Below are 57671 nucleotides of genomic sequence, written 5' to 3'. Positions count from 1 at the left end.
CGTTGATGATCCGGATGCCGGGTTTCGCGGCCGCGAGCTCCTCGGCACCGATCAGGCCGAGCGTCTCCGGCGACTTGGGGAGGTGGATCGTGATGAAGTCGCTCTCGGCGAGCAGTTCCGGAAGGGAGACGAGCTGTACGCCGACCTGCGCGGCCCGGGCCGGCGGGACGTAGGGGTCGTAGGCGATCAGGCGGGTGCCGAAGGCCGCGAGTCGCTGGGCGACCAGGACGCCGATCCGACCCAGGCCGACCACGCCGATCGTCTTGTCGGCGACCTCGACGCCGGTGAAGGCGGACCGCTTCCAGGCACCGCTCTTGAGGGACGCGTCGGCGGCGGGCACGTGTCGGGCGACGGCCAGCAGCAGGGCGACCGCGTGCTCGGCCGCGCTGAGGATGTTGGAGGTGGGCGCGTTGACGACCATCACGCCGCGCGTGGTGGCGGTCGCGACGTCGACGTTGTCCAGCCCGATCCCGGCCCGGGCGACGACCTTCAGCCGACTCCCGGCGGCCAGTGCCTCCGCGTCGATCGTGGTCGCGCTGCGCACGAGTACGGCGTCGGCGTCGGTGATCGCGGCCAGCAGCGCGGGCCGATCGGTCCCGTCGACCTGACGGACGTCGAAGTCCTTCGCGAGGACGTCGAGTGCGGCCGGAGCGAGCTGGTCGGCGACGAGGACGACGGCCCGGGCGGCCCCCGTCTTGCTGGCTGATGCGGCGGGCGGATTGGTCACGCCCGCAGTCTACCGAGGGCTTGTGAAGACTTTCACGTGCGCTCGGGCGCCCCGGCATCGCTCGGGGCCGGCGGCGTGGAGTCCGACGTCCCGGGGTGCAGCGGGCGCAGCCACACCCACAGCAGGAACAACAAGCCGAGGAGGAGCATCCCGAGACCCATCCAGAGATTGATCCGGACTCCGGCCGCCTTGTCGACCTCGGCCGCGCTGTCCAAGGCCCCCACGATCGTGAGGATTATGCCGTAGAGAGTGAAGAGTCCACCGATGATCATCCGCAGGTCGAAGAGATTGGATGATGCGCTGGCCTTTTCCTCTTCCTTGCTGTCGATCTCCATCGGTGGCGCCTCCCCTCGGTCAGACGAATATCAGCGACAGGGCCAGTGTGATGCCCAACGCCGTGAAGCCCAAGAGCTTCGGCGAACGCCACCATTCCGGCTTCGGGACGGACTTGGGATCAGGCGCGCTCGGATCGGGTACGCCGTAGACCAGTCCGGCGAGCTCCGCGACCGGCTTCGGCTTGGTGAACAGGGTCACCCCGACGGTGACCACGGCGTCGATGACGAACGCCGCGATCGCGCCGTAGAAGTTGAGCATCTGGGCGTTGACCAGCTTGTGCGTCGGGTCGTAGTGGCCGCCGGGGTAGAAGTAGCTGATGTTGTAGCCGACGAAGTGCATGACGCCGGCCGCGATCGTGCCGGACAGCAGGCCCCAGAAGCCGGACACGATCGACGTGCGCTTCCAGAACATGCCGATGATGAAGGTCGCGAACAACGGTGCGTTGAAGAAGGAGAAGAGCAACTGGATGTAGTTCATGATGTTGCTGTAGCCGGAGGCGATGAACGCCGTCCCGATGCCGATCACGACGCCGACCACGGTGACGATGCGCCCGACGTTGAGGTAGTAGCGGTCGGGCCGGCCGCGTCTGATGTAGGGCATCCACAGGTCGTAGGTGAAGACCGTGTTGAAGGAACTCACGTTGGCGGCCATACCCGCCATGAATGCCGCCAGTAGCCCGGTGAGCGCGATGCCGAGCACGCCGTTGGGCAGGAACTTGCCCATCAACAGCGGGATCGCGTCGTTGTAGGTCTTCGATCCGGTTCCGAAGTGCGGGATCACGACCAGGGCGATGAGCCCGGGGATGATGGTCAGGAACGGGATGAAGATCTTCGGGAAGGCCCCGATCAGCGGAGTGCGCTGGGCGGCGGAGAGGTCCTTGGCCGACAACGCCCGCTGCACCTCGGTGAAGTTCGTCGTCCAGTAGCCGAAGGAGAGGACGAAGCCGAGACCGAAGACGATGCCGATCCAGTCACCGAGCGGGTTGCTCCACGGGATACCGGTGCCCTTCCACGTGGCGAATGCCTTACCGGCCAGCGCCGTACCGTTGTTGATCTTGTTCTCGAGGCCGCTCCACCCGCCGACGGAGATCAGGCCGACGATGACGATCGGGAGCAGTCCGGCGATGATGACGAAGAACTGCATGACCTCGTTGTAGATCGCGCCGGAGAGCCCGCCGAGGGTGATGTAGGCGAGCACGAACGCCGCCGCGACGACGATCGCGAGCGGAATCGGCCAGCCGAGCAGGCTCTGGATCACCAGTGCGAGCGCGTACAGGTTGACGCCTGCGGTGAGCACCTGCGCGAGCGCGAAGCTCAACGCGTTCAGGATGTGTGCCGGGACGTTGTACCGGCGGCGCAGGTATTCGGGCACGCTGTGCACCCGTGAGCCGTAGTAGAACGGCATCATGACCAGGCCGAGGAAGATCATCGCCGGTACGGCGCCGATCCAGTAGAAGTGCACGGTGGACCAGCCGTACTGGCCACCGTTCGCAGCCATGCCGAGGATCTCGATCGCCCCGAGGTTGGCCGAGATGAAGGCCAGGCCGGTCACCCACGCGGGCAGCGAGCGTCCGGACAGGAAGAAGTCCTCGCTGGTGGCGATCGCCCGCCGGGCCAGGATCCCGATCGTGACGACGAGCACGAAGTAGATCGCCAGGATCGTGTAGTCGAGCGAGTTGACATCGAGGCGGGTGGTAGCAGCCAAGACGTGCGGCATGCGCACCACCACCTTCAGATCCGGGCGCCGCAGGGCACTGCGGAAAGATCATGCACCCGGGAGCCGCGCCGCGCGGGAAGCCGCGCGGCGTGTCACCGATCGGTGGGCGGCGCCCCGTCGGTCAGGCGGTCTCGGTGATCGGCCGGTCCACCCACGACATCAGGCCGCGCAGCCGGGCCCCGACCTGCTCGATCGGCTGCTCGGCGCCCTGCTTGCGCAACGCGGTGAAGTTCGGCCGGCCGGCGTCGTCCTCGGCCACCCATTCGCGGGCGAAGGTGCCGTCCTGGATCTCGCCCAGGATCTTCTGCATCTCCTCGCGGACCGCGGGCGAGATGATCCGCGGACCCCGGGTCAGGTCGCCGTACTCCGCGGTGTCACTGCAGGAGTAGCGCTGCCGGGCGATGCCGCCCTCATACATGAGGTCGACGATGAGCTTCAACTCGTGCAGGCACTCGAAGTAGGCGATCTCCGGCTGGTAGCCGGCGTTGACCAGGGTCTCGAACCCGGCCTGGACGAGGGCCGACGTGCCGCCGCAGAGCACCGCCTGCTCGCCGAACAGGTCGGTCTCGGTCTCCTCGGTGAAGGTCGTCCTGATGGCGCCGGCGCGGGTGCCGCCGATGCCCTTGGCGTAGGACAACGCCAGAGCCAGGCCGTCGCCGTGGGGGTCCTGCTCGACCGCGACCAGGACGGGCACGCCCTTGCCGTCGGAGAACTGCCGGCGTACGAGGTGCCCGGGGCCCTTGGGCGCCACCATCGCGACCGTCACGTCGGCGGGCGCCTTGATCAGGTCGTACCGGATGTTGAAGCCGTGCCCGAAGAAGATGGCGTCGCCGTCCTTCAGGTTCGGCGCGATGTCGTCGGCGTAGATGTGCCGCTGCGCGGTGTCCGGCGCGAGGATCATGATGACGTCGGCCTCGGCCGACGCCTCGGCAGGGGTGAGGACCCGCAGCCCCTCCGACTCGGCGTTCACCCGGCTCTTCGAATGCGCCGGCAGACCGATGCGGACGTCGACGCCCGAATCACGCAGCGACAGGGCGTGCGCGTGTCCCTGGCTGCCGTAGCCGATCACGGCGACCTTGCGGCCCTGGATGATCGACAGATCGGCGTCGTCGTCGTAGAAGATCTCAGCGGGCATCGGGTGCGGTGTCCTCTCTCAGGATTTCGGTCTTCAGGATGTCGGAAGTGTGGCGACGGGAAACGACGGGGTTCAGGCGCTGCGTTCGACCGGGCGCAGCCCGGCGGCGCTGGTGATGGAGCGCGGACCACGGCCGATCGCGACCATGCCCGACTGCACCATCTCCCGGACGCCGTAGGGCTCGAGGACCTTGAGCAGGGCGTCGAGCTTGTCCACGGTCCCGGTCGCCTCGATCGTGACGGCCTCGGTGCCGACGTCGACGACCCGGGCCCGGAACAGCTGTGCCGTCTCCAGCACCTGGCTGCGCACGGATGCGTCGACGCGCACCTTCACCAGCAGCAGTTCGCGCTGCACGACCTGAGCCGACTCCAGCTCGACGATCTTGAGGACGTTGATGAGCTTGTTCAGCTGCTTCGTGACCTGCTCGAGCGGCTGCTCCTCGACGTTGACCACGATCGTCATCCGGGAGATCTCGGCGACCTCGGTCGGCCCGACCGCGAGCGACTCGATGTTGAAGCCGCGCCGGCTGAACAAGCCGGCGACGCGGGCGAGCACGCCGGGCTTGTTCTCCACCAGGACGGACAGCGTGTGCCTGCTCACTACATCACCTCGTCGAATGCGGGCCGCACGTCGCGGGCCGCCAGGATCTCGTCATTGCTCGTACCCGACGGCACCATCGGCCAGACCTGTGCGTCCTGACCGACCACGAACTCGCAGACGACCGGCATGTCGTTGATGCCCATCGCCTTGTCGATCGTCGCGTCGACGTCCTCGCCGCGCTCACACCGCAGTCCCACGCAGCCCATCGCCTCGGCGAGCTTGACGAAGTCGGGCACCCGCACGGTGTTGTCCGCGTGTCCGATCGTGCCGAGCCGGGTGTGGGAGTAGCGCTCCTCGTAGAAGAGTGCCTGCCACTGGCGGACCATGCCGAGGTTGCCGTTGTTGATCAGGGCGACCTTGATCGGGATGCCCTCGATGGCGCAGGTGGCGAGCTCCTGGTTGGTCATCTGGAAGCAGCCGTCGCCGTCGATCGCCCACACCATCGCGTCCGGACGTCCCATCTTGGCGCCCATCGCGGCCGGCACGGCGTAACCCATCGTTCCGAGACCGCCGGAGTTGAGCCAGGTGTAGGGGTTCTCGTAGGAGATGAACTGGGCCGCCCACATCTGGTGCTGGCCGACGCCGGCGACATAGACCGCGTCCGGCCCGGCCAGCTTCCCGAGCCGGTCGATGACGTACTGCGGGGCCAGCTCACCGTCCGCGGGCCACTCGTAGCCGAGCGGGTAGGTGCCCCGCCAGTTGTCGATCTGCGCCCACCAGGCGGACAGGTCGGCGGACGGCGTGGCTTCGCGTTCGGCCTGCACGGCCGGCACCAGCGCCTCGAGCACGTCCTTGCAGTCCCCCACGATCGGCACGTCGGCCGTGCGGTTCTTGGAGATCTCGGCCGGGTCGATGTCGGCGTGGATGACCGCGGCGTCCGGGGCGAAGGTCGAGAGCTTTCCGGTGACGCGGTCGTCGAAGCGGGCGCCGAGGGTGATGAGCAGGTCGGCCTTCTGCAGCGCGGTCACCGCGGTCACCGAGCCGTGCATGCCGGGCATGCCCAGGTGCTGGGGATGGCTGTCCGGGAACGCTCCGCGAGCCATCAGCGTGGTCACGACGGGGATTCCGGTGAGCTCGGCGAGCGCCCGCAGCTCGTCCGCGGCGTGGGCCTTGAGCACGCCGCCGCCGACGTAGAGCACCGGCTGGCGCGCCTGCGTGATGAGCCGGGCGGCTTCGCGGATCTGCTTGCCGTGCGGCCGCAGTCCCGGCCGGTAACCGGGCAGGTCCATCGTCGGTGGCCAGCGGAACGTCGTCTGGGCCTGCTGCACGTCCTTCGGGATGTCGACGAGCACCGGCCCCGGGCGGCCGGAGGAGGCGATGTGGAACGCCTCGGCCAGGATCCGCGGGATGTCGTCGGCCGACTGGACCAGGAAGTTGTGTTTGGTGATCGGCAGGGTGATGCCGCAGATGTCCGCCTCCTGGAAGGCGTCGGTGCCGATCTGCGGCCGGCCGACCTGCCCGGTGATCGCGACGATCGGCACCGAGTCCATGTAGGCGTCGGCGATCGGGGTCACCAGGTTGGTCGCGCCCGGACCGGACGTGGCGATACAGACGCCGACCCGGCCGGTGGCCTGGGCATAGCCGGTCGCGGCGTGCCCGGCCCCCTGCTCGTGCCGCACCAGGACGTGCCGCACGCTCGTGGAGTCGTAGAGCGGGTCGTACGCCGGCAGGATGGCGCCACCCGGGATGCCGAACGCCACATCGACACCGAGGCACTCGAGGGAGTGGACGAGTGCCTGTGCACCGGTGACCTGCCGGGGAGACTGTGCCGGAGAGCTCGAGGCTGTCATGTGGCGACCTTCGAAAGACGGACGGTGGCAACAAAAAACCCCTCGTGCCAAGCACGGAGGGGTGAGCGCGTCGACAGGAGTCGACGCGCTAGCTAAGTACGATGACGCAACGGAGCACGAACGAACCGTACGTCGGGCGACATACGAGGTCAACTCAGCGGGACGACAATCCCGCATTCTGGGACAGCCAGTCGGCCCACGTGACCTGTCCGCGGGCCGCATCCGGCGAGGCGATGTTGCTGCGCATGCGGAACGCCCGGGCGGCCTTGCCCGGGATCGGGACCGGAAGCACGGCGGCACGGCCGCCACCGGCGGCGAGCCAGACCCGGGCCACGCCCCGCAACCCGAGCCGCTCCGGGCCGGCGAATTCGCTCACCGCGCCGGAAGGTCCGGTGGCCGCCCGGTCGGCCAGGTGCCGGGCGACGTCGACCGTCGCGACCGGCTCGATCTCCCAGCCGGCCGGGACGACGCAGACCGGGCCGCGCCTGGCCTTGCCCAGCATCGTCGCGACGAGTGAGTGGAACTGCGAGGCGCGCACGATCGAGTACGGGACACCGGAGCGCGCCACCCGCTGCTCGGCGGTGAGCTTCGCCCGGTAGTAGCCGATCGGATTGCGGTCGATACCGACGATCGAGACGTAGACGAGGTGTTCGACCCCGGCGGCCTTGCAGGCGTCGGCGAGCCGCTCGGTGCCCTCGACGTCGACCGCCTCGGTGTTGTGCTGGTCGGTGGCGGCGTGCACGACCACCCGGCACCCGTCGACGGCCTCGGCGAGGCCCCCGCCGGTGGACAGATCGGCCACCACCCGATCCGTGCCAGGGCGGCGCGAGAGCGCTCGGACGCCGTAGCCCCGCTCACGCAGAGCGGCGACGAGTGCTGGCCCGAGCTGGCCGGTGGCACCCGTGACCAGGGCGTCGGAGGCCGACATCCGCGTCCCCTACCCGCAGACCGCGCCCTGCGCGGCGGATCCGACGAGCTTGGCGTACTTCCCGAGTACGCCGGTCGGGTACCGCGCCGGGGCCGGGCTCCATTCGGACCGGCGGCGGGCCAGCTCGTCGTCGTCGACAAGCAGATCGAGTCGACGGGCCGGCAGGTCCAGCCTGATCGGGTCACCCTCGTGAATCAGCGCGATCGGTCCGCAGTGGGCGGCCTCGGGGGCGACGTGCCCGACGCACAGCCCGGTCGTGCCGCCGGAGAAGCGCCCGTCGGTGAGGAGCAGCACGTCCTTGCCGAGGCCGGCGCCCTTGATCGCGCCGGTGACGGCCAGCATCTCGCGCATCCCCGGTCCACCCTTGGGGCCTTCGTAGCGGATCACGATCACATCGCCCGGCCGCAGCGTGCCCTGCGTGACGGCGTCCATCGCGCCCGCTTCGCCGTCGAAAACCCGGGCCGTTCCCTCGAAGGTGTCGTTGTCGAAGCCGGCACTCTTGACCACCGCGCCCTCCGGAGCGAGCGATCCGGTCAGCACGGTCAGTCCCCCGGTGCGGTGGATCGGGTTGGACATCGACCGGATGATCGTGCCGTCGATGTCCGGCGGCGCGATCTCCGCGAGGTTTTCCGCGATCGTGTGTCCGGTGACCGTGAGGCAGTCGCCGTGCAGCAGCCCGGCATCGAGGAGTGCCTTCATCACCACCGGGACACCGCCGACGCTGTCGACGTCGCTCATCACGTAGCGACCGAACGGCTTGACGTCGGCGAGGTGCGGGGTGCGGTCGCCGATCCGGTTGAAGTCGTCCAGGTCGAGTCGGACGCCGGCTTCGTGGGCGATCGCGAGCAGGTGCAGGACGGCGTTGGTCGAGCCGCCGAGCGCCATCACCACGGTGATCGCGTTTTCGAACGCCTCCTTGGTGAGGATCTGGCGCGCGGTGATTCCGTTGTCGATCAGCGCGACGACCGCCTCGCCGCTGCGCTCGGCGTAGACGTCGCGTCGGGAGTCCGCCGACGGCGGCGCGGCGCTGCCCGGCAGGGACAGCCCCATCGCCTCGGCGGCGCTGGCCATCGTGTTGGCGGTGTACATCCCGCCGCAGGCACCCTCACCGGGGCAGGCGTGGCGCTCGATGTCGTCGAGCTGCTCGCGAGTGATCTTGCCCATGGCGCAGGCTCCGACACCTTCGAAGGCGTCGATGATGGTGAGGTCCCGGCCGTCGAGGTGACCGGGAAGGGTGGTGCCGGCGTAGAGGAAGACCGCGGCCAGATCGAGGCGGGCGGCCGCCATCAGCATGCCGGGCTCGGACTTGTCACAACCGGCGAGCAGGACCATGCCGTCGAGCCGCTCGGCGAAGACGACGGTCTCCACCGAGTCGGCGATCACCTCGCGGCTGACGAGGGAGGCACGCATGCCCTCGTGGCCCATCGAGATGCCGTCCGAGACGGAGATCGTGCCGAATTCCATCGGAAAACCGTCGGCACCCCGGACACCCTCCTTCGCCCGCTGGGCGAGCCGGGAGAGCGACAGGTTGCACGGGGTGATCTCGTTCCAGGACGACGCCACCCCGACCTGCGGCTTTCCCCAGTCGTCGTCGGTCATCCCGACGGCCCGGAGCATCGCTCGCGCGCCGGCACGTTGCATGCCGTCGGTGACTTCGTGACTGCGTGGCTTCCGGTGCTGCTGCTGGGGCACGACGCGTTCCTTGAGTCGACGGGTAGGGCGGCCGGACCTCCGATTCGAGGCGGCAGCCGGGCGGCCAGAGCGGTGCGATCAGCCTAGTGCCCCGGGCGGAGCGGCCCGCACGGCAGGCAGGGGCTGCCCGGTCCGCCGCGGTCGGCCCCCTGCTGCGACCATGAGCAGGTGACCTCGCCCGGCGTACTGCGGCTGCGCACCAACCGCACGGCGCTGCTCGCGGTCCTCTTCCTGGTCTTCGGCGTGACTCCGCTGGCGTTCGTCCGGTCGTGGCTGCTCGTCCTCTACCTCGCTCCCGCTCTCGCGGTGCTGTGGATCTACCGGGTCGGCACCGATGTCGACTCCGACGGCGTCACGGTGCGCGCGCTGCTCGGGGTCCGCAGGGTCGGCTGGGACGGGGTCCGCGGGTTGTCGATGAACGGCGCCCGCAAGGTCCGGCTCGTGCTCTCCGACGGGCAGCTACTTCGGATGCCGCTCGTGCGGGCCCGCGACCTCCCGGCGATCGCCCTGGTGAGCGGCGGGCGGGTGCCCGACGTCACGGCGCGGGCAGGCGACAAACAGGAGCAGCCGTCGCGGGGATCGCCGCCGGCCCAGTAGCCGTCGGCCCAGTAACTCTCGACTCAGTAGCCGTCGACGACGGCGTTGATCAGCGGCTCACCGGCGGCCCACCGCCGGATCTGCTCGCCCACGAGCCCGAACGCCCGGCGCGGAAAGCCGGGGACGGCGCCGCCGACGTGCGGGGTGAGCAGCAGCCCTTCGGCGTCCCACAGGGGGTGTTCGGCCGGCAACGGCTCCGGGTCGGTGACGTCGAGGGCTGCCCGCAACCGGCCGGAGAGCACCTCGGCGGCCAGCGCCTCGGTGTCGGCGACCGGTCCCCGCGCGCCGTTGATGAACAGTGCTCCGTCCTGCATCGCGGCGAAGAACTTCGCGTCGGCGAGTCCCCGGGTGGCGTCGGTGAGCGGGACGATGACGACGACGATGTCGGCGTCGGGCAGCAGTGTCGGCAGCTCGTCGACCGAGTGCACCCCGTCGCGCGGGGTGCGGGCCACCATCGTCACGTCCACATCGAACGGCAGCAGCCGCGACCGAATGCCGTCGCCGATCGCGCCGGCGCCGACGATCAGCGCCCGCTTGCCGGCCAATTCGTCGGTCCGGCTCTGATCCCACTTGTGCGCCTCCTGCGCGCGCACGAACCGGGGAATGTCGCGCAGCGCGGCGAGCAGTACGGCGAGGACCCACTCCGACGTGGAGCTGGTGTGCACACCACGCGCGTCGCACAGCATGACGTGCTCGGGGATTCGTCCGACGTAGGCGTCGGCGCCGGCGGACAGCAGTTGCACCACCTGCAGGTCGGACATCTGGGTCACCGCACTGGACAGCTGCGAGCCGCTCAGGAACGGCGGCACCCAGAACCCGGTGGCCCGGGCGGCCTCCGGCAGGTCACCCGTCCCGTTCCAGACCCCGACCTCGACCTCCGCGGGCACGGTGCCGATCAGCTCGCGGCCGTCGTCGGTGGGGAGGAGCACGTATCGGGTCGCCATGCCGGAAAAACTACCGTCCGCGCCGAGCGGTCGATCGGCCGACCACCGCCCCGTGACCGGTGCCGGTCCCGGCCGGTGGATAACCCCGTGCGGGTCACCGCCGGGCCGTACCCTGGGGCCGCGGGCGCGTGTGAGCTGCGGGGACGACGGAACCGCGCCGCGGCAAGGTCGGGGGACACGACATGGGCGTGGTCCGATGAGGGCCGGGGGCGCACCCGAGGGCCGACGTCTCGCTGTCCGATCGCTGGCGGTGGCCGCCTGTGTCGCGCTTCTCGCGGGATGTGGGCTGTTCGGCGGGCATCCTTCGGCGTCGCGCACCTGGTCCTCGCAGGTGACCGGCCCACCCCCGGCGGTCGACCCGCAGGTGCCCGGCCAGACGCCCGGGCAACCGGGTAACCCCAACCCGGGCAACCCCGGGCTGCCACCGGGCCGGTCCGGCGGGAAGGGCGACCCCAACGTGATCGCCCAGGGACTGGCCGCGCCGTGGGGTCTCGCACTACTCCCCGACGGCTCCGCCCTCGTCGGGGAGCGGGACACCGGCCGGATTCTGCAGGTGCAGCCCAACCCGGAGCCGGTCCACGAGGTCATGGCGATCCATCATCTGGACACCCGGGGCGACGGCGGCCTGCTCGGCATCGCGATCTCACCGGCCTACCAGGAGGACGCACTGGTCTACGCCTACATCAGCACCGCCCGCGACGACCGCATCGTCCGGTTCACCCTCGGCGGCACCCCGACCCCGATATTCACCGGGATCCCCCGGGGACCCGGCGACGACGGCGGACGCATCGCCTTCGGCCCCGACGGCGACCTCTACGTCGGCACCGGTGACGCCGGTCACCCGGCGCTCGCGGGCGACCGGCACAGCCTCGCCGGCAAGGTCCTGCGGATCACCGTCTTCGGCAAGCCCGCGCCGGGCAACCCGGTCCCCGGCTCCCCCGTCTTCGCATCCGGCTTCCACGATGTGCTGGGACTGTGCTGGAACCAGCGCAAGGAGCTGTATGCGACCGACGCGGCCAGCCGTCGGGCCGATGAGGTCGACCTCGTCCGGCCCGGCAAGGACTACGGCTGGCCGCGGGCGGAGGGTTCGGCCCGCCGCCGCGGGCTGGTCGACCCACTCGTCACCCTCACCCCCGCCGAGGCCTCGCCGGGTGGTTGCGCGGTGCTCGGCTACGGCCTCTTCGTCGGTGCACTCACCGGCCAGCGACTGCTGAGCGTGCCGCTCAACACGGCCGGACGACCGGCCGGCGCCGCCCGCAGCCTGCTCACCCGCGTGTACGGGCGGCTGCGGAGCGTCGTGGCGGCGCCGGACGGGGCGCTGTGGGTGACCACGTCCAACCGCGACGGACACGGCCACCCGACCGCTCTCGACGACCGCGTACTGCGCATCCTGCCGCCGTCGGGAACGACCATGTCGCCGCTCTAACCGGGACCGGCCGGAGGTTTTCCCTCGCACGCCCGTCGACTACGGTGACCGGACGTGACCGCCCCCCGCGCATCATCCCGCGACCTGACCAGTGCAGCGCCGGCCCTCACTCCGTGGCTGCAACCGGAGTGCATCGGCGTCAACCGCCTCGCCGGTCGGGCGAGCACGCTCCCCTACCGGACGGCCGACGACGCCCTCGCCGCCACCGCCGAGCAGACCCTCTCGCTGGACGGCCGGTGGTCCTTCCGGCTCGTCGATGCACCGGAAGCGACTCCGGCGGACTTCCCCGACCCGTCGTACGACGTCAGCGGCTGGGACCGGGTCGAGGTCCCCGGCAACTGGACGATGCAGGGCTACGACCGACCGCAGTACACCAACGTCATCATGCCGTTCGAGCCCGACGACCCGCCGCGGCTGCCGGAGCACAACCCGACCGGCCTCTACCGGACCACCGTCGACGTACCGGCCGAGTGGTCCGGTCGGCGGCTCGTGCTGCACTTCGGTGCGGCGACCTCCTGCTACTCGGTGTGGGTCAACGGCATCGCGGTCGGCGTCGGCAAGGACAGCCGGCTGCCGAGCGAATTCGACGTCACGGAGACGCTGCACACCGGCGTCAACACCGTCGCCGTACAGGTGGTCCGCTGGTCGGACGCCTCCTACATCGAGGACCAGGACCAGTGGTGGCAGGCCGGCATCAACCGGTCGGTCGCGCTGCACGCCACCGCTCCGACCCACATCGCCGATGTGGCCGTAGATGGCGGCTACGACGTGGCCACGGGAGCGGGCTCGCTGGGAATCCAGGTGCGCGCCGGGCGGCTGCCGAGTCCACAGTGGACTGTCCGCGCGCAGTTGTACGACGGCGACGGCGCGGTCGGCGCACCGCTGTCGGCCGAGGCGATCGGCGACGGGCGGAGCTGGCCGCGCGACGGGATCGCGACGCTGCGGTCGACGGTCGCCACGGTCCGGCCGTGGTCGGCCGAGCGGCCGACGCTCTACACGGTCGTGGTGTCGTTGCACGATCCGGACGGCACCGAGGTCGAGGCGACCCGGGTGCGGACCGGTTTCCGCAAGGTCGAGGTGCGGGACCGGCAGTTGCTGGTCAACGGCCGGGCCGTCTACATCAAGGGCGTCAACCGGCACGAGCACCACGACCGCCGGGGCAGCGCCGTCGACCGGGAGACGATGCGGCGCGACGTCGCGCTGCTCAAGTCGTTCAACGTGAATGCGGTGCGCTGCTCGCACTACCCGCCCGACCCGTACTTCCTCGACCTGTGTGACGAATACGGCCTCTACGTCGTTGACGAGGCCGACATCGAGAGCCACGCGCACTACGACTCGGTCTGCCGGGATCCGCGTTACGCCGCGGCGTTCCTCGACCGGGGTTCGCGGATGGTGCTGCGCGACCGCAACCACCCGGCGGTGATCCTGTGGTCGCTCGGCAACGAGTCCGGCTACGGGCCCAACCACGACGCGATGGCCGGCTGGATCCGGCACACCGACTCCACCCGCCCGCTGCATTACGAGGGGGCGCTCCGGCGCGGCTGGGACAGCGGGCACGCGTCCAGCGACATCGTCTGCCCGATGTACCCCTCGATCGCCGCCATCGTCGAGTGGGCGCGGACGACCACCGACCACCGCCCTCTGATCATGTGCGAATACGCGCACGCCATGGGCAACTCCTGCGGCAACCTGGCCGACTACTGGGCGGCGATCCGCGCCAACCCCGGACTGCAGGGCGGCTTCATCTGGGAGCTGCTCGACCACGGGATCGCCGTACAGACCGAGGACGGCCGGGACTACTGGGCCTACGGCGGCGACTTCGGTGACGAGCCGAATGACGGGAACTTCTGCTGCGACGGCCTGGTCTGGCCGGATCGCGCGCCGCATCCCGCCATGTGGGAGTGTTCCCGGCTCTTCCAGCCGGTCACGGTGGAGCCGGCGGAGCTGGCCGACCGCAGCGTGCTCGTCGGCAACGACTACGACTTCCTCGACCTGTCCCACCTCAGCGGTGAGTGGGAGATCACGGTCGACGGCGTGGTGACGCAGCAGGGCGCACTGCCGGAACTGTCGACCGCGCCGGGTGAGTACGACCTGGTGACGGTCCCCTACGCCGATCCGGCGGCGCAGCCGGGGCAGGAAGTGCACCTGATGCTGCGGTTCCGCGACCGGCGCGACGACCCGCTGCTCGGCGCGGGCCGGGAGGTGGCGTGGGTGCAGCTGGCGCTGCCGTCCCCGGCTGCGCCCGCGACGACGCCGAACCGCGGAGCGGGGCGGCTCACCGTCACCGAGACCGACGGCGCGATCGTGGTCGACGGGGACCGGGTCCAGGTGTCGGTCGACCGCACCGACGGTCGGCTGGCCGGCTGGCGCGTCGACGGCGTCACGCTGGTCGACGCCGGCCCGCACCCGACCGTCTGGCGGGCACCGACCGACAACGACGCCGGCGCGGCGCAGGCCCGGTGGGCCGAGTGGGGACTGGACCGGGTCGAGCGCAGGGTCGACGACGTCGCGGCGAGCACGTCGGAGGACGGGACCGTGACCGTCGACATCCGGGCCTGGCTCGTCGCGCCCGCGGCGAAGGAGATCGGCCACCACCAACGGATCGTGGTCCGCCCGGACGGCGTACTGGAGATCGAGGACTCCTTCGACGTCGACGCCGAGCTCGACGACCTGCCCCGGCTCGGCGTGACGCTCATGGTCCCGGCCGGGTTCGAGCAGGTGTCGTGGTTCGGCCGCGGCCCGCACGAGTCCTACTGCGACCGCTGGGTCGGTGCTCCGGTCGGCCGATGGGACGGCACCGTCGACGGGCAGTACGTGCCCTACGTGCGGCCGCAGGAGCACGGCAACAAGACCGAGGTGCGGTGGCTGGCCTGTCGGCGCGACGACGGCGCCGGCGTCCTCGCCAGCGCGGTACGGCCGTTCGAGGCCAAGGTGAGCCACTTCTCCGACGCCACGGTCACCGCCGCCCGGCACACGGTCGATCTCGTCCGCGACGACGCCGTGCACCTGTCGCTCGACGTCCGCCAGCGCGGGCTCGGGGGTGCCAGCTGCGGACCGGACACGTTGTCGGCGTACCGGATCCCGACCGGCGTCCACCGCCTCGCCTACCGGCTGGCCCCGCTCGCTGCCGGCGACGACCCCGCCCGCCGGCACCGCGACCTGGCCGGGTGATCCGACCCGGCGGACGCGACGTCAGGCGTCGACGCCGAGCCGGGTGAGGATCAGCTGGCGTACGACGGTGGCGTCGGCCTGCCCGCGGGTGGCCTTCATCACCGCTCCGACGAGCGCGCCGGCGGCCGCGACCTTGCCGCCGCGGATCTTGTCCGCGACGTCGGGCTGGCCCGCGATGGCCGCGTCGACCGCGGCGCCGAGCGCGTCGGTGTCGGTGACCCGGCGTAGTCCGCGCTCGATGACCACCTCGTCGGGGTCACGGCCGGTCTCGAGCACCCCGTCGACGACCTGGCGGGCCAGCCCGGTGGACAGCGACCCGTCGGAGATCAGCTCGATCACCCGGGCGACCTGGTCGGGCGTGATGGTCAGCTCCGCCGGTTCGATCTCGGTGGCGTTGGCCTTCTGCGCGAGATAGCCCAGCCACCAGTTGCGCGCGTCGTCGATCGACGCGCCCGCGGTCACGGTCGCGGCGACGAGGTCGACGACGCCGGCGTTGGCCATCGCCTGCATGTGCTCCGGCGTCGCGCCGAGCTCGGCGCCGAGCCGGGCCCGCAGAGTGGCCGGGAGCTCCGGCAGCTCAGCGCGGATCTTCTCCACCACAGCCGGATCGGGGGCCAGCGGCACGAGGTCGGGCTCCGGCAGATAGCGGTAGTCCGTGGCCTCCTCCTTGCTCCGGCCGGAGGTCGTCTCCCCGCTCTCTTCGTGGAAGTGCCGGGTCTCCTGGACGATCCGCTCGCCCGCGTCGAGGACCGCCGCCTGGCGGAGCATCTCGAACCGCACCGCGCGCTCGACCGAGCGCAGCGAGTTGACGTTCTTCGTCTCGGTCCGGGTGCCCCACTCCGCCCCGCGCGCCGCAAGAGAGGTGTTGACGTCACAGCGCAGGCTGCCCTGCTCCATGCGGACGTCGGAGACGTCGAGGGAGCGCAGGATGTCGCGCAGCTCGGTGACGTAGGTGCGGGCGACCTGCGGAGCATGGTCACCGATGTCGGGTATCGGCTTGGTGACGATCTCGACGAGCGGGATGCCGGCCCGGTTGTAGTCGACGAGGGAGTGCGTCGCGCCGTGGATCCGCCCGGTCGCGCCGCCGACGTGCAGCGACTTGCCGGTGTCCTCCTCCATGTGCACCCGCTCGATCCCGATGCGGTAGGTCGTTCCCTCGACGTCGACGTCGACCCACCCGTCGGTGCACAGCGGCTCGTCGTACTGGCTGATCTGGTAGTTCTTCGGCATGTCGGGGTAGAAGTAGTTCTTCCGGGCGAACCGGCACCACGTCGCGACCGAGCAGTGCAGCGCCAGCCCGATGCGCATGGCGTAGTCGACCGCCGTGGCGTTGATCACCGGCAGGCTGCCCGGCAGCCCGAGGCAGACCGGGCAGGTCTGGGTGTTGGGCTCGGCGCCGAACGTCGTCGAGCAGCCGCAGAACATCTTCGATGCGGTGCCCAGTTCGACGTGCGTCTCCAGCCCGATCACCGGCTCGTAGCGGGCGTTGACGTCGTCGTACGTCGGGAGGGTGAGAGTCATGACGCCTTCCGGGCCCGGGTCAGCGACACGACGGCGAAGACCGCAGCGCAGACGACGACGGTGACGACGAGGGCGGAGGTCGCGGCCTCGGCGGAGGACAGGATGACGCCGACACCGACCGAGACGAGGAAGCCCATGATGAAGATCACGAGGGTGACTTCGCGCGCACTGACCAGACGCGTCGGGCGCTTGCCCCGGGGCCCGTTCTCCGGCATCGCGCTCACAGTGCGGGCGCCTCGTCGAGCAGGGGGTGGCCGCGGGTGGCGTCGGCCGCGGTCTCGAACGCGGCCCCGACGAAGTAGCACCGGTCGTCGGCCTGCGCCGGCGCCATGATCTGCAGTCCCACCGGCAGGCCCTCGGACCGGCCGCAGGGGACGGAGATCGCCGGTACGCCGGCCAGCGACGCCGGCAGGGTGGCGAGGTCGGCGGCGTACATGGCCATCGGGTCGTCGATCCGCTCACCGATCGGGAACGCCACCGTCGGCGTCGTCGGCGACACGAGCACGTCGCAGTCCTCGAAGGCGGCGTCGAAGTCACGGCTGATGAGGGTGCGGACCTTCTGCGCCTGGCCGTAGTAGGCGTCGTAGTAGCCGGCGGAGAGCGCGTAGGTGCCGAGGATGATCCGGCGCTTGACCTCCGCACCGAAGCCCGCGTCGCGGGTCATCGACATGACCTCTTCGAGGCTCGCCTGCCCGTCGTCGCCGACCCGCAGGCCGTAGCGCACCCCGTCGAAGCGGGCCAGGTTGGACGATGCCTCGCTGGGCGCGATCAGGTAGTAGGCCGGAAGGCCGTAGCCGAAGTGCGGGCAGGACACCTCGCGGACCGAGGCGCCGAGCGACTCGAGCACCGCCACCGCCTCGGTGAACCGCTGGGTGACGGCCGGCTGGTAGCCGTCGCCGCCGAGCTCGGTGACGACGCCGACCCGGACGCCGGACAGGTCGCCGGCCGCACCGCGCCGGGCGGCGTCGGCCAGCGCCGGAAGCGGGGCGTCGATGCTGGTGGAGTCGGCCGGGTCGTGACCGCCGATCACCTCGTGCAGCAGCGCGGCGTCGAGGACCGTGCGGGCGAGCGGGCCGGCCTGGTCGAGGCTGCTGGAGAAGGCCACCAGGCCGTAGCGGGACACCCCGCCGTAGGTCGGCTTGTGTCCGACCAGGCCGCAGACCGCGGCCGGCTGCCGGATCGAACCGCCGGTGTCGGTGCCGATGCCCAACGGTGCTTCGTAGGCGGCGACCGCCGCGGACGAGCCGCCCGAGGAGCCGCCCGGCACGCGGGCCAGGTCCCACGGGTTGTGGCTCGGCCCGAACGCGGAGTTCTCCGTCGAGGAGCCCATCGCGAACTCGTCCATGTTGGACTTGCCGAGCACGACGACGCCCGCGGCGCGGAGCTTGGTCGTGATCGTGGCGTCGTACGGCGGGATCCAGCCGTCGAGGATGCGCGACCCGCAGGTCGTGGGCAGCCCGGCGGTGACGATCACGTCCTTGAGTGCGAGCGGTACGCCGGCCAGCGGTCCGGCCGACTCACCGGCCGCACGCCGCTCGTCGACGATCTTGGCGGCGGCGAGCGCGCCGTCGGCGTCGACGTGCAGGAAGGCGTGCACCCGATCGTCGACCACCGAGATCCGGTCGAGGTGGCCTTGGGCGACCTCGACGGCGGACACGTCGCCGCTCGCGATCGCGGCGGCGGTCTCGGCCGCGGTGGCTCGGATCAGGTCGGGCACCCGGGTCAGCCTTCCTCGTCGAGGATGCGCGGCACCCGGAAGCGGTGGTCCTCGACCGCCGGCGCGGCCGCGAGGACGGCGTCGCGCGGGAGCGACGGCGTGACGACGTCGGGTCGCGCGACGTTGGTCAACGGCACGACGTGCGACGTCGGGGGTATGTCGGCGGCGGCGACCTCGCCGACCCGGGCGACCGCCCCGAGGATCACGTCGAGCTGGCCGGCGAAGACGTCCAGCTCCTCGTCGGTGACGGCGAGCCGGGCGAGCCGGGCGAGGTTGGCCACCTCGTCACGGGTGATGCCTGCGGGGTCGGGCATGGGCCCGAGTCTACGGCGGGCCCGACGACGACCTTTCACCCACGGCAGCGCGGCCCGGAGCGGCCAGGCAGGATAGGAACCATGAGTAGCACCTCCTCGCCGCTGCCGTCCGGCATCGCCGCGTGGGTGGCCGGTGCCCGGCCCCGCACGTTGCCGGCCTCGGTGGTCCCGGTGCTGGTCGGCAGCGGCGTGGCCGCGACGGCCGGCCCGTTGGCCTGGTGGCGCGCCGCGGCCGCGCTGGTCGTGTCGCTCGCCCTGCAGATCGGGGTCAACTACTCCAATGACTACAGCGACGGGATCCGCGGCACCGACACCGACCGGGTCGGCCCGGTGCGGCTGACCGCCTCCGGCCTCGCGTCACCGCGACGGGTGCTCGCCGGCGCGCTGGTGTCCTTCGCCGTCGCCGGCGGGGTCGGCCTGACCCTGGCCGCGGTCACGTCGTGGTGGCTGGTCCTGGTCGGGGCGGCCAGCATCGCCGCGGCCTGGTTCTACACCGGCGGCTCCCGGCCCTACGGCTACCGCGGGCTCGGCGATCTCGCGGTGTTCGTTTTCTTCGGTCTGGTCGCCGTCGTCGGCACGGCGTACGTCGCGTCCACACCGCCGCACGTGAGCGCGCTCGCCGTGGTCTGCGCCGTACCGTGCGGCCTCCTGGCGGTGGCCGTTCTGGTCGCCAACAACCTCCGGGACATCCCCCGCGACCGGGAGGTCGGCAAACGCACGCTGGCCGTGCTGCTCGGCGACCGGCGTACCCGGATCGGATACGTCGCGTGCATCGTCGTCGCCTTCGGCTTCGTCATCGCCGCGGCGGTGCTCCACCCGTGGGCGGCGGTCGGCCTGCTCGCGATACCTGTCGCGGTGAATCCGGTGCGCCGGGTCATGCGCGGTGACACCGGTCGGGATCTGGTCGCGACACTGGTCGCGACCGGCCAGCTGGAGCTGGCGTTCGGCATCCTGCTGACCATCGGTCTGGTGCTCTAGCGGTGGTCTCGACGTTCCTGCTGCGGGTCGTGATCCCCGACCGGCCCGGGATGCTCGGCGCAGTCGCGAGCGCGCTCGGGTCGGTCGACGCCGACATCATCAGCCTCGACGTCGTCGAGCGGACACAGGGAGGCGCGGTCGACGACCTCGTCGTCGAGCTTCCCGACGGGCGGTTGCCGGACACCCTGGTGAGTGCGGCCAGAGCCGTCGCGGACGTACGGGTCGAGTCGATCCGGGTCTATGCCGGCGCGCTGGACACCCAGCGCGAGCTGGAGCTGATCGAGGCGATGACCGACGATCCGTCGCGGGCGGTCGCCCAACTCGTCGCCGGCGTCCCGCGGATCTTCCGGGCCGGCTGGTGCGTGGTGGTCCGGCGTACCGGTGCCGATCAGGCCGTGGTCGAGGTGGTGAGCAAGCCGGCGCCGGCCGACCCGGGCAAGGTCCTCGACGGTTTCGGCCCGATGTCCTTCGACCGGGCCCGCATCCTCGACCCGGACACCGACCTGTTGCCGGACTCGTTCGTCGCGATGGAGACCGACCTGATGGCCGTCCCGTTCGACGGGTCCGGGCACGTGCTCGTCGTCGGCCGGCCGGGCGGGCCGGCGTTCCGGCCCAGCGAGGTGGCCCGGCTGGCCCACCTCGCCGGCATCGGCCTGACCATCAGCGACGGGCGCTGCGCGCTCTGACGGTGCGGCGTCAGCTGTTGGTGTTGCCGGCCGACCAGGTCGACCACGGCACCGACCAGTCGCCGTAGGTGTCGTAGACCGGCAGTTGCGGACCGCCGGAGTTGGAGACCTCGACCACGTCGCCGGGTCCGAAGTGCGCGTAGAACCACTGGGCGTTGGGCACCGAGAGGTTCACGCAGCCGTGGGAGACGTTGGAGGCTCCCTGCTGGCCCGTCGACCACGGCGCGGCGTGCACGAACTCGCCGTCGTTGGAGATCCGCTCGTCCCAGAAGACCGATTCCCGGTAGTAGCCGGGCTGGCCCTTCTTCACGCCGTACGTCGCCGAGTCCATGATCACCTTCTGAGACTTCTCGGAGATCACGTGGATACCGGTGTGGGTCGGCGTGTGCGTGGTGCCCAGGCTGATCGCCATGTTCCGCACGAGCTTGCCGTTGTGGAAGACCCACATCCGCTTGGTCGCGCCGTTGGCCTTCGCGACCCACGAGTCGTGCACGCGCAGCGTCAGATCGCGGTCGGTTTGGCCGTAGACGCCGTCGCCGAGATCGACGCCGTAGATGGCGGCGTGCATTTTGATCGTCGTCCCGGGCTGCCAGTACTTCTCCGGGCGATAGTGGACCTCGGTGTTGGAGATCCAGTACCACGCCCCGGCTTGCGCCGGTGTGGACGTGACCTGGAGCCGCTTCTGGGTCGCTGCCTTGTCGGCGATGGGGTGGTCGAACCGGACGACGATCGGCTGGCCGACCCCGACGTCGGTCTCACTCGGCGGCGGGATGAACGACGGATAGGCCTGCGCCTGCGGCGAGAGGGTGTGCACCGTCCCGGTCCGGTGCACGGCGCCGCCGGTCTTCGCGACGGCGTCGGCGCTGACCGCATAGGCCTTGGCGTAACCGAGCGGCTCGTTGGTCGACCACGTGGTCTTGTCCGCGCCGTAGGCGCCGCTGACCTGCTTGCCCTGGGGGCTGGTGACCACGACGGACTTGAGCGTGCCCTTGTCGACCTTCACCACGATGGGGTCGGTCGGGTTCATCGGGGCGTTCTGCGGGCTGATGCTCACGTCCGCGGCCGGCTTCGGGGAGGGCGTCGGAGACGCGGAGGCCTTGTGGTCGGCCGGCTTGTTCTGCGACTGGTTCCCGGAGCTCTTCTGGGAACCGGAAGCTTTGTTGCCGGACGAGCCGCTGGAGCATCCGGCGAGAGCGAGGGCGGCGGCCGCGGCTACTGCCGCACCGGTCACCAACGCGCGTCGTTTCGTCCGGAACGCTCGTCTCATACAGCTACTCCCTGCTCTGATCGTCGACCCCGAAGGTGACGGGGCCCCCGCCCACGAGAACCATGTCTCGCACGCTGAGCCGTGGCTACGACGATGCCGTCTGTGACCTATACCCGACTCGTCCCCGACGATACCTGGGCGCGCAGATCTACCTTTCGGCCGTGCCCGGAGTTACCGCACGACCACGCTCAGGACTCGACGTGGGCGGCCTCGCGCGCGGCATCCGGCCCTTGCTCGAGCAGTACGGCGAAGCCGGCGTCGTCCAGGATCGGGACCTTCAGCGTGAGCGCCTTGTCGTATTTCGAGCCGGGGCTCTCACCGGCGACGACGAAGTCGGTCTTCTTCGACACCGATCCGGTCACCTTCCCGCCACGCGACTGCACCGCCTCGGTCGCCGAGTCGCGGCTGTGGTCGACGAGGCTTCCGGTGACGACGATCGTGATCCCCTCGAGCGGTCGAGGACCCTCCTCGCCGCCCGTCTCGGTGAGCTCCACGCCGGCCGAACGCCATTTCTGGACGACATCGCGATGCCAGTCGACCGCGAACCAGTCGACCACCGCCTGCCCGATCGTCGGCCCCACTCCCTCGACGGCGGCCAACTCCTCGACCGACGCCTCGGCGATCCGATCGACCGAGCGGAGCTCGCGCGCCAGAGCCTGCGCGGCCGTCGGACCGACGTGGCGGATCGACAGCCCGACGATGACGCGCCAGAGCGGGCGGTGCTTCGCCTGCTCGAGGTTGTCCAGCAGCTTCAGGGCGTTGGCGGACAGGCCGCCGTCCTTGCGGGTGAAGAAGTCGGCCTCGGCGAGCCGGTCGGCGGTGAGCTGGAAGACGTCGCCCTCGTCCTGCAGCAGACCGGATTCGAGCAGCGCGACCGCGGCTTCGTAGCCGAGCACCTCGATGTCGAACGCGCCCCGCCCGGCCAGGTGAAACACCCGCTCCCGCAGCTGCGCGGGGCACGACCGCGCATTGGGGCAGCGGATGTCGACGTCGCTCTCCCGCTCGCGGCGCAGCGTCGTACCGCACTCCGGGCACTGCGTCGGCATCACGAATTCGCGCTCGGAACCGTTGCGCAGGTCGACCACCGGGCCGACGATCTCCGGGATCACGTCGCCGGCCTTGCGCAGCACGACGGTGTCGCCGATCAGCACTCCCTTGCGGCGTACCTCGTCGGCGTTGTGCAGCGTGGCGAGCTCCACCGTCGACCCGGCGACCTTCACCGGATCCATCCGGCCGAACGGGGTCACCCGCCCGGTGCGGCCGACGTTGACCTGGATGTCGAGCAGCTTGGTGGTGACCTCCTCGGGAGGGTATTTGAAGGCGATCGCCCACCGGGGTGCGCGCGAGGTCGAGCCGAGCTGACGTTGCACCGCGATCTCGTCGACCTTCACGACGATCCCGTCGATCTCGTGCTCCACCGAGTGCCGGTGCTCGCCGAAGTAGGCGATGCGCTCCCGCACCTGGTCGAGGGTGTCGACCACGCGATAGTGGTCGCTCACCGGGAGCCCCCAGGCGCGCATCAGGTCGTACCACTCCGACTGCCGCACCGGCTCGACCCCACGGTGCGCTCCGACGCCGTGCAGCACCATCCGCAGCGGGCGGGTCGCGGTCACCCGAGGGTCCTTCTGCCGCAGTGACCCGGCGGCGGCGTTGCGCGCGTTGGCGAACGGCGCCTTTCCGGACTCCACGAGGGCGGCGTTGAGATCGGCGAACCGCTCGGTCGGGAAGTAGACCTCGCCGCGCACCTCGAGCAGCTCCGGAATCGGGTGGTCGCGGTCGCCGGTCAACTCGGTCGGCACGTCGTCGATGGTGCGGATATTGGGAGTGACGTCTTCGCCGGTGCGGCCGTCGCCCCGGGTGGCCGCTCGCACGAGTCGGCCCTTCTCATAGACCAGGTCGACCGCCAGCCCGTCGACCTTCAGCTCACAGAGATAGGTCGTGCTGGCGCTGGTCTCCCGCTCCACCCGGGCCGCCCAGGCGTCGAGCTCCTCGTCGGAGAAGGCGTTGTCGAGACTGAGCAGCCGCTCGAGGTGGGTGACCGGGGTGAAGAGGGTCGAGTAGGTGCCGGCCACCCGCTGGGTGGGCGAACTCGGGGTCCGCAGGGACGGGTGGTGCTCCTCGATCTGCTCGAGCTCGCGCAAGAGGAGGTCGTATTCGGCGTCGCTCACCGTCGGGGCGTCGAGCACGTAGTAGCGGTAGGCGTGGTCGTCGAGCTCGCGGGAGATCACGGCGTGCCGCTCCCGCACCTCCGCCGGCGGCTCGCCCTCGGCGGCGACCACCCCTTCGACCTCGGTCACGACCGGCCTCTCCTTACGTCCTCGGTGCGCGCCTCGCGGCTGCCACCGGCCTCTTGGCGCAGAGTAGCGAGCCGCACCGACATCCGGCGGCGCGATGGCGACGGACATTGACCCTCACCCCACCGGTATGCCGCGCCACGGCGCGGGCTCGATGGTCGCGGCGACGACCGCCAGGAACGTCTCGGCGTCACGCAGCAGATCGTCGGCGTCCCGTTGCGTGACTACCCCGGTCGCACCCGCCTCGGCCGCCTGACGCGTCGCCGCCCCGGCGGCGAAGAAGGCGGCCCATTCCGTCAGCTCCGGGGCAAGCGCGCCGAGCAGCGCCCACGCACTCACCGGTCGCCGCGGGCGGCCGGCACCGGCATGGGCGCGCGAGGCGAGCACCGCCGCGGCTCCCCGCAGGGCGGCGAGGTGGGCGGCGACATAGCGCTCGGCCGGGCGCTGTGCGGCCGCTGCCTCAACGAGGCAGGTCTGCGCAAGATCCAGCATGGTGACCGACGACCGTGACGGCGGCGGTCGCAGGCGGGTCGGACTCATCTCGGCACCCTCCCCGGGGACGCGGTGTTCGAACATGTGTTCGAAGATTAGCGCTCCCCGAACCACCCGCGCAACCGTCGTCCCCAGCGTTCGGCGGCGCCCCAGGCGGCGCTTGATTCCGCGTCAACGTCACGTTGAGGCGGATAGAGCGCTTGAACGTGCCGTTCAAGCGGAATGGGGGTGCCCAAACGTTCAGCATCAACGTGACGTTGATGCCGCTAGGGGGCTTGAACGTCACGTTCAAGCCGAATGCTGGGCCGCGGCTCCGTCAGCCCGTCGACATCGTGCGCCGTACTCGCATCCCCGGGGCAGATCGGCGAGTAGCACGCACGATGTCGGCCCAACCTGCCGCGTACGCCGACGCACGCCCTCCATTCCGCGTCAACGTCACGTTGAGGCGGATAGAGCGCTTGAACGTGCCGTTCAAGCGGAATGGGGGGCGCGCTGGGAGCGGCGAGGTCAGGCGTCGTCTGGGTGCGGGTGGACCCGCTGGGGGGCGCCTTGGCGGTCCTCGCGGCCCGGCCACCCGACCCGGTAGAGGCAGGTGTCGCAGCCCATCCGGATGTCGCCCGCGATGGCCTCCCGGTAGCGCTCGAGTACCACTTCCGCGGCCTCCGGGGTGTCGGCGAGCTCCTCGGTGACCGTGGCCACGTCGAGGCCGGCGGTGGCCTTGTCGAGCAGTCTCCCGGGGGCGAGGGCGTACGCCGCGACGGCGACCTCGTCGTAGCCGAGCCGCCGGAGCCGGTCGACGGCCTCGGCGACCGTCGGCGTGGTCGCCGAGGCAAACCCCGCCTCGACCGGGGCCGAAGCGCGGCGCCACTCCCACAGCCGACGGGCGTCGGCGACGACGTCGGCGTTGGCGTCCGGATCGGCCGAGCCCACCGCCGCCAGCACCACCGCCGTACGCCGGTCCACGCCGGCCTCGTCGAGGCGCCGGTCCAGGGCGGCGAGCAGGCCGGGATGGGGCGCCAGCGGCCGGGCCTGGTGCAGGTGCCGGTCCGGCCGCCGGGCGGCCCGCACCGCCGCGGCCACGTCGCCCTTCGTGTGGGACGCCGCGGTGAGCAGCAACGGGACCACCACCGTCGGCCGCGTCGACAGGTCCTCCAGGGCGCGGGTGACCGACGGCGACGTGTGGTCGACGTAGGACAGCCGTACGTCGACCTCCGGCGCGCCCGCGCGGACCCGTTCGATCAGCCGGTCCAGCGCCGGTGCCGCCCGCTCGTCCCGAGATCCGTGGGCGACCGCGAGCAGCACCGGATCGGTCATCCGACCGTCCGGGCCAGCCGGACCACCTCACCGACGACCACCACGGCCGGCGACCCCATTCCGGCCTGGCGTACGTCGGCGGCCAGCGAGCCGAGCGTCGACGTGAGCGTGCGCTGGGCGGGCGTCGTCGCCTCTTGGACCACCGCGGCCGGGGTGTCGGCCGACCGGCCGTGCCCGATCAGGGTCTGGCACACCGACTCGAGCCGCTCCATCGCCATCAGCAGCACCAGGGTCGCCGGGCCGGACGCCAGCGCCGCCCAGTCGACCGTCGATCCGGTGTGGGTGGGATCCAGATGCGCCGACACGACGGCGAAGTCGGCGGCGATCCCGCGGTGGGTCAGCGGGATACCGGCCATCGCCGGACCGGCGAGAGCCGACGTGACCCCGGGGACGACGTGCACCGGCACGCCCGCCTCGGTGCACGCGGCGACCTCCTCGCCGCCCCGGCCGAGCACGAACGGGTCGCCGCCCTTGAGCCGCACCACGTGCAGACCGCGCCCGGCCCGGTCGACCAGCAGCTCGTTGATCTCCTGCTGGGTCGCCCCGTGTCGGTAGGGCGCCTTGCCTACGTCGATCACCTCGACGTCGTCGTCGACCGTGTCGAGCAGGCCGCGGGGCGCCAGCCGGTCGACGACCAGCACGTCGGCGTCGGCCACCAGCGCGCGCCCCTCGACCGTGATCAGACCGGGGTCGCCGGGTCCTCCCCCGACGAGCGTGACCCGGCCGGCACCCTCCCGACGGGACCGGCGGACGGGCAGCTCGGAGCGGTCGAGCAGGGTCGAGATCCGGTTGCGGATACGGACGGAGCGGACCGGGTCGTCGGAGGACACGGCGACGACCACCTCGCCGGAGCGGGCGACGGCCGGTGTGCGGGCGGTCCCGTCCGGCGCGGCGTCGGCCCGCACGCAGGGAATCTGCCGCTGCTCGGCCGCGGCGGCGACCTCGGCGTTGACGGCGGGATCGTCGGTGCAGGCGTGCGCCATCCACGCCCCGTCGAGGTCACCGTCGACGTAGGAGCGCCGGTGCACGGTGACGTCGGCGTCGAAGTGACCCGTGACGACGGGTGCCACGACGTGTACGTCGGCGCCCGCGTCGCGCAGCCCGGCGACCCGCCGCTCGGCGACCGGCCCGGCCCCGACGACGACGACCCGGCGGCCGGTCAGGTCGAGGACGACCGGGTAGCCCACGCTCACCGGGCACCGCCGATCGGGCCGCCTGCGACGGTCTCCGCCGGCGTCGGGATGATGGTCATGAGGCTCTCCTGGTCTGCTGGTCGGTCCTCGTGGCGTCGAGTCGTGAGGGGCGACGTACCCGGGTCCGGCGCCTGCAGACGAGGCGAGATGGTGCGACGGGAGAGGCGCCGACCCGATTCAGTCGGACGGACAGACCGCGCTGGCGACCCGCTGCAGATCGACATGCAGGCGAGCGACGAGCACCGCGGTCGCAGACATGCAGCACAGGATCGCACAGGTCGGCAACATCGGTCGACAGACAGGGTGTGCGAACCGAGTGATCATGTGCGATCCTAGTCGGCGTGACGGACCGCGGTGTACCTCTCGTCGCGAGGCTGCATGTCGATCTGCAGCACGCGATCAGCGCCGCCTGTCCGGTGTCCATCTGACACCGCAGACCCTGACCAGCAGGCGTACTGACGCAGCGCCGCGCAGGAGCGTCACAACCGCGAGGTAACCGATGCCAACGACAGCACAGGGCCAGTGGGCGCTGGGCCACCGCGAGCCGCTCAACGCCAGCGAACGAGTGAAGCGGGACGACGACGGCCTCGCCGTGAGGCAGCGGATCATCGACGTCTACTCGAAGAACGGCTTCGGCAGCATCGATCCCGCCGACCTCAGCCAGCGATTCCGCTGGTACGGCCTCTACACCCAGCGGGCCGCCGGGATCCCCGGTCGCCGGACCGCCGTACTCGAGCCGCACGAGCTCGAAGACGAATTCTTCATGCTGCGGATCCGCATCGACGGGGGCCGGCTCTCGTCCCGGCAGCTGTCCACCGTGGCCGGAATCGCCAAGGAGTACGGCCGCGACGTGGCCGACGTCACAGACCGGCAGAACGTGCAGCTGCACTGGATCCGGATCGAGGACGTGCCCGAGATCTGGCGGCGGCTCGAGGCGGTCGGGCTGTCCACCACCGAGGCGTGCGGTGACACGCCCCGGGTGATGCTCGGCTGTCCGCTCGCCGGGGTGGCCGAGGACGAGCTCCTCGACCCTTCCGGGCAGCTCGCCGAGCTGGCCGACCTGGTCGTCGGCGACCCCGAATACTCCAACCTGCCGCGCAAGTACAAGACCTCGGTCTCCGGTTGCGGCCGGCACTGCACCAACCACGAGATCAACGACGTCGCCTTCGTCGGCGTGACCGGTCCGGACGGCGTTGCCGGCTACGACCTGTGGGTCGGTGGCGGGCTGTCGACCAATCCGCGGTTCGGTGTCCGGCTGGGAGCGTTCGTGCCGGTCGAGCGGCTGGTGGAGACCTGGCGAGGCGTGACCGCCGTCTTCCGCGACTACGGCTACCGCAAGTCGCGCAACCGGGCCCGGCTGAAGTTCCTCATGGCCGACTGGGGCCCGGAGAAGTTCCGCGAGATCCTCGAGTCGGACTACCTCGACTCCCCGCTCCAGGACGGCCCACCACCCGCGGCTCCGACCGGCCCGCGCGACCACCTCGGCGTGCAGCGTCAGTCCGACGGGCGCTTCTCCGTGGGTTTCGCGCTGCGGTCCGGCCGCACCAACGGCACGCAGCTCTCCCGTATCGCCGACCTCGCACACGAGTACGGCGGCGGCCGGGTGAACACCACCGCGCAGCAGCAGCTGGTGGTTCTCGACGTAGCCGAGGAGCAGGTCGAGGCACTCGTCACCGCTCTGGAGGGTGAGGGGCTCGCCGTCCGGCCGAGTGCGTTCCGGCGCGGCACGATCGCCTGCACGGGCATCGAGTTCTGCAAGCTGGCGCTCGTGGAGACGAAGGGCCGCGCCAGCTGGCTGGTCGACGAGCTCGAACGCCGGATGCCGGACTTCGACACGCCGGTGACCATCAACGTCAACGGCTGCCCGAACTCCTGCGCCCGTTTCCAGGTCGCCGACATCGGCCTCAAGGGAATGGTGATGCGAGGGAATAACGGCGAGGACGTCGATGGTTTCCAGATACACCTGGGCGGACAACTCGGGGCGGATCCGACACTCGGTCGGAAGTTCCGGGGACTGCGGGTCGCCGCCAGCGATACCGCGGATTACGTCGAGCGAGTGCTGAGGGGCTATCAAGAACGCTGCAAAGGTGACGAATCGTTCGCCGATTACGTCGCCCGCGCGGATGAGGAGTGGCTGGCGTGACGAGCCGGGTTTCCCACGCTCCGCCGTTTTACTGTCCATACTGCGGAGAGGAAGACATCCGACCCAGTCGCGACGAAGAGAGTGGCGATGAGGCCGGAGTCTGGCGGTGCGCGGCATGCCGTCGGGCCTGGCGGCTACGGTTCCTGGGTTTGACGACTAAGGAGGCATCGTGAGTGCTCCCGACTATGAGCACGCACGGCTCGTGTCGCTGGTAGAGGCGGCGGGGCCGGAGTTGGAAGACGCACATCCCCTCGACGTGCTGCGCTGGGCCTCCGACGAATTCGGCGACCGTCTGTGCATCACCTCCTCGATGGCCGATGCCGTGCTCTCCCACCTCGCGTCGCGCGCCCGCCCCGGGATCCACGTCGTCTTCCTCGACACCGGCTACCACTTCGCCGAGACGATCGGCACCCGCGACGCCGTGGCGTCGACGATGCCGGTGACCGTCCTGTCGGTGAAGCCGTCCCAGACCGTCGCCGAGCAGGACGCCGAATACGGCCCACGGCTGTATGAGCGCAACCCCGACCAGTGCTGCGCGATGCGCAAGGTGCGGCCGTTGGAGGCCGCGCTGTCCTCCTACCACGCCTGGGGTTCCGGCGTACGACGCGACGAGTCGCCGAGCCGCGCTGACACTCCGGTCGTGGCGTGGGACGCGAAGCGCAGCATGGTGAAGATCAACCCGCTCGCGACTTGGACACAGGACGACGTCGACGCCTACGCCACAGAGCACGGCGTGCTGATCAATCCGCTGATCGACGCCGGCTACACCTCGGTCGGCTGCGCACCGTGCACCCGCGCCGTCAAGCCCGGCGAAGACGCCCGGGCCGGTCGTTGGGCCGGCCGCGACAAGGTGGAGTGCGGGCTGCACGTCTGACCTGCCGCCGCACGGCGGAGACGGGCGCGACAGGATGGGACACATGGCGAACAACCCGGTGTCCCCGCGTCCGGTGCATGCCAACACCCGACGGGTCGTTGAGGCGCTCGCCGCCGCAGGCGCCGACACCAACTTCCGCACCCTGCCGGATCAGGCCACGACAGCGGCGTCGGCCGCCGCGCAACTCGGCATCGAGGTAGGTGCCATCGCCAACAGTCTGGTCTTCGACGCCGACGGCGCGCCCTTGCTGGTCCTGACCAGCGGCGCCCACCGGGTCGACACCGACCGGGTCGCCCGCCTCCTCGAGGTGGCCCGGATCCGGCGCGCCACACCCGATTTCGTGCGCGCCGCCACCGGCCAGGCCATCGGCGGCGTGGCCCCGGTGGGGCACCCGGCGCCGGTCCGCACCCTCATCGACACGGCGTTGCAGCAGTATCCGACCGTGTGGGCGGCCGCCGGTACGCCGCACACGGTGTTCCCCACGAGCTATGACGAGCTGGTCCGCATCACCGGCGGCACACCGGCCGAAGTCGGCGACTGACCGATGGAGTCGTCGGAACAGGAGCCGGTCACGATCGTCCGGTGGGGTGCGGCGGACCTGCGTCGGCGGCTCGACGAAGCGATGGCCGTCTACACGACCGCGATGGGCTACCCCGCCGAGACCGGGCGGTCCCGGGCCGGCTTCACCGCGGCGCACACCAGCCGGTCCGGGTTCCGCTGCACCGCCGCGATCGCCGGCGACGTTCTGGCCGGGTTCGGCTACGGATACACCAGCCAGACCGGGCAGTGGTGGCACGACCAGGTCAACGGCGCGCTCGACCGCGACATCGCGGCGCGCTGGTTCGTCGACTGCTTCGAGCTGTGCGAGCTGCACGTCCTCCCGGTGTGGCAGGGCAACGGGGTCGGCCGCGAGCTGCTCACCCGTCTGGTCGACGGGATCCCCGAACGCCGCGTCTTGCTCTCCACGCCGGAGGGCCGCACCAGGGCCTGGCAGCTCTACCGGTCGCTCGGCTTCGTCGACGTGCTGCGCGACCACTTCTTCCCCGGAGACCGTCGCCCGTTCGCGATCCTCGGCGCCGACCTCCCGTTCGCCGCGCATGCCTGATGTCGTCGTCATCGGCGCCGGGCACAACGGCCTAGTCACCGCCTGCTATCTCGCCCGGGCCGGCCTCGAGGTCGAGGTGGTGGAACGCGACACCGTCGTCGGCGGCGCCGTCTCGACCGTGGAGCGTTTTCCCGGATACCGCGTCGATCGGGGCTCCAGCGCGCACGTGATGATCCGGCACACCGGCATCGTGGAAGAGCTCGACCTTGCGTCGTACGGCCTGGTCTACGACGACCTCGACCCGTGGGGTTTCGCGCCGTTCTGGACACCGGCCGGCGAACAGGTCGCGATCACCTTCTGGGTCGACCTCGACCGCACCTGCGCGTCGATCGCCGCGGTGTGCGGGGCGGCCGACGCGGAGGCCTACCACCGTTTCGTCACCGACTGGGGGCGGCGTAACGAGCATGTGTTCGCGGCATTCGCGGGCGAACCGGCGCCCGCGCGGATCGGCCGCGCACTGTGGCGGGCCGGCCGTGGTGCCGACGCCACGAACAGCGAGGTGGTGCGGCAGTTCCTCGGCAGCGCGGATGCGCTGCTCGACGCGCACTTCACCGATGAGCGGCTGAAGACGGCGTTGGCGTGGATGGGATCGCAGTCCGGCCCGCCGACGCACGAAACCGGAACCGCCGACCTGGTCGGTTGGCTGGCGCTCCTGCACAAGCGCGCTCCCGGACACCCGCGAGGCGGCAGCGGCCGACTCAGCGAGGCGCTCGCCGCCCGCCTTGCCGCTGATGGCGGATCGCTGCGACTCGGCGACGGTGCGGCGGCGATCCTCGTGCAGGACGGCGCGGTCCGGGGCGTGCGGACGGCATCAGGCGACGTGCTGCGCGCGGATGCCGTCGTCGGCGGCTGTCATGTGACCGAGACACTCGGCCTGCTCGGTGACGCGCTCCCGGCGGCGCTGCAGCACCGGATCGGCCAGATCAAACTCGGCTCGGGCATCGGCATGGTGGTCCGCCTCGGCACGACCGACCTGCCGCGCTACCCGGCGGCGAAGGACGACTCGGCGTACCGCGCGCTGCAGTTGCTCGCGCCGGATCGTGGTGCGCTACGCGCGGCCTACGGCGACTTCCTGGCCGGCCGCCCGCCGGCGCGTCCGGCGGCATTGGCGATGACCTTTTCCGCGTTCGACGACACCATCGCACCGCCCGGGCGGCACAACGTCTCGGTGTGGGGCCAGTGGCACCCCTACGCCCTGGCCGACGGTGGCCGTTGGAGCGACATCGCCCGAGCGGAGGCCGACCGGCTGGTCGCCGAGGTCGATCGGGCCGCGCCGGGGTTCGCAGGCACCGTTGAACACGTGCACGTGCAGTCGCCGGCGGAGATCGAACGTGAGCTCGCACTGCCGCGGGCCAACGTGATGCACGTCGACATGACGGTGGAGTCGATGTTCGGGCTGCGACCGCTACCCGAGCTCGCCCGGCACCGCGTCCCCGGCGTACGCAATCTCTATCTCACCGGCGCATCGACGCATCCGGGAGGCGGCGTCTTCGGCGCGAGCGGGCGCACTGCGGCCAGCGTCGTCCTCGCCGACCGGAACCCGCGCCGGTCGTGGTGGCCGGGCCGGGTCAGACCCGCGCGTCGAGGTTGAGGTTGCCCCACACCTCGCGGGTCGACGTGGACCGGTTGAGGGTCAGGAAGTGCAGCCCCGGCGCGCCCGCCGCGAGCAGCTTGTCGCAGAGTTCACTCGCGGCCGCGATACCGATCTCGCGCACCGCGGCGGGATCGTCGGCGACGGCCTGCAGCCGCGTGGCGAGATCGGCGGGAAAACTCTCTCCGGACAGGACCGCGAACCGCTCGATCTGCCGAATGTTCGTGACCGGCATGATCTCCGGGATGATCGGGATGTCGCAGCCGCGCGCGGCGACCCGGTCGCGCAGCCGCAGGTAGTCCTCGACGTAGAAGAACATCTGGGTGATCGCGAAGTCGGCGCCGGCCCGGCACTTGGCGACGAACTGGCGGGCGTCGACGTCGAGGTTGGTCGACCGCGGATGCCCCTGCGGGTGGGCGGCGACTCCGACGCAGAAGTCACCGTGCGCCTTGACCAGCCGGACGAGTTCCTCCGCGTATTCGAGACCTTCGGGCGTCTTGACCCATTCGGCCCGCGGATCCCCCGGCGGATCGCCGCGCAGTGCCAGCACGTTGCGTACGCCGGCGTCGGCGTACTGCCCGATGACCTGGCGCAGCTCGGCGATGGAGTGGTTGACGGCGGTGAGGTGGGCGAGCGGGAGCAGCGTGGTGTCAGTGGCGATCCGCTCGGTCATGCGCACGGTGCCGGCGCGGGTGGTGCCGCCGGCGCCGTAGGTGACGGACACGAACGACGGGTGCAACGGCTCGAGTTGGCGGATCGCCCGCCACAGGGCGCGTTCGCCGTCCGGCGTCTTTGGCGGGAAGAATTCGAAGGAGAACGTCGGCCGGCCCGTGGCCAGACGGTCGCGGACGGTCCGGTTCATAGGCCCAGAGTAGTGGGCGGGCGTCGTCCCGAACGCACGACTAGTGCCTTTGGTGGCCGGGCGGAGCGGCGACCAAAACGCACTCCGAGTGCGTTTTGGTCCGCGACACGCCGGTGAGAGCCCCCAAAACGCACTCGGAGTGCGTTTTGGTCGGGGGGCGGCCGGGCGCCGGTGCCTTGTCGGGGCGTGGGTACGGCGGCCGTAGGCTTTCGCGGGTGCGTACCGTCAGCGGGCCGACCGATCGCGTGGTCGTCGTCGGCGCCGGACTGGCCGGACTGTCGGCGGCGCTGCGGCTGGCCGGCGCCGGCCGCGAGGTGACGGTGATCGAGCGGCACGATCAGCCGGGCGGCGTGGCCGGCCGGCTGCGGCTCGACGGTTACGTCTTCGACACCGGGCCGACCGTGTTCACGATGCCCGACCTGCTGGCCGACACGTTGGGCTGCGTCGGCGAATCGCTCGAGGACTGGCTCGATCTCGTCCCGCTCTCCCCCGTCTATCGCGGCTTCTTCCCCGACGGTGAGCGGCTCGACATCTTCGCCGACGTCGACGCCACCGCCGCCGAAATCGCGCGGCTGGCCGGGAGCCGCGACGCCGACGGATACCGGCGCCTCGTCGGCTGGCTGACGGCGCTCTACCGCGTGCAACGGCGCGACTTCATCGACCGCAATCTCGACTCGGCGCTCGACCTGCTGCGGCCGTCGCTCGCCAAGCTGGTCGCGCTCGGCGGCCTGCGCCGGCTCGATCCGGCGGTACGCCGGTTCATCCGCGACCCGCGGGTCCGGCGGATGTTCACCTTCCAGGCCCTCTACGCCGGTCTGTCGCCGTACCGTGCCCTGGCCCTCTACGCCGTGATCTCCTATCTCGACACCGTCAACGGCGTCAGCTTCCCCCGCGGCGGGATGCACGAGGTGCCGCTCGCGCTCGCCGGCGCGGCGGCCAAGCACGGCGTGACATTCCGCTACGGCACGACGGCGTCGAAGGTCGAACTCGCGGGCGGGCGGGCCCGCGCCGTCCACACCGCCGACGGTGAGCGTCTGACCGCCGACGCGGTCGTCCTGGCCGGCGATCTGCCTGGTGCATACCGGAATCTGCTCGCCGACCATCCGACGCCGGGACGAGTGGAGCGACTGCGCCCGGCGCCGTCCTGCGTGGTGCTGAATGTCGGGTCGTCGGCCCACTACCCGCAGACCGCGCACCACAACGTCCACTTCGGACAGTCGTGGCGCACGACGTTCGACGAACTGATCGGCAAGCACCGGTTGATGAGCGACCCGTCGCTGCTGGTCACCAACCCCAGCCGCACCGATCCGGCCATGGCGCCGGACGGACGCCAGTCCTACTACGTCCTCGCTCCGGCGCCCAATGCGGAGTCCGGGCTGGACTGGTCGGTCGTCGGCCCGCGCTACCGCGACGAGCTCGTCGCCACGCTGCACGCCCGCGGCTACACCGGATTCGGCGACGCCGTCGAGGTCGAGCGGCTGGTGACCCCGGCCGATTGGGCGGCCGACGGGCTCACCGCCGGGACACCGTTCGCGGCCGCCCACACGCCGGCGCAGACGGGTCCGTTCCGGTCCGCCAACCTCGTGCCCGGCCTGGACAACGTCGTATTCGCAGGCGGCTGGACCACTCCCGGCGTCGGCGTACCCATGGTGATGATCTCCGGACGGCTCGCCGCCGAACGGATCGTCGGCGCCGGCTCCACCCGGCCATGACCGAGCCCGGCCACACCGGCTCGCTCGCTCTGCGCGCCCGCTGGGCGGGTTTCGTCGGTGTCGTGCTCGCGGTCGTCGGCTCCTACGGCGCGGGTGCATTGCCGGTGACCGATCCCACGGTGCACTGGCCGATCCTCGGCCTGCTCCGGCACGGCGCGGGGCCACGGATCGCACTCGCACTGGTCTACGCGGGCGTCGCGACACTCGGGCTGGCGTGGCTCTACCTCGGTCGCGCCGTACGCCGGCGGGACCCGGGGACGACACCCGGCGCGCTGTTGGCGACCTGTGCCTGGTGGGGCGGACCACTGCTGCTCTCCGTGCCGCTGTTCAGCCGCGACGTGTGGAGCTACGCCGCGCAGGCCAATCTGACCCATGCCGGGCTCGACCCCTACCGGGTCGGACCGGACGTCCTCTCCGGGCCATACCTCGACCAGGTGCAGCGAATCTGGGTCGACACACCGGCGCCGTACGGCCCGCTATGGCTGATGCTGGGCCGGGGCGTCGCCGCGGTGACCGGCGACCACGTCATCCTCACCGCCGAGGTCATGCGGCTGCTGTCGGTGCTCGGCGTACTGCTGCTGGTGCGCTACCTGCCCAGGCTCGCCGCATCGTGCGGTGGCGACCCGCGGGTCGCCCTCTGGCTCGGCGTCGCGAACCCGTTGCTGTTGCTGCATTTCGTCTCCGGCGGTCACAACGACGCGCTGATGCTCGGTCTCGCGGTCGCCGGCCTCGCACTGGTCGCGGAGGGCCACGGCGTCGCCGGAGTCGCGATCGCGACGCTCGGTGTCGCGGTCAAGGCTCCGATCGGCCTCGTGGTGGCCTTCTGTGTGCCGCTGTGGGCGGCCCGGCTCGACGGCGCGCACCGGTGGTGGCGTGCCCTGGGCGGGGTCGTCGTCGTCTCGGTGACCGTATTCACGGTCGTGACCCTGCTCAGCGGACTCGGGGTGGGCTGGCTCGATGGGCTGACGACGCCCGGCGCCTTGATCACCTGGGTGTCGGTGTCGAGCGGCCTCGGGCTGCTCGCCGACCTCATCGGCCGGCTGTTCGGTGCCGGTGATCACCGGGAGAGCGTGGTGGCGGCGTTCCGTACGGCGGGCCAGGTGGTGGCGGGCGTGGTGAGCCTGGGGTTGTGGGCGTTCGCTCAGCGGATCGGCGTGCTCCGCGCGCTCGCCCTGGCGCTGCTCGCCGTCGTCCTGCTCGGCCCGATCGTGCAGCCGTGGTATCTGGTCTGGCCGTTCGCGGTCGCTGCAGCGCTCAGCCTCCCCGCCGGCGTCACTGCACTCATCGCCGGGGTCAGCGTGGCGATGTCGATGCTGATCACCCCGCAGGGCGCGACGCTGTACGACCGCCCGGCGGCGCTGATCGCGACCACGGTCGCCGCCGTGATCGCGACTGTCGTCGTACTCGGGTCGGCGAGCGGGCCGTCCACATCGGACGCTGCCGGGCGAGCGGCCGGAATCGTGCCCCGGCCGGTGAGCCGGTCGTGACCAGCCATGAGCTCGACGCAGCCGGGATCCACGGCGAATCGCTGCGCTCGGCGTACGCCGCCTGCCGGCGGCTGCACGCCACCCACGGCCGGACGTATTACCTCGCCACCCGGCTGCTGCCGCCGGCGAAGCGGCCCTACGTGCACGCGCTCTACGGCTTCGCCCGCTACGCCGACGATCTCGTCGATCGGCTCGGCCCGACCCGGGCCGGTGACCCAGAGGTCGTATCGGCCGCGGCCCGGTTGGAGAGCCTGCACGATCAGGTCATCGGCCCAGCCGGGCCCGGCGGGGTGCTCGACCGGGACGCCGCGCCGGTGGTGCGCGCCGTACGGGACACGATGCGCCGGTTCGACCTGCCGGCCGGTCATGTCGCCGACTTCCTCGACTCGATGCGCACCGACCTCACCGTCACCGGCTACCGGACCTATGACGATCTCGCCGGCTACATGTGGGGATCGGCGGCGGTGATCGGCCTGCTCGTGCTTCCCGTGCTGGGGACGACGACCGACCGCGAGGTCGCCGCGCCGTACGCCGCCGATCTCGGCCTCGCCTTCCAGCTCACCAACTTCCTCCGCGACGTCGGCGAAGACCTGCAGCGCGGCCGGGTCTACCTTCCCGCCGAGGACATGGCGCTGTTCGGCGTGGATCGCGAACATCTGGTCCGCGGTGTCGTCGACGGACCGGTGCGGCGGCTGCTCGCCCATGAGATCGCGCGGACCCGGGAGATCTATCGCGCCGCCGAACCGGGCATCCGCCTGCTGCACGCCGATAGCCGCGACTGTGTGCGCGCCGCATTCCTTCTGTACGGCGGGATTCTCGACGAGATCGAGCGGGCCGACTACCAGGTGCTGACCGGTCGGGTCACCATTCCCGCCCGGCGTCGTCTCGCCGTCGGGCTGCCATCCGCCGCCCGCGCCTACCTCGCCCGCCGCCGCTGACCCTTCCTCCTCCCCCATGATCAAGAGGGGATTCGTACGGCGTTTCGTATCGAAATCCCCTCTTGATCATGGGGGTGGAGCAGAGTAGTTGGGCTACGGGAGGTGGTAGAGCGTGCGGGCGGTGCCGGCGCCGATCAGGTCGGCGTAGCGCAGCGCGTCGTCGAGAGTCATGTCGTCGGCGTCGACCCAGCCTGCGAGGACCTCGGCGAGGGAACGACGGAAGAGCACGGCGCCGAGATAGTGCAACTCCGGCAGGCCGAAGGCGTCCGAGGAGTAGAGGAACTTGCCGTACGGCGCGAGTTCCATCGCTTCGGCGATCACGGTGCGCGCCGACGCACCGACGTAGTTGGTCGTGAGGCCGACGTCGAAGTACACGTGCGGATACACATGCGCGAGGTAGGCGGCCTGCCGGTGGTAGGGATAGCAGTGCAGCAGCACGATCGGCGTACCGACCGGCGCCGACGCGTCGAGAAACTCCTGCATGCAGGCCGGATCCGCGCGACGCAGCGTCTCGTCGGGATCACCGAAGCCGGTGTGCACCTGCAGCGGTAGCCCGGTGTCGACCGCGCACCACCAGGCGAAGCCGATCAGCGTCGGGTCGTCGAGCCGCGCGACACCGGAGGACTCCACTGTGGAGAGCCAGCGTTCGGCCGCACCGCGCACCTCGTCGTCGGTCGGTCGTAGAGCGGGTACGTCGAGGCCGGTCCGGTATGCCGCGATCGTCTTCAGTCCCACCGCGTCCGCGCTCCGGTCCCGGAGCAGATCGCGGTAGGACGAGGAGAACTGCCGGGCGGGTACGCCGGCGCGCGCCAGCTCCTCCGCCACGCTTTCGACCCGCACCACCTCGTGCACCGCTGCACCCGCAGCGCCGCCGAGCGACGCCGGATCGAGCAGTTCGTCGGGTCGGAAGCCGATGTCGACGATCAGCGCATCGAGCTCGCTGGCACGCAGCATCCGCCCGGTCACCTCGGAGCGCCCCAGCTCCGCGCGCCGCTCAACGTAGGCCGCGGCGTCGGCGTGTGCCGGCAGATCGAGCACCGGCGCGCACCACCGACGTACCGCGACCCCGAGCGGGGTGTCGAAGACCGCCGGGATCGGGACGTGCGCCTCGGTGAGCAGCGCCTCGAGGCCGGTCCGGTCGAGGTCGGCCCGCACGACGCTGTGCGTGTGGTGGTCGACGAGCCTCAGCTCGTCGAGGTGCGCCCGCAGCCGGTGCACCGGGCCGGTCATCAGTAACGCCACCTCGTGGCGGCGACCACGTCCTCCGGGCTCCGGTCGGCCGCGGCGTCGATCTCGGCCCGGCGTACGGCGAGGAACGCCTCGAAGAGCGGGTCGCCCATAGCTTCGCGCAGGATGCCGGACCCGGCGAGATGATCCAGCGCCTCCGCCGCCGACGACGGCAGCCGCCGGATCCCGGCCGCCGACAGCTCGGCAGGATCACGGCCCGCAGGATCACCGACGACCGGAGGCGGAAGACTCCGGCCCTCACCCAAGTCGGCGAGACCCAGGGCGAGAACGGATCCGACTACCAGATAAGGGTTTGCGCTGCCGTCGACGCACTTGATCTCGGCGTTGGCCGACCGCTCACGGGTGCCGACCGTTCCCGGCACGATCCGGAGCGCCGCTTCCCGGTTCTCCACGCCCCAGACCTGGTAGACGCCGGCCCAGCGCGACGGCGCCATCCGCACGTAGCTGGCGACGCTCGGCGCGGAAACGCCCACCAACTCCGGAAGCCGGTCGAGCACGCCGGCGAGAAACGACTCGCCCTCCGCGGTGCACCCGGATTCGCCTGTCCCGCCGGTGAAGAGGTTGCGTCCGTCCCGCCACAGGCTCAGGTGCAGATGACTGCCGTTGCCGACCTCCCCGGCGACCACCGAGGGCGCGAACGACGTCGCCACACCGTGTCGCTCGCCGACCGCGCGCACCGTCTGCCGGACCAGCACGTCGACGTCGGCGGCGCCGACCGGATCGCTCGCCGCCACCGACACCTCGTACTGACCCGGGGCATACTCCGGGTGGAGCTGCTCGACGGCGACGCCCTGCCGATCCAGCATGGCCAGCACGTCGCGGCAGTAATCGGAGCGTTCGATGATCCGGGTCATGCCGTACGCCGGCCCTGGCGCGGCCGGGACGAATCCGCCGTCCGGGCCGTCCGCCCCGATGATCCACTCCACCTCGAAGGCCATCTTCGCCTCGATGCCGCGCGCCGCCGCCCGCGCGACCATGCGGCTGGCGAAGGACCGCTGGCAGCCGGGATACACCTCGCCGTCCTGGGTGAGCCGGTCCACCGGTGCCCAGGCCCAACCGGATTGTGCCGCGAGCAGGGTGAGCCGGTCCAGGACAGGCATCAGGCGCAGGTCACCGTCCGGACCGCCGATGTGGGCGCTGGTCGTGATCGAGTCGTCGACGCAGAACACGTCGAAGACCGGTGACATCCCCACGCCCCACCCGGCCGCGTGCTCCAACCGGCCGAGGGGAACCGTCTTGGCCCTGGTGATGCCGGCGTTGTCGACGTAGGTCAGGGCGACGGCGCGGACGTCCCGGCGATTCAGTACGACGGCGGCCCGCCGCGCCTCGAGAGCGCGCTCGGCCCGTTCCGCTGCCTGCATCACCGTTCCGCCCTCCGAGCCCGGACCCACCGCCCGGAGCATGCTTGTCCGGAAAACCTAGCGGCCATAGCATTTGGGCGGAACCGCATTCCGCCACGGTTTGCGAAGAGTGATGCAAGCCGGGAAGGACTGCGCCATGCAATCGTCGCCCACCGTTCTCCGCCAGATACACCTCGACTTCCACACCTCCGGCCTCATCCCCGGCGTCGGAGCGGACTTCGATCCGGCCGGATTCGCGAAGACACTGGCCGACGCGCACGTCAACTCCGTGCTCTGTTTCGCCCGCTGCCACCACGGCTGGGTCTACTACGACAGCACGCAGCTCGCCGACCGCAAGCATCCGACACTCGATCGCGCGTTGCTCGCCGAGCAGATCGACGCCTGCCACGCGCTGGGAATCCGGGTGCCGATCTACACCACGGTCCAATGGGACGACCTGACCGTGCAGGCGCACCCCGAGTGGCGCATCGTGCTGGCCGACGGCCGGCTCGAGGGGACCCCGCCGTTCGAAGCCGGTTTCTACCGCAAGCTGTGCCTGAACTCGCCGTTCCGCGACTTCATGAAGGAGCACGCGGCGGAGATCCTGGCGTCGCTCCCGGTCGACGGCCTCTACTTCGACTTCATCCGCCCCGACCACTGTGTCTGCGGCTACTGCCGGCGCGGAATGCGCGAGCGCGGATGGGATCCGTCCGACGCCCGCCGGGTGGAGCAGTTCGGCGTGGAGACCGTCAACGACTTCGAGCTCGAACTCTCAGCCTTCGTCCGGTCGATCCAGCCCGGCTGCCCGGTGACCTACAACGGCGGGCACGTAGGTCTCCGGCACCGTACGGTCGCCGAGGCGTACACCCAGTTCGAGCTCGAGACGCTGCCGAGCGGTGGCTGGGGCTACATGTACTTCCCGGTCACCGGCCGCTACGCGCGGACGCTCGGCCCGGACGTGGTCGGCACCACCGGCAAGTTCCATACGACGTGGGGCGACTTCCACTCGACGAAGAACCCGGCGGCCCTGGAGTACGAGGTATTCCGGATGCTCGCCCAGGGCGCGGGGTGTTCGATCGGGGACCAGCTGCACCCGAAGGGCGTGCTGGATCCGGAGACCTACCGGGTGGTCGGCGACGTCTACGCCCAGGTGGAACACAAGGAACCTTGGTGCGCACAAGCCCTCCCCCGGGTGGACATCGGCGTCTTCAACCCCGAGGAGAACCTCGGCGGCGGGGTGATGAACCTGCCGCCGGGCATTCAGGGTGCGGTCCGGATGCTCGTCGAGGGCGGTCACCAGTTCGACGTCATCGACTCCGCCGCCGACCTGGCCCGTTACCGGCTCCTGGTGCTGCCCGACCACATCCGCCTGACGCCCGTCGTTGCGGCGAAGCTGCGCCGCTACCTGGACGACGGCGGGTCGGTCGTCGCCAGCTACGAGTCGGGACTGGCGGTCGAGGGCGACGACTTCGCCCTGGCCGAGTGGGGCGTGCAGGTCGAGTCGGACGGCCCGCGCGACTCCCGCGGCGAGCCGGCCCGCGGGAAGGTCTACGACCGACACGACTACTGCCAATACCTGCGGCCGCGAACTGGACTCACCGACCGGCTGCCTACCGTCGAGCACCCGATGTACATCCGCGGTCTCGACGTGTCCGCAAGCCCGGACGCCGAGATCCTCGCCGACCTCGTGCTGCCCTACTTCGACCGCACCTGGGAGCACTACATCTCCCACCTGCAGGCCCCGTCGACCGGCGAGACCGCCGGCCCCGCCGTCGTCCGCCGCGGCCGCGTGGTCTATTTCTGCCATCCGATCCACACGCAGTACGAGACCAACGCACCGCGATGGGTCAAAACCGTGTTCCTCGCTGCGGTCGGACTGTTGTTGCCCGATCCCGTCGTACGGCATGGCGGTCCGAGCACGCTCGAGGTGTCGGTGACCAGTCAGCCGCAGCATCGGCGCGACGTCGTCCACCTGCTGCACTACATCCCCGAACGGCGGGGCACGGAGTTCGACACGGTGGAGGACGTGCTGCCGCTCTTCGACGTCGACGTGTCACTGCGCACCACAACTGAGACCGGGAGCGTCCGGCTCGAGCCGCAGGGCGTCGATCTACCGTTCCACCAGATCGGATCCCGCGTCGACTTCGCCGTTCCGCGGATCGACGGGCACCAGATGGTGGCTGTTACCCCTCGCGAGCGGTGAGCACGCAGAACTCGTTGCCTTCCGGGTCGGCCAGCACGACCCAGGGCTTGTCGCCCTGCCCGACATCGGTCCGGGTCGCCCCGAGGGCAAGCAGCCGCTCGACTTCGGCGTTCTGGTCGTCGGGATTGAGGTCGATGTGCAGCCGGTTTTTGATCGTCTTCGTCTCGGGCACCGGGACGAAGACCAGACCCGGGTAGGTGTGGTCGTTCTTCGCCACGGCGACCTCTTCCTCGACCTCGAAGACGATGTCGTAGCCGAGGACCGCCGCCCAGAAGCGCGCCTGCGCGTGGATGTCGTGTGAATCGATGACCACCGTGTACCAGCTGCTCGCCATGGCGCGATCCTTGTCGACCCGACCGCGCCGAGGCAACACCTATCCGGCCCGCGCCGCCGCTCGCCGGCCGAGCCAGACCCACAACGACAGCGTGAGCGTCACCAACGCGAAGCCGAAGAAGAGGTCTTCGATCGGCGCATGGACCAGCCGAGCGCCGATGATGTCGTGCGGGTTGTAACGGACGACCCCGCGACCGGTCAGGACGCCGTTGACGATCAGCTGGAACGCCAGCACGATCGCCTCCGCGGTCCAGAAGATCGGCCGGATCAGCAGCCGGGTGCGCAGCACGAGCAGGTCGACGACCACCACGGCCGCGGCCGCGGCGAACGCGAGCACGGTGTAGCTCACGGCGCGCCCTCGTCGCCCGCGGTCCAGCCGGTCACCGCGCGTACCGCCTCGAAGGCGAGGATCGCGCAGGTCGGTACGACGAGGAAGAACCCGACCTCCTCGATCGGGAGCCGGCCGGGCAGCCGCAGTCCGACGGTCTGCGCCGGGTCGTACCACCACTGGTGGCGCGCCACGGCGTACAGATCCCACCCGACGAAGATCACCGCGGGCGGCAGGATGGCGCCGAGCCAGCGCGCAGGTCGCGAGTAGACCCGGGTGTGCAGCCACAGCTCGAGCGGCAGGGTCACCAGCAGGCACCCGGCGAGCAGCGCCAGGTAGGTGAGCCGCACGGTCGGCCGGCCCGGTCAGAAGCCGGCGGCCTGCGCCCGCCGCCTGACCTCGGTGCCGCGGTTCTCGCGCAGTGCGTCGATCGGCCGACCGGGAAGCGTGTCGTCGGCGGCGTACAGCCACCGCAGTGCCTCCTCGTCGGTGTAGCCGGCGTCGAAGAGCAGGACGAGCGTCCCGGACAGACCCTTCACGACCACGCCGTCGAGGACGAAGTCGGCCGGGACCTCCAACCCCCGGTCCCGGCGCAGGCCGATGAGGTGGTGGTCGCGGACGAGCCGGCGAACCTGGTTCGGGGACTGGCCGAGCAGCTCCCCGACCTCCGCCAGGGTCAGCCACTCCTTCGGTTCGCTCACCAGGCCAGCCTAGGACGGCGCCCGGAGCGCCCGTCGGGCCGCCCGGGGCCGCCCTACCGCCTGGTTCAGGCGTCGCGGACGGGGACCGCGGGATCGGCGAGCCGGGCCGGATCGGGCTCGCGGCCGGCGGCGATCAGCTTGCGCGCCTGCAGCAGGTCGCGTTGCCGGTCGACGGCGAGGAAGCCGGTGAGCCGGCCCGACCCGTCGAGCCACCCGGCGGCCCACCCCTGCCCGTCCGCCGGATCGCCGCGCCAGACCGCCGGGTCGCCGGTGCGCCAGCCGACCCACTGCACGTAGCGGCCGAACTGCTCGGACCACACGTAGGGCACCGGGTCGTACGTCGCGTCCTCGCCGAGCAGGGTGGCCGCGACCACCTCGGGCGAGTGCAGCGCGTCGTCCCAGTGCTCGAGCCGCAGCCGGCGCCCGGCCCGCGGGGAGAATCGGGTGGCGCAGTCACCGACCGCGAGGACTCCGGACAGCGACGTACGCAGGCCCGCGTCGGTGTGTACGCCGACCCCGGTCTCGACGCCCGAACCGTCCAGCCACGCCACGTCCGGCCGGACCCCGACCGCGGCCAGCACGACGTCGGCGGGCAACCACTCGCCGTCGGCGAGCAGCACCCCGTCCGGCGCGGTCTCGACCACCGGGGTCCCGGTACGCAGGGTGACCCCCGCCTCGGCGTACCACGGCGTCGTCCGCGCTCCGACCGGTACGCCGAGCGGTACGGCCAGCGGAGCCGGCGCCGCCTCGATGACGGTCACCGTGCAGCCGTAACCCGCCGCGGCGGTTGCGACCTCTGCGCCGATCCAGCCGGCGCCGACGATCACCACGCGGGCGCCCGCGACCAGGCCGGACCGAAGCGCCAAGGCGTCGTCGACGGTGCGCAGCACCAGGGCGCCCCGGTCTCCCCGCGGGCGCAGCGGCCGGGCGCCGGTCGCCAGCACGAGGGCGTCCCAGGTGAGGTCGCCCACCGAGGTCGCGAGGACGCCGTGGGCCAGCGCCTGCGCCGAGGTCTCCCGCAGGAATCGCACGTCGAGGGCGTCGAGGTCCACGTCGAGGCGGATGTCGTCCAGGCCGTCGAGGGCGCCGCGAAGCAATGCCTTCGACAGCGGCGGCCGGTCGTAGGGTTGGTGCGGCTCCGCACCGAGCAGGATCAGCTCATGGCCGTATCCGCGGGAACGCAGCTCCTGGCAGGTGCGCGCGCCGGCCAGTCCGGCGCCGACCACGACGATACGGTGGGGGGGCATCGCGGATCAGCCTATCGCCGGGGCCGGCTCCGGCCCCTCATCCGACGCCGCGTCGGCGTCTCCACGGGCCCGGTGCCGCCTCCCGGGACGGGCCGGTGGCCCACCGTAGACTCGGCCGTGTGCGTATGGCCGTGACCGATCCTCTGGTCGGTTCGGTCCTCGACGGTCGCTATCGGGTCGAGGGCCCGCTGGCGCACGGCGGAATGTCGACGGTCTACACCGGAACCGACCTGCGGCTGGAACGCACGGTGGCCATCAAGGTCATGGCACCGGCGCTCGCGCTGGACCCGGCGTTCGTCGACCGGTTCACCCGGGAGGCCCGCGCGTCGGCCCGGCTCTCCCACATCAACGTCGTCTCCGTCTACGACCAGGGTGAGGACGCCGGCCGGGTGTTCCTGGTGATGGAGCTCGTCTCCGGCCGGACCCTGCGCGACCTGCTCCACGAGCAGCGCCGGTTGGCACCCGACCTCGCGGTGTCCCTCCTCGAGCCGATCCTGGCCGCGCTCTCCGCGGCCCACCGGGCCGGCCTCGTGCACCGCGACGTCAAGCCGGAGAACGTCCTGCTCGCCGACGACGGCGTCGTGAAGGTCGCCGACTTCGGCCTGGCCCGCGCCGTCGCGCAGGCCGCGGTGACGACGGCCACCGGCATGGTGCTCGGGACCGTGGCCTACGTCGCACCGGAGCAGGTGTCCCGCGGCACCACCGACCCGCGCACCGACGTCTACTCGGCCGGCATCCTGCTCTACGAGATGCTCACCGGCTACGCGCCCTACTCCGGTGACAACCCGATCTCGGTGGCCTACCGGCATGTGCACGACGACGTACCGCCGCCGTCGGCCATCGTGCCCGGCCTGCCCGACGAACTCGACGCGATCACCATGCGGGCCACGCGGCGCGAGCCCGGTGCGCGCCCGGCCGACGCCGGTGCCTTCCTCGCCGAGCTGTACGACGTGCGCACCGATCTCGGGCTGCGCCGGGTCCCCGTGCCGCCGCGCCCCACCGACCCCTCGGCGGCGGAGGACCCCGGCGACACGGGCGACGACGACACCAGCGACGACACCGGCCGCGACGACGACACCGACCGTACGACGGTCCTCGGGGCGACCTCACCGATCGGGGTCGATCGCCCGTCTCCGCCCGCGCCGACACCGACGGCCGACATGGCGCCGACGGTCGCGTCGGCGGCCGCACGACCGGCGGCCGCGGCCGTGCCCCCGCCACCACCCACCGGACCGCCACCCGCCGCACGACCGGCGCCGCGGGCCGGCGACGAAGCGCCCGGGGACGCGATGTCCGCCGACGGCGCGGACCCGGACGAGCCGTCCACGACCGACGAGCAGCACCGGCGCCGGAGGCGTTTCCTGATCGGGCTGCTGGTGATCCTGTTGATCGGAGCGCTGGCCGCCGGCGCCGGCTGGTGGTTCGGCAGCGGCCGCTACACCTCGGTGCCGAAGTTGACCCGGCTGACGATCTCGCAGGCGCAGAACGCCGCGCGGACCTCCAACGTCGACCTGCAGATCATGCCGTCGCGGATGCACAGCGAAAGCGTGCCGCCCGGTGCGGTCGCGTGGACGCACCCCTCCATCGGGGCCCGGGTCGTGCGCGGTACGACGGTGCAGGCGCGGCTCTCCGCCGGTCCGGAGCGCTACACGCTGCCCACCTCGATAGTCGGCGGGACGAAATCCGCGGCCGTCGCGCTGCTGCACACGCTGCCGCTCGCGACGACCTACCGGCCGGCCTACAACGAGACGGTCCCGAACGATCACGTCGTGTCGGTCACCCCGACGCCGGGCACTGCGATGCGACGCGACCAGCAGGTCGTCGTGGTCGTCAGCCGGGGGCCGAAGCCGTTCGGCGTACCCAAGGTCACGGGCATGCCCGCCGACCACGCGCTGGCAGTCCTGCACCAGGCGAATCTCAAAACCACGACCACCCAGAAGTTCAGCACCTCCGTCGACAAGGGCTCGGTGGTCAGCGAGCAGCCCTCGTCGGGCACGGTCGTACGCGGCGACACGGTCGCGCTGGTCGTGTCGAAGGGCCCGGACTACGTGACGGTGCCCAAGGTGACCGGTCTGTCGGTGCCCGACGCGACGCAACGGCTCAAGGAGGCCGGGTTCGCCGTCGAGGTCAAGGTCTACTTCGGCGGCGCGCTGGGCCTCGTCGCCCAGCAGGACCCCAACGCCGACCAGCTTGCGGTGCGAGGTTCGACCGTGCAGATCGTCGTGGTCTAGCGTGCGGCGGTCGGCAGGGCTGCGGACCGCAGCTGATCATCAGTTCACCGAAGGAGACCCATGGTCATCGTGATGGCATCGCAGGCGGGCAGCGACGACCTGGCCGAGGTGGTCCGCTACGTCGAGCACGCCGGGGGTCAGGCCTTCGTGTCCAGCGGCGTCACCCGCACCATCGTCGGGGTGGTCGGCGACGACGCCGTGCTCGACCACCTCGAAGGTGTCGACATCGCCCAGCTCCCGGGTGTCTCCGAGGTGCTGCGGATCACCTCGCCGTACAAGCTGGTCAGCCGGGAGAACCACACCAGGACGTCGACCGTCTCGGTGGCCGGTGTCCCGATCGGGCCGGACACCTTCACCCTGATCGCCGGGCCCTGTGCGGTGGAGTCGCCCGAGCAGACCCTGGCCTCGGCCCAGATGGCCCGACACGCGGGCGCGACGCTGCTGCGCGGCGGTGCGTACAAGCCGCGCACGTCGCCGTACGCGTTTCAGGGACTCGGCGCCGACGGCCTGCGCATCCTCGCCGACGTGCGCACCGAGACCGGCCTGCCCATCGTCACCGAGGTGGTCGACGCCAACGACGTGCCCACGGTGGTCGAATACGCCGACATGCTGCAGGTCGGCACCCGCAACATGAGCAACTTCGCGCTGCTGCAGGCGGTGGGCGAGTCCGGTCGGCCGGTGATGCTCAAACGCGGATTCGCCGCGACGTACGACGAATGGCTCATGGCCGCCGAATACATCGCGCAACGCGGCAATCTCGACATCGTGCTGTGCGAGCGGGGAATCCGGACCTTCGAGACCGCGACCCGCAACACCCTCGACATCTCCGCCGTCCCGAGCATGCATGCGATGTCGCACCTGCCGGTCATCATCGACCCGTCCCACGCCGCGGGGCGGCGGGATCTCGTCGTACCACTCGCCCGGGCCGGGATGGCGGCCGGCGCCGACGGTGTCATCGTCGATGTGCACCCGCACCCCGAGACGGCCCTGTGCGACGGGGCGCAGGCGCTTTCCGGTGATCTGCTCGACGAGCTCGGCGTCGCCGCGACGACGATCCCTGCGCTGCTCGGCCGCCGCGGCGCGGAGCATGTGGCGGCCTGACCGGATGGCGGTGACCGCGGCGAGGGGTCCGGCCCGGTGAGGTTCGCCGACCGGTGGGAGGCGGGCGAGCGACTCGGCGCGGTCGTCGCCGACGCACACCCGGACCTCGAGACGTCGGACGACGTCCTGGTGCTCGGCCTGCCGCGGGGCGGTGTCCCGGTCGCAGCCGCCGTCGCGGCCCGGCTCGGGGCCGAGCTCGACGTGTTCTGCGTCCGCAAGGTCGGCGTACCCGGGCATACCGAGCTCGCCATGGGCGCGATAGCCGGCGGCGGTTCCGTCGTCCGCAACGAGCAGGTGCTGGTCCGAAGCGACATCTCCGACGATCAGTTCGAGGCCGCGGTCGCACGCGAGCGCACGGTCCTGGACGACGTCGAACGGTCGCTGCGGGGCGATCGACCGCCGATCGACGCGAGCGGCCGCCGGGTCGTCGTCGTCGACGACGGGGTGGCGACGGGGGCATCGGCGCGGGTCGCGTTGCAGGCCGTCCGGGCGCTCGACCCCGCGCTGCTCGTCCTCGCGGTGCCGGTCGGGCCGGCGGAAAGCATGGAGTCGCTACGGGCCGACGCCGACGACGTCCTGGTCGTCGTCACGCCGGATTACTTCGGCGCGGTGGGCTCCTTCTACGGCGACTTCGCGCCGGTCGGCGACGACGAGGTACGCCGCCTGCTCAACTAGGCCGCCGCCACCAGCCGGGCCAGCACCTCGGCCGCGCGATCGACAGCCGACCGGTCGACGCCGAGATGGGTGACCAGCCGGAGCTGGCGGGGCCCGACGGGTGAGATGAGCACGCCCTCGCCTTTGGCCTTGTCCGCCACCGCGGGCGCGTCGTCGACGTCGACCAGCACGATGTTGGTGTCGACGGTGGACGGGTCGGCGCCGGCCGCGCCGGCCAGCAGGCGGGCATGCTCGTGGTCGTCGGCGAGCCGCCGCAGGTGGTGCTCGAGTGCGTATCGCCCCGCCGCCGCGAGCACGCCGGCCTGGCGCATCCCGCCGCCGAGGCGCTTGCGCATCGTGCGGGCCTCGGCGATCCGCGCCTCGCTCGAGACCATCAGCGATCCGACCGGTGCGCCGAGCCCCTTGGACAGGCACACCGACAACGTGTCGAACAACCCGCCGTACTGCGCCAGCGGTACGCCGGACGCGACGTGGGCGTTCCAGATCCGGGCCCCGTCGCAGTGCACCGAGACGCCGAGCTCGCCGGCGCGGGCACGGAGCAGGCGCAGTCGGTCGAGCGGCTGCACCGTGCCACCGCCGCGGTTGTGGGTGTTCTCCACGGCGATCGCCCGCGTCGCGACGTCGTGCCAACGACCGGTGCGCACCATCGACGTCACCGTGTCGACGTCGAGCAGACCGCGCTGCGTGGGCCAGGTGCGGGTGCTGATGCCGCCGTGCGCCGCCGCGGCGCCGTATTCGTAGGTGACGACGTGGGCGTCGGCGTCGCAGATCAGCTCGGAGCCGGGCGGGATCAGCGTGCGCAGCGCGATCTGGTTGCCCATCGTGCCGCTGGGTACGAAGAGGGCCGCCTCGTGGCCGAAGAGTGCCGCCACCTCGTCCTCGAGCGCGTTGATCGTCGGATCTTCGCCGTAGACGTCGTCGCCGACGTCGGCCTCGGCCATCGCGCGCCGCATCCCGGGGGTCGGCGTCGTCACGGTGTCGCTGCGCAGGTCGACGACGCCGGGAGTCTCAGCCACGCAGCATCTCCGCAACCAGGAAGGCCAGCTCCAGCGACTGCTGGGTGTTGAGGCGCGGGTCGCAGGCCGTCTCGTACCGCCCACCGAGGTCGGCGTCGGCGATCTGCTGCGCACCGCCCAGGCATTCGGTGACGTCCTCGCCGACCAGCTCGACGTGCAGCCCACCGGGATGGGTACCGAGGCTGCGGTGCACCTCGAAGAAGCCGAGCACCTCGTCGACGATGCGGTCGAAATGCCGGGTCTTGTAGCCGCTCGCCGACTCCTCGGTGTTGCCGTGCATCGGATCGCACGCCCACACGACGGGATGGCCGGTCGCGGTGACCTTCTCGACGATCGCCGGGAGCGCGTCGCGCACCTCCCGGTTGCCCATCCTGCTGACCAGGGTGAGCCGCCCGGGAAGCCCCTCCGGATCGAGCCGCTCCACCGCCTCGGCGGCGTATTCAGGCGACGTGGTGGGGCCGAGCTTGAGCCCGATCGGGTTGGCGATCCGGCTGACGAAGTCGACGTGCGCTCCGCGCAGGTCACGGGTCCGCTCCCCCACCCAGACCATGTGCCCGGACAGGTCGTAGGCGACGCCGTCGGTGAGCCGGGTCAGTGCCCGCTCGTATTCGAGGATGAGCGCCTCGTGGCTGGAGAAGAGCTCCACCCCGCGCAGTGCGTCGTCGTTGACTCCGCAGGCGCGCATGAAGCCGAGCGCACGGTCGATCTCGCTGGCCAGCGCTTCGTAGCGCTGTCCGGCGCGGGAGGTGCGGACGAAGTCCTTGTTCCAGTCGTGGACGGCGTGCAGGTCGGCCAGGCCGCCCCGGGTGAAGGCCCGCAGCATGTTCATGGCCGCGGCGGAGTTGGCGTAGGCGCGCACCATCCGGCTGGGGTCCGGCGTACGCGCGGCGACGTCGGGGGCGATGGCATTGACCATGTCGCCGCGGTAAGAGGGCAGGCCCATCGCGTCGAGCTCGGCCGAGCGGGGCTTGGCGTATTGCCCGGCGACCCGGCCGACCTTCACCACCGGCACGCTGGCGCCGTAGGTGAGGACGACGGCCATCTGCAGCAGCGCCTTGGTGGTGGAGTGCAGGTGCGGCTCGGTGTTGCCGTCGAAGGTCTCGGCGCAGTCGCCGCCCTGCAGGAGGAACGCCTTGCCCTGGGCCACCTGGGCCAGCCGGTCGCGCAACGCCTCGACCTCGTGCGGCATGACGATGGGCGGGACGGCGCTGAGCGTGTCGGCGGCTTCGCGGAGCACCGCGGCGTCGGGCCAGGCGGGCTGCTGGGCAGCCGGCAGGGCGCGCCAGGCGTCGAGATCGGGGACGGGCACGACTCCCAGACTAGTTGCCGAGGGCGAGCCACCCCGACCCGACCGCCGTACCACGCCCTCCGACCCCCCACTCATTCGGCTTGAACGTCACGTTCAAGCCTTCTAGCGGCATCAACGTCACGTTGATGCCGAACGGGGCGCCCGCCATTCCGCTTGAACGTCACGTTCAAGCGGTCTAGCCGCATCAACGTCACGTTGACGCGGAATGGCGCGGCTACTCAGCCGAAGAAGACCTCGGCCTCGGCGTAGCGCTCGGCCGGGACCGTCTTGAGCTCGCGGGTCGCCTCCTCGAGCGGCACCCGCACCATCTCGGTGCCGCGCAGCGCCACCATCTTCCCGAAGTCGCCCTCGTGCGCCGCGTCGATCGCCTGCAGCCCGAACCGCGTCGCGAGGACCCGGTCGTACGCCGACGGCGTGCCGCCACGCTGGATGTGACCCAGCACGGCCGTCCGCGCCTCCTTGCCGGTGCGCTTCTCGATCTCGTCGGCGAGGTGCTGCCCGATCCCGCCGAGCCGCACGTGGCCGAACGCGTCGAGCTCGCCGGTGGCCAGCTCCATCGTGCCCTCGACGGGCACGGCGCCCTCGGCGACGACGACGATCGGCGCGTAGTGGTCCTGGAAGCGGTGCTCGATGTACGCGCACACCTGGGCGATGTTGAACGGGCGCTCCGGGATGAGGACGACGTTGGCCCCGCCGGCGATACCGGCGTGCAGCGCGATCCAGCCGGCGTGCCGACCCATCACCTCGACGATCAGCGCCCGGTGGTGCGACTCGGCCGTGGTGTGCAGCCGGTCGATCGCCTCCATCGCGATGTTGACGGCGGTGTCGAAGCCGAACGTGTAGTCCGTCGCGCCGAGGTCGTTGTCGATCGTCTTGGGTACGCCGACGACCGGCACCTGCTCCTCGTCGTAGAGCCGCTTGGCGACCCCGAGGGTGTCCTCGCCGCCGATCGCGACGAGGGCGTCGACACCGGTCTGGGCGAGGGTGGCCTTGATCCGCTCGGGCGCGCCGTCGACCTTGAACGGGTTGGTGCGCGACGTGCCGAGGATGGTGCCGCCCCGCGGCAGGATGCCGCGCACCGCAGCAATGTCCAACGGGACGACGTCGTTGTTGATCGGGCCGCGCCAGCCGTCCTGGAAGCCGACGAACTCGTGCCCGTAGGTCCCCACGCCTTTACGCACCACCGCCCGGATGACCGCATTCAGGCCCGGACAGTCGCCGCCGCCGGTGAGTACGCCGATCCGCATGGAGATCTTCCCTTCTCGCTCTGAGTGTTCTCGCCGTGAATCTTCTCGCTATGAGCCCTGCTCGCCGAAATGCTCTGCCGCAGATTAGACGGCGGCCCCTCCCATCGCGCGCCAGCGGGCCAGGTTGTGCCGTGCGTCGGCGAGCGCATCGTGCTGGTCGGCCGGTGGGTCGGGGATCGCCGGCCGGCCTCGATCCTCCCAAAGTTGCCGCAACTCGTGCGTGAAGCGCGGGACCGCCCGGGGCAGGGCGGGCATTCCCCCCCACAACTGGCAGAGCGCGACATGGTCGTAGGCCGCATACCAGGCCCACAGCTCAATCGGCTCACGCGGTGCGCTCAGGAAGGCGAACAGGTCGTCCCGGATCTTGCGGCGCGAGCGCCAGGCCCGGTCCGCCGGGCTCGGCAGCTTGGGCAGGACGTGGTCGCGTACCCAGGGGATGGCCCGGTCGGGATCGAACTCGGTGGACACCGCGTAGAACTCACGGCCGCCCTCATCGACCACACCGATCGAGACCAGCTCGATCGTGATGCCGTCCTCGATGAACTCGCAGTCGTAGAAGAAGCGCACACCGCTACCGTACGGAAGCGGTCGCGGCCGGATTCAGCTCGCCTTCTCCGAGGAGAGTCGGTCGGCGTCGGCGGTGCCGTGGCGGGCCTCGTCCTGCGCGGCCGTGCGGGCCGCGAGCGACCCGCTGGCGGACCGGTCGAGCTCCGCCTTGACCTTGGCGGCGTAGCTGTCGACGTACTCCTGGCCCGAGAGCTGCATGAGCTCGTACATGATCTCGTCGGTCATCGACCGCTCGACGAACCGGTCGCCGGCCATGCCCTCATAGCGGGAGAAGTCGAGGGGCCGACCGATCCGCACCCCGGGGCGCGGCCGGAATTTCGGCACCGAACGCCCGATCGGCTGGATCGTGTCGGTGTTGACCATCGCGACCGGGATGACCGGCACGCCCATCTCGAGGGCGACCCGGGCGACGCCGGTCTTGCCGCGGTAGAGGCGGCCGTCCGGCGAGCGGGTGCCTTCGGGGTAGATGCCGACGACCTCGCCGGCGCCGAGGACCCGCTTCTGCGCCTCGAGCGCGGGCTGCGCCGCCCGGCCGCTGCTGCGGTCGACCGGGACCTGACCGACCCCGGTGAGAAAGCTGCGGATGAGCCAGCCCTTCAGACCGCGCCCGGTGAAGTACTCGATCTTGGCGATGAACGTGATCCGCCGCGGGCAGGCCAACGGGAGGAAGACGGAGTCGGAGACCGACAGGTGGTTGCTCGCGAGAATCGCCGGACCTGTGTCCGGGATGTTTTCCAGCCCCGTCACCCACGGGCGCCACAGGAGCCGCACCACCGGGCCGACGACCATGACTTTGAAAAACCAGTACAGCACCAGTTGCACCCCCTTACCTCGCGTCGACACTACGGGCAGCAAGCCTCCGGACACAATGACGACTCGTACCGAAGTGCCCCATCCCCCTCGTCGCCCACGCGTGAGCGTGCGAGGATTAAGGCAGGCCGCATCGTACATTCCATCGCGGCCGGCGGTCTTGGAGCGAGCGAGGAGGCCAACGTGCCGCTGCTGCTCGGTTCGGAGCCGTTCCACCACGACGGCGGACCGGTCGGCGTCCTGTGCTGTCACGGTCTGTCCGGTACGCCGGCCAGCATGCGTCCGTGGGCGGAGCATCTCGCCGCCGCCGGTTTCTCGGTCAGCGCGCCCCGGCTTCCTGGGCACGGCACCCGCTGGCAGGACCTCAATGTCACCCGCTGGAGCGACTGGTACGGCGAAGTAGTCCGCTCCTTCGACACGCTCCGCACACGCTGCGAGCAGGTCTTCGTCGCCGGCCTGTCCATGGGCGGCACCCTCACCATCCGGCTGGCCGAGGAGCGCGGCGACGAGGTCGCCGGGATCATCCTGGTCAATCCGTCGCTGACCACAGAGCGCCGCGACGCGCCGCTACTGCGCCTGCTGTCCCATATCGTGCCGTCCGTGCCGGGGATCGCCGGCGACGTCAAGAAGCCCGGCGTACGCGAGGTGGCCTATGACCGGCTGCCACTCAAGGCCGCCGCGTCGCTCGCGGAGCTCTGGCCGATCGCCCGGGCGGACCTGCAGCGGGTGACCCAGCCGGTACTGCTCTACCGCAGCCGCGACGACCACGTCGTCGAGCCGGTCAACGGACGGATCCTGCTGGACGGCGTACGCAGCCGCGACGTCACCGAGCACGTGCTCGAGGACAGCTACCACGTCGCGACCATCGACAACGACGCACCCGCGATCTTCGCCGGCAGTACGGCGTGGATCCAGGAGCACGCTGACATATCAGCAGACGCGTCATGAGCACCGACCCTGGCCGCCACCGCGGTCGTCGCGACAACGGCCTCGACGCCCCGGCCTACGTCCCGCTGGCCGACGTCGACCCGCGCGTGGGCGAGCACCTGCTCGACGTCCTGTGGGCAGCCGGCGTACCCGCCTACCTCGAACCGTCCGCCGACGTCGAGCCGACCCGGGCACTCACCGCGCCCAGCCCGCCGACCGACCGGCTGTGGGTCGACCGCGACCGGCGGACCGACGCCCGAAGCATCGTCGAGGCCGAGATGCCGCGCGGGGCCGGCCGGCCGCCGCCGGACGCGCCGACGGCGCTGTCGGCCGGGCGCTACCGGCTCAACCCGGACGACCAGCAGGCCTGGCGCGACCTGGTGGCCGAGTTCGGACGGGAGCATCCCGCGGAGGTCCGGCCGTGGCCGGCCGCCGAGGACCTCACTCCGGTCTCCGCGCCGGAATCCGCCGCGGCCACCCCGGCCGACGCGACGAACGATGCGACCGACGACTCCGACGACGACTCCGACGACGACTCCGACGACGATTCCGACAGGGATCGGGACACCGCCGGCGCCCACCCCGACCTGCTCGGCGCGCCCGTGCCACCCGACGACGACGAGCACTACGTGCCGCCGCCCCCGCCGCCGGTGCCCAGGCCGTCCAAGCAGGCCGTGTTCGCGCTCGCCATCCTCGCGTTCGGGACGTTCCTGCTGGTCGCTCCGGGCGTGATCGGGCTCGCCGGTGACATCGCCTTCGTGCTCGGCGTACTCGCCGTGGTCGGCGCCGTCGGACTGCTGGTCTGGCGGATCAAGGAGGACCGGTCCTCCGACGGCCCGGACGACGGCGCCGTGGTCTGATGGCGGGGTGCAGCACTCCGAAGCCGTCGAGGTCACCGGTCATCTGATGGACTCGGGCGTTCTCGCCCGCGTCTTCGACGACGTCCTCGACTACGGCGGCGACTACGTCGTCGACCGGCTCGACCTCGGCAAGACCCACGACGACGAATCCCACGCCCGCATCGTGGTGGGCGCCGGCGACGCGGCCAGCCTGGAACGCATCCTCATGCGCATCCAGGTCTACGGCGTCAACCAGGTGCACCCGGGTACGGCGATGCTCCGGCCGGCCCCGCGCGACGGTGTCTTCCCGGACGACTTCTACTCGACCACCAACCTGGAGACCGTCGTCCGGCTGGACAAGACGTGGGTGCCGGTCGAGAACCCGGAGATGGACTGCGCGCTGCTCGTCGACGCCGGCCGAGTCCGCACGGTCCCGATGTCGGACGTGCGGGCCGGCGACCAGATCGTCTGCGGCGCCGCCGGCGTGCGGGTGGTCCTGCCGGTTCGCGAACGCGACGACGAGGACACGTTCGGCTTCATGTCGTCCTCGGTGTCGACCGAGAAGCCGCAGGCCCTGATCGTGCACCAGATCGCGCAGCAGATGCGCGAGGTCAAGGCGCGGGGCCAGAAGATCCTGTGGGTCGGCGGCCCGGCGATCGTGCACACCGGTGCGGCCCCGGCGATGGTCGAGTTGGTGCGCGCCGGTTACGTCGACGTGCTGTTCGCCGGCAACGCGCTGGCCACGCACGACATCGAGTCGGCGTTGTTCGGGACCTCGCTCGGCGTCGACCTCGCGAAAGGATCCGGCGTACCGCACGGGCACGAACACCACATCCGGGCCATCAACATGATCCGCGGCGCCGGGTCGATCCGGGACGCCGTGTCCGCCGGTCTGCTGACGGGTGGCGTGATGCACGCGCTCGTCGGGGCCGGCGCCGAGTTCGTGCTGGTCGGTTCGGTGCGTGACGACGGCCCGCTGCCCGACGTCTACACCGACGTGGTCGAAGGACAGCGCGCCATGCGGCAACACCTGCCGGGCGTCGGGTTCGCCATGATGGTCGCGACGATGCTGCACTCGATCGCGACCGGCAACATCCTGCCGGCATCGATCCCGCTGGTGTGCGTCGACATCAACCCGGCCACCGTGACCAAGCTGGCCGACCGCGGCAGCTCACAGAGCACCGGAATCGTCACCGACACCGGGCTCTTCCTCGAAGAACTCGCCCGCGACCTCGTGCCCGCCTACCGCGGCGGTGATCCCCGCAACTGACGGATCAGCCGACGGGCAACGCCCCGCGTACCGTGCCGGCCGCCCCTTGGGCCCGGCCGGATGCCGCGTGCGCGGCACCGGTGGCCGAGCGGGACGCGCCGTGCGCCAGCCCGGAGGCGTTGTGCGCCGCACCGTGCGCGAGCCCGGAGGCGCTGTGTGCCGCACCGTGCGCCAGCCCCGAGGCGGTGTGCGCACGCCTGGATGCCTTCCGGCGCAGGTGCCGGGCCCGCCAGCCGAGCGACGGGTTGCCTTCGGTGTCGGCCGCAGTGATGAGCAGCCCGCCCAGCATGCTCACGTTCTTCAGGAAATGGATCCGCTGGCTGGAGCGCTCCGCGGGATCCTCGTGCTGCCAGAAGGGGTGCCCGGCCACCGTGGTCGGGAGCAGGCTGCCGGCGAGCACCGCCGCCGCGACCCGTGGGGCCCGGCCGGAGGCGAGCAGCAGCCCGGCACCCACCTTGACCGCCGCATCGATACGCACCAATGTGCCGACGTCCTTCGGCGCCCCGTCCGGCAGGATGTCGGCGATCCGGGCCACGATCGGCTCGGCCTTCTTCACCCGCGGGTCCGGGTCGCGCAGCGTGTCGATTCCGCCGGCGACGAACATGCTGGCGAGCATCGGTCGGGCGATACGACGAAGCAGGGGCATCGGCGGCTCTCCGTTCTCGTTCGGTCCGGTCAGTATGCCCCTACCCGCTCCCCGGCTCCGGACACCTCGGCGGGGACACCCGG

At 71.2% G+C, this 57671-nt stretch carries 51 protein-coding genes and 1 pseudogene (1 of these 52 running past the window's edge); 20 read left to right on the top strand and 32 right to left on the bottom strand.

Going from position 1 to position 57671, the window contains the following annotated elements:
• The 8 genes from serA to ilvD form a co-directional block, all read right to left on the bottom strand.
• Positions 1-727: the start of a phosphoglycerate dehydrogenase gene (gene serA / locus VGH85_01670; protein HEY2172498.1), read on the bottom strand. It extends 908 nt beyond the left edge of the window; the window shows 727 of its 1635 coding nt (coding positions 1-727); it begins with the start codon at positions 725-727; its stop codon lies beyond the left edge, outside the window.
• 32 nt (positions 728-759) lie between these two features.
• On the bottom strand, positions 760-1062 hold the full coding sequence (locus VGH85_01665) for a hypothetical protein (protein ID HEY2172497.1): 303 nt from the start codon (positions 1060-1062) through the stop codon (positions 760-762).
• 19 nt (positions 1063-1081) lie between these two features.
• Complete coding sequence (locus VGH85_01660; protein ID HEY2172496.1) at positions 1082-2767, bottom strand: sodium:solute symporter family protein; 1686 nt, start codon at positions 2765-2767, stop codon at positions 1082-1084.
• 133 nt (positions 2768-2900) lie between these two features.
• A complete protein-coding gene (ilvC, locus tag VGH85_01655; GenBank protein HEY2172495.1) occupies positions 2901-3914 on the bottom strand; it encodes a ketol-acid reductoisomerase in 1014 nt (337 codons plus the stop codon).
• A 72-nt stretch (positions 3915-3986) separates the two neighbouring features.
• Positions 3987-4514, bottom strand: coding sequence for an acetolactate synthase small subunit (ilvN, locus tag VGH85_01650; GenBank protein HEY2172494.1), 528 nt, complete (start codon positions 4512-4514; stop codon positions 3987-3989).
• The gene (locus VGH85_01645; GenBank protein HEY2172493.1) at positions 4514-6304 is read right to left on the bottom strand and encodes an acetolactate synthase large subunit; all 1791 of its coding nucleotides are present in this window, start codon (positions 6302-6304) and stop codon (positions 4514-4516) included. The genes ilvN and VGH85_01645 overlap by 1 nt, the downstream gene beginning before the upstream one ends.
• A gap of 154 nt (positions 6305-6458) precedes the next feature.
• Positions 6459-7232: an NAD(P)H-binding protein gene (locus VGH85_01640; GenBank protein HEY2172492.1), complete on the bottom strand. Its 774-nt coding sequence runs from the start codon at positions 7230-7232 to the stop codon at positions 6459-6461.
• Positions 7233-7241: 9 nt separating this feature from the next.
• The gene (gene ilvD, locus VGH85_01635; protein ID HEY2172491.1) at positions 7242-8924 is read right to left on the bottom strand and encodes a dihydroxy-acid dehydratase; all 1683 of its coding nucleotides are present in this window, start codon (positions 8922-8924) and stop codon (positions 7242-7244) included.
• Between the two features lie 168 nt (positions 8925-9092).
• On the opposite strand from ilvD, the gene VGH85_01630 reads away from it, so the two are divergent.
• On the top strand, positions 9093-9521 hold the full coding sequence (locus VGH85_01630; GenBank protein ID HEY2172490.1) for a PH domain-containing protein: 429 nt from the start codon (positions 9093-9095) through the stop codon (positions 9519-9521).
• 23 nt (positions 9522-9544) lie between these two features.
• Here the strand turns inward: VGH85_01630 and VGH85_01625 are convergent, their stop codons facing one another.
• Positions 9545-10465, bottom strand: a complete 921-nt coding sequence (locus VGH85_01625; GenBank protein ID HEY2172489.1) for a 2-hydroxyacid dehydrogenase — start codon at positions 10463-10465, stop codon at positions 9545-9547.
• Between the two features lie 250 nt (positions 10466-10715).
• On the opposite strand from VGH85_01625, the gene VGH85_01620 reads away from it, so the two are divergent.
• Positions 10716-11891 (top strand): PQQ-dependent sugar dehydrogenase, encoded by a 1176-nt coding sequence (locus tag VGH85_01620; protein HEY2172488.1) that lies wholly within the window; start codon positions 10716-10718, stop codon positions 11889-11891.
• A gap of 54 nt (positions 11892-11945) precedes the next feature.
• Positions 11946-15062: a glycoside hydrolase family 2 TIM barrel-domain containing protein gene (locus tag VGH85_01615; protein HEY2172487.1), complete on the top strand. Its 3117-nt coding sequence runs from the start codon at positions 11946-11948 to the stop codon at positions 15060-15062.
• A gap of 21 nt (positions 15063-15083) precedes the next feature.
• On the opposite strand, the gene gatB is transcribed toward VGH85_01615, so the two are convergent.
• From gatB to gatC, 4 genes are read right to left on the bottom strand one after another with little or no spacing between them, the layout of a single operon-like run.
• Positions 15084-16583, bottom strand: a complete 1500-nt coding sequence (gene gatB, locus VGH85_01610; protein ID HEY2172486.1) for an Asp-tRNA(Asn)/Glu-tRNA(Gln) amidotransferase subunit GatB — start codon at positions 16581-16583, stop codon at positions 15084-15086.
• A complete protein-coding gene (locus VGH85_01605) occupies positions 16580-16798 on the bottom strand; it encodes a hypothetical protein (GenBank protein ID HEY2172485.1) in 219 nt (72 codons plus the stop codon). Before VGH85_01605 ends, gatB begins: the two co-directional genes overlap by 4 nt.
• A 5-nt stretch (positions 16799-16803) precedes the next feature.
• Positions 16804-18300 carry an Asp-tRNA(Asn)/Glu-tRNA(Gln) amidotransferase subunit GatA gene (gene gatA / locus VGH85_01600; GenBank protein ID HEY2172484.1) on the bottom strand — a complete coding sequence of 499 codons (1497 nt, stop codon included), beginning with the start codon at positions 18298-18300 and terminating at the stop codon, positions 16804-16806.
• A 5-nt stretch (positions 18301-18305) separates the two neighbouring features.
• Positions 18306-18614 (bottom strand): Asp-tRNA(Asn)/Glu-tRNA(Gln) amidotransferase subunit GatC, encoded by a 309-nt coding sequence (gatC, locus tag VGH85_01595; protein ID HEY2172483.1) that lies wholly within the window; start codon positions 18612-18614, stop codon positions 18306-18308.
• An 81-nt stretch (positions 18615-18695) separates the two neighbouring features.
• Here gatC and VGH85_01590 point away from each other — a divergent pair, with 81 nt between their 5' ends.
• Together VGH85_01590 and VGH85_01585 are read left to right on the top strand one after the other, a co-directional pair.
• The gene (locus VGH85_01590) at positions 18696-19592 is read left to right on the top strand and encodes a 1,4-dihydroxy-2-naphthoate polyprenyltransferase (GenBank protein HEY2172482.1); all 897 of its coding nucleotides are present in this window, start codon (positions 18696-18698) and stop codon (positions 19590-19592) included.
• A gap of 2 nt (positions 19593-19594) precedes the next feature.
• A complete protein-coding gene (locus VGH85_01585) occupies positions 19595-20278 on the top strand; it encodes an ACT domain-containing protein (protein HEY2172481.1) in 684 nt (227 codons plus the stop codon).
• Between the two features lie 10 nt (positions 20279-20288).
• On the opposite strand, the gene VGH85_01580 is transcribed toward VGH85_01585, so the two are convergent.
• From VGH85_01580 to cobA, 5 genes are all read right to left on the bottom strand, one after another.
• Complete coding sequence (locus VGH85_01580; GenBank protein HEY2172480.1) at positions 20289-21545, bottom strand: Ig-like domain-containing protein; 1257 nt, start codon at positions 21543-21545, stop codon at positions 20289-20291.
• A gap of 188 nt (positions 21546-21733) precedes the next feature.
• On the bottom strand, positions 21734-23824 hold the full coding sequence (gene ligA, locus VGH85_01575; protein ID HEY2172479.1) for an NAD-dependent DNA ligase LigA: 2091 nt from the start codon (positions 23822-23824) through the stop codon (positions 21734-21736).
• A gap of 132 nt (positions 23825-23956) precedes the next feature.
• Positions 23957-24379 carry an SAV_6107 family HEPN domain-containing protein gene (locus tag VGH85_01570; GenBank protein ID HEY2172478.1) on the bottom strand — a complete coding sequence of 141 codons (423 nt, stop codon included), beginning with the start codon at positions 24377-24379 and terminating at the stop codon, positions 23957-23959.
• Between the two features lie 459 nt (positions 24380-24838).
• Positions 24839-25645 (bottom strand): CbiX/SirB N-terminal domain-containing protein, encoded by an 807-nt coding sequence (locus tag VGH85_01565; protein ID HEY2172477.1) that lies wholly within the window; start codon positions 25643-25645, stop codon positions 24839-24841.
• Entirely contained in the window at positions 25642-26838 is a 1197-nt protein-coding gene (gene cobA / locus VGH85_01560) for a uroporphyrinogen-III C-methyltransferase (protein HEY2172476.1), read from the bottom strand. The genes VGH85_01565 and cobA overlap by 4 nt, the downstream gene beginning before the upstream one ends.
• A 499-nt stretch (positions 26839-27337) precedes the next feature.
• Here cobA and VGH85_01555 point away from each other — a divergent pair, with 499 nt between their 5' ends.
• From VGH85_01555 to VGH85_01535, 5 genes are all read left to right on the top strand, one after another.
• Positions 27338-28981 (top strand): nitrite/sulfite reductase, encoded by a 1644-nt coding sequence (locus tag VGH85_01555; protein ID HEY2172475.1) that lies wholly within the window; start codon positions 27338-27340, stop codon positions 28979-28981.
• Between the two features lie 169 nt (positions 28982-29150).
• On the top strand, positions 29151-29855 hold the full coding sequence (locus VGH85_01550) for a phosphoadenylyl-sulfate reductase (GenBank protein ID HEY2172474.1): 705 nt from the start codon (positions 29151-29153) through the stop codon (positions 29853-29855).
• 43 nt (positions 29856-29898) lie between these two features.
• The gene (locus VGH85_01545) at positions 29899-30396 is read left to right on the top strand and encodes a YbaK/EbsC family protein (protein HEY2172473.1); all 498 of its coding nucleotides are present in this window, start codon (positions 29899-29901) and stop codon (positions 30394-30396) included.
• A gap of 3 nt (positions 30397-30399) precedes the next feature.
• Positions 30400-30960, top strand: a complete 561-nt coding sequence (locus tag VGH85_01540) for a GNAT family N-acetyltransferase (protein ID HEY2172472.1) — start codon at positions 30400-30402, stop codon at positions 30958-30960.
• Positions 30953-32551: an NAD(P)/FAD-dependent oxidoreductase gene (locus VGH85_01535; protein ID HEY2172471.1), complete on the top strand. Its 1599-nt coding sequence runs from the start codon at positions 30953-30955 to the stop codon at positions 32549-32551. The genes VGH85_01540 and VGH85_01535 overlap by 8 nt, the downstream gene beginning before the upstream one ends.
• Here VGH85_01535 and metF read toward each other — a convergent pair.
• Positions 32529-33413, bottom strand: coding sequence for a methylenetetrahydrofolate reductase [NAD(P)H] (gene metF, locus VGH85_01530; GenBank protein HEY2172470.1), 885 nt, complete (start codon positions 33411-33413; stop codon positions 32529-32531). The two genes, VGH85_01535 and metF, sit on opposite strands and share 23 nt — an antisense overlap.
• A 215-nt stretch (positions 33414-33628) precedes the next feature.
• On the opposite strand from metF, the gene crtI reads away from it, so the two are divergent.
• From crtI to VGH85_01515, 3 genes are read left to right on the top strand one after another with little or no spacing between them, the layout of a single operon-like run.
• Positions 33629-35125 carry a phytoene desaturase family protein gene (crtI, locus tag VGH85_01525; protein HEY2172469.1) on the top strand — a complete coding sequence of 499 codons (1497 nt, stop codon included), beginning with the start codon at positions 33629-33631 and terminating at the stop codon, positions 35123-35125.
• A complete protein-coding gene (gene mptB, locus VGH85_01520) occupies positions 35122-36612 on the top strand; it encodes a polyprenol phosphomannose-dependent alpha 1,6 mannosyltransferase MptB (protein HEY2172468.1) in 1491 nt (496 codons plus the stop codon). Before crtI ends, mptB begins: the two co-directional genes overlap by 4 nt.
• Positions 36609-37550, top strand: a complete 942-nt coding sequence (locus tag VGH85_01515) for a phytoene/squalene synthase family protein (GenBank protein HEY2172467.1) — start codon at positions 36609-36611, stop codon at positions 37548-37550. Before mptB ends, VGH85_01515 begins: the two co-directional genes overlap by 4 nt.
• A 93-nt stretch (positions 37551-37643) precedes the next feature.
• Here the strand turns inward: VGH85_01515 and VGH85_01510 are convergent, their stop codons facing one another.
• Together VGH85_01510 and VGH85_01505 are read right to left on the bottom strand one after the other, a co-directional pair.
• On the bottom strand, positions 37644-38780 hold the full coding sequence (locus tag VGH85_01510) for an amidohydrolase family protein (GenBank protein HEY2172466.1): 1137 nt from the start codon (positions 38778-38780) through the stop codon (positions 37644-37646).
• Complete coding sequence (locus VGH85_01505; GenBank protein ID HEY2172465.1) at positions 38780-40189, bottom strand: glutamine synthetase family protein; 1410 nt, start codon at positions 40187-40189, stop codon at positions 38780-38782. Before VGH85_01505 ends, VGH85_01510 begins: the two co-directional genes overlap by 1 nt.
• A 106-nt stretch (positions 40190-40295) precedes the next feature.
• Between VGH85_01505 and VGH85_01500 the strand changes: the two genes are divergently transcribed.
• Positions 40296-42341: an alpha-amylase family protein gene (locus VGH85_01500; GenBank protein ID HEY2172464.1), complete on the top strand. Its 2046-nt coding sequence runs from the start codon at positions 40296-40298 to the stop codon at positions 42339-42341.
• On the opposite strand, the gene VGH85_01495 is transcribed toward VGH85_01500, so the two are convergent.
• From VGH85_01495 to VGH85_01475, 5 genes are all read right to left on the bottom strand, one after another.
• Entirely contained in the window at positions 42322-42675 is a 354-nt protein-coding gene (locus VGH85_01495; GenBank protein HEY2172463.1) for a VOC family protein, read from the bottom strand. The genes VGH85_01500 and VGH85_01495 overlap by 20 nt on opposite strands.
• 39 nt (positions 42676-42714) lie before the next feature.
• Complete coding sequence (locus VGH85_01490) at positions 42715-43023, bottom strand: lycopene cyclase domain-containing protein (GenBank protein ID HEY2172462.1); 309 nt, start codon at positions 43021-43023, stop codon at positions 42715-42717.
• The gene (locus VGH85_01485) at positions 43020-43352 is read right to left on the bottom strand and encodes a lycopene cyclase domain-containing protein (GenBank protein HEY2172461.1); all 333 of its coding nucleotides are present in this window, start codon (positions 43350-43352) and stop codon (positions 43020-43022) included. Before VGH85_01485 ends, VGH85_01490 begins: the two co-directional genes overlap by 4 nt.
• 15 nt (positions 43353-43367) lie before the next feature.
• Positions 43368-43703 (bottom strand): Rv2175c family DNA-binding protein, encoded by a 336-nt coding sequence (locus tag VGH85_01480; protein HEY2172460.1) that lies wholly within the window; start codon positions 43701-43703, stop codon positions 43368-43370.
• Between the two features lie 65 nt (positions 43704-43768).
• Positions 43769-44950: an FAD-dependent oxidoreductase gene (locus VGH85_01475; protein HEY2172459.1), complete on the bottom strand. Its 1182-nt coding sequence runs from the start codon at positions 44948-44950 to the stop codon at positions 43769-43771.
• A 125-nt stretch (positions 44951-45075) separates the two neighbouring features.
• On the opposite strand from VGH85_01475, the gene VGH85_01470 reads away from it, so the two are divergent.
• The 3 genes from VGH85_01470 to VGH85_01460 are packed head-to-tail and all read left to right on the top strand — an operon-like array spanning position 45076 to position 48957.
• Entirely contained in the window at positions 45076-47181 is a 2106-nt protein-coding gene (locus VGH85_01470) for a PASTA domain-containing protein (GenBank protein ID HEY2172458.1), read from the top strand.
• A gap of 60 nt (positions 47182-47241) precedes the next feature.
• Positions 47242-48282, top strand: coding sequence for a 3-deoxy-7-phosphoheptulonate synthase (gene aroF, locus VGH85_01465; GenBank protein ID HEY2172457.1), 1041 nt, complete (start codon positions 47242-47244; stop codon positions 48280-48282).
• Positions 48283-48318: 36 nt separating this feature from the next.
• Entirely contained in the window at positions 48319-48957 is a 639-nt protein-coding gene (locus tag VGH85_01460; protein ID HEY2172456.1) for a phosphoribosyltransferase family protein, read from the top strand.
• Here the strand turns inward: VGH85_01460 and VGH85_01455 are convergent.
• The 5 genes and pseudogenes from VGH85_01455 to VGH85_01435 form a co-directional block, all read right to left on the bottom strand.
• Complete coding sequence (locus VGH85_01455; protein HEY2172455.1) at positions 48954-49973, bottom strand: GntG family PLP-dependent aldolase; 1020 nt, start codon at positions 49971-49973, stop codon at positions 48954-48956. The two genes, VGH85_01460 and VGH85_01455, sit on opposite strands and share 4 nt — an antisense overlap.
• A pseudogene (locus tag VGH85_01450) lies at positions 49966-51267 on the bottom strand (3-deoxy-7-phosphoheptulonate synthase class II). Before VGH85_01450 ends, VGH85_01455 begins: the two are co-directional and overlap by 8 nt.
• Before the next feature lie 233 nt (positions 51268-51500).
• Positions 51501-52529, bottom strand: coding sequence for a 6-phosphofructokinase (locus VGH85_01445; protein ID HEY2172454.1), 1029 nt, complete (start codon positions 52527-52529; stop codon positions 51501-51503).
• Positions 52530-52613: 84 nt separating this feature from the next.
• The gene (locus tag VGH85_01440; GenBank protein HEY2172453.1) at positions 52614-53096 is read right to left on the bottom strand and encodes a polyadenylate-specific 3'-exoribonuclease AS; all 483 of its coding nucleotides are present in this window, start codon (positions 53094-53096) and stop codon (positions 52614-52616) included.
• 33 nt (positions 53097-53129) lie between these two features.
• On the bottom strand, positions 53130-53909 hold the full coding sequence (locus VGH85_01435; protein ID HEY2172452.1) for a lysophospholipid acyltransferase family protein: 780 nt from the start codon (positions 53907-53909) through the stop codon (positions 53130-53132).
• A 180-nt stretch (positions 53910-54089) separates the two neighbouring features.
• Here VGH85_01435 and VGH85_01430 point away from each other — a divergent pair, with 180 nt between their 5' ends.
• Genes VGH85_01430 through VGH85_01420 form a run of 3 tightly spaced genes read left to right on the top strand, consistent with a single transcriptional unit; the run spans position 54090 to position 56942 of the window.
• Positions 54090-54854 (top strand): alpha/beta fold hydrolase, encoded by a 765-nt coding sequence (locus VGH85_01430; GenBank protein ID HEY2172451.1) that lies wholly within the window; start codon positions 54090-54092, stop codon positions 54852-54854.
• Positions 54851-55693: a hypothetical protein gene (locus VGH85_01425; GenBank protein ID HEY2172450.1), complete on the top strand. Its 843-nt coding sequence runs from the start codon at positions 54851-54853 to the stop codon at positions 55691-55693. Before VGH85_01430 ends, VGH85_01425 begins: the two co-directional genes overlap by 4 nt.
• A 7-nt stretch (positions 55694-55700) precedes the next feature.
• Positions 55701-56942: a TIGR00300 family protein gene (locus tag VGH85_01420; GenBank protein ID HEY2172449.1), complete on the top strand. Its 1242-nt coding sequence runs from the start codon at positions 55701-55703 to the stop codon at positions 56940-56942.
• Between the two features lie 4 nt (positions 56943-56946).
• Here VGH85_01420 and VGH85_01415 read toward each other — a convergent pair whose 3' ends face one another.
• Complete coding sequence (locus VGH85_01415) at positions 56947-57588, bottom strand: DoxX family protein (GenBank protein ID HEY2172448.1); 642 nt, start codon at positions 57586-57588, stop codon at positions 56947-56949.
• Between the last annotated feature and the right edge of the window lie 83 nt (positions 57589-57671).

It is taken from the genome of Mycobacteriales bacterium, from assembly GCA_036497565.1.
Taxonomy (GTDB): domain Bacteria; phylum Actinomycetota; class Actinomycetes; order Mycobacteriales; family QHCD01; genus DASXJE01.
Note: the sequence above shows the minus strand (reverse complement) of the source record. Positions and strands in the feature narration are given on the sequence as shown.

Coding starts and splice junctions, on each gene's coding strand:
- VGH85_01590 (HEY2172482.1), top strand. CDS start 18,696: ATGAGTAGCACCTCCTCGCCGCTGCCGTCCGGCATCGCCGCGTGGGTG.
- VGH85_01445 (HEY2172454.1), bottom strand. CDS start 52,529: ATGCGGATCGGCGTACTCACCGGCGGCGGCGACTGTCCGGGCCTGAAT.
- ilvC (HEY2172495.1), bottom strand. CDS start 3,914: ATGCCCGCTGAGATCTTCTACGACGACGACGCCGATCTGTCGATCATC.
- VGH85_01580 (HEY2172480.1), bottom strand. CDS start 21,545: ATGAGACGAGCGTTCCGGACGAAACGACGCGCGTTGGTGACCGGTGCG.
- VGH85_01425 (HEY2172450.1), top strand. CDS start 54,851: ATGAGCACCGACCCTGGCCGCCACCGCGGTCGTCGCGACAACGGCCTC.
- gatC (HEY2172483.1), bottom strand. CDS start 18,614: ATGCCCGACCCCGCAGGCATCACCCGTGACGAGGTGGCCAACCTCGCC.
- VGH85_01535 (HEY2172471.1), top strand. CDS start 30,953: ATGCCTGATGTCGTCGTCATCGGCGCCGGGCACAACGGCCTAGTCACC.
- VGH85_01570 (HEY2172478.1), bottom strand. CDS start 24,379: ATGAGTCCGACCCGCCTGCGACCGCCGCCGTCACGGTCGTCGGTCACC.
- aroF (HEY2172457.1), top strand. CDS start 47,242: ATGGTCATCGTGATGGCATCGCAGGCGGGCAGCGACGACCTGGCCGAG.
- VGH85_01645 (HEY2172493.1), bottom strand. CDS start 6,304: ATGACAGCCTCGAGCTCTCCGGCACAGTCTCCCCGGCAGGTCACCGGT.
- VGH85_01565 (HEY2172477.1), bottom strand. CDS start 25,645: ATGACCGATCCGGTGCTGCTCGCGGTCGCCCACGGATCTCGGGACGAG.
- VGH85_01605 (HEY2172485.1), bottom strand. CDS start 16,798: ATGCCGGAGAACGGGCCCCGGGGCAAGCGCCCGACGCGTCTGGTCAGT.
- VGH85_01510 (HEY2172466.1), bottom strand. CDS start 38,780: ATGACCGGCCCGGTGCACCGGCTGCGGGCGCACCTCGACGAGCTGAGG.
- VGH85_01640 (HEY2172492.1), bottom strand. CDS start 7,232: ATGTCGGCCTCCGACGCCCTGGTCACGGGTGCCACCGGCCAGCTCGGG.
- VGH85_01665 (HEY2172497.1), bottom strand. CDS start 1,062: ATGGAGATCGACAGCAAGGAAGAGGAAAAGGCCAGCGCATCATCCAAT.
- VGH85_01540 (HEY2172472.1), top strand. CDS start 30,400: ATGGAGTCGTCGGAACAGGAGCCGGTCACGATCGTCCGGTGGGGTGCG.
- VGH85_01555 (HEY2172475.1), top strand. CDS start 27,338: ATGCCAACGACAGCACAGGGCCAGTGGGCGCTGGGCCACCGCGAGCCG.
- VGH85_01470 (HEY2172458.1), top strand. CDS start 45,076: ATGGCCGTGACCGATCCTCTGGTCGGTTCGGTCCTCGACGGTCGCTAT.
- VGH85_01415 (HEY2172448.1), bottom strand. CDS start 57,588: ATGCCCCTGCTTCGTCGTATCGCCCGACCGATGCTCGCCAGCATGTTC.
- metF (HEY2172470.1), bottom strand. CDS start 33,413: ATGAACCGGACCGTCCGCGACCGTCTGGCCACGGGCCGGCCGACGTTC.
- VGH85_01500 (HEY2172464.1), top strand. CDS start 40,296: ATGCAATCGTCGCCCACCGTTCTCCGCCAGATACACCTCGACTTCCAC.
- mptB (HEY2172468.1), top strand. CDS start 35,122: ATGACCGAGCCCGGCCACACCGGCTCGCTCGCTCTGCGCGCCCGCTGG.
- VGH85_01625 (HEY2172489.1), bottom strand. CDS start 10,465: ATGGCGACCCGATACGTGCTCCTCCCCACCGACGACGGCCGCGAGCTG.
- VGH85_01545 (HEY2172473.1), top strand. CDS start 29,899: ATGGCGAACAACCCGGTGTCCCCGCGTCCGGTGCATGCCAACACCCGA.
- VGH85_01475 (HEY2172459.1), bottom strand. CDS start 44,950: ATGCCCCCCCACCGTATCGTCGTGGTCGGCGCCGGACTGGCCGGCGCG.
- gatB (HEY2172486.1), bottom strand. CDS start 16,583: ATGACTCTCACCCTCCCGACGTACGACGACGTCAACGCCCGCTACGAG.
- VGH85_01495 (HEY2172463.1), bottom strand. CDS start 42,675: ATGGCGAGCAGCTGGTACACGGTGGTCATCGATTCACACGACATCCAC.